Source organism: Paenibacillus pinistramenti, assembly GCF_005869875.1.
GTDB classification, from domain to species: Bacteria; Bacillota; Bacilli; order Paenibacillales; family Paenibacillaceae; genus Fontibacillus; species Fontibacillus pinistramenti.
Window position 1 is genome coordinate 1 of sequence record NZ_VAWG01000020.1, and the last position, 50,775, is coordinate 50,775.

Genomic DNA, 50,775 nt, shown 5'->3' on the forward strand with positions numbered 1-50,775 from the left:
GGGGTGGCCGGCTCTTCGCGGCCCGCGCCGCGCCCGGATGGGCGGCGCGGACCGCGGGAGCCCCGCTGCTCGGCGCTGCGCCGCGGCGACAGCAGGCCGAGCAGCGACACCGCCCCGGGCCGGATGACGGCCGGGGCGTCCTCGTCCGGTGCGAGCACCACGCCAAGCTGGTGGTGCTCGCCCGCGTAGATGGCGCGCTGCAGGAACTTGACCTCCCCGGCGAGATTCAGCACTTCCAGTTTGCAGAACGCCGGGTTGATGCGCAGCGCTTCGTGCAGCTGCTCCTTCGTGTTCGTGTCCGTACCGTTCACGCGGACGATCGTCTCACCCGCCAGGATGCCCAGCTCCGCCGCCGGACTGTCCGGAATGACGGCCAGCACGCGCAGGCCGCGGTCCGGATGGACAAAGAACGGCGGGCGGTGCTGCTCCTCAAACCGGCTGTACCAGATCAGCCCCTCATGGAGCAGGAAGGCCAGCAGCGCAGCCGCCAGCGTAAAGCCGCTGAACCACCGCGCCAGCAGCGCCGCTCCCAGAATAAGCAGCCCGTAGAACAGCAGGCGGCTCGACGTCAGCTTCACCTTCGCTTTGGGCAGCAGGCTGATCGACATCTCCGAGAAGCCGATCATGACAGGCAGCCCGGCAAGCGCAAAGCCGTTCTGCCAGCCGTCGCCGCCAAAGATCGGCGTCCACGGCAGCACGCTGCCCGCTGTATGCGCAGGGATCAGCAGGAACAGCGGAACCGGCCAGAGGCTCTGCATCTGGTAGCCGCCTACTGGCCGGCCTCTTTTTCCTTCATAGAACAAAGGACCGGCGAAAGACGCACCCTGCCAGCGTACAAGCAAAGCTTCTGCGATATGCAGAAGTCCCGCCAAAGCCAGCAGCGCCGGGATATTCAAATCCCGCACCGCGGCCAGCACATCCGCGCCGAAACCCGCAGCCGGTCCCCCGGGAAACAGATTCACCACAAACTGGATCACGCCCAGAAGCCCTGCGGCGTAAGCCAGACACAGATAGCGCACCTTCATCAGCATCAGCACAATGGATGCGCCCCAAATCAGCAGCACACCTTCTAAGGTGAGATTCATCCCGAGAAACAACGAGACTGCGGAAACGCCGATTCCGGCTGCCAGGCCGCCAAGAAACGTTCTCCACGTTTGAAGGCCCCAGCGGTTAAGCCTGACATGAAACAGCTTCCTCTCCAGAAGCACCTGCCTGCGGTACTGCAGGGCAATCAGAATAATCGAAATATAATAAAATGGCTGCAGGAGCAGTTCAGCTCCGGCACGTGCCAGGTTCGACAGCCATTCCAACAGAAGATCCAAAGCGGTCACTCTCCTTCTCCTTCGGCTTAAAAATGAACCCAAGCAGGCCCCGCCTCTCCCAGGTTCATGCCACATTTCAAAAAAAAAAGAGAAGGCTGATGTCAGCCTTCCCAGCTTGATATTCTTAATTCGACACGGACGTCCCGATTTCCTTCCGGACTTCTTCATAAGCCCGGTTCAGCTGCGCATCGTTCGCCGGATCAGCGATTTTCTCCACCAGTGCAGACTCGATCTGCTCGGCTGTCTTCGCATCAATACTGCCGCTTGCGGTCAAGTTATGATCCTGCTGAAACTTCTTAACAGCTGCAGCAGTTCCCTTGCTGAAGTACCCGTCCTCCCGGCCCGGCTTGTAGCCGAGTCCGATCAGCATCGTTTGAGCGCTCTTCACATCGTCGCTGTTGCTGTCATAGCTGAGTGTTGTCTCTTTGCTGATCGGCGCAACGGAGAAATAGGCAGGCTGATTAACCGCAATATCGGGGTTGATGCCTTTCTTGTGAATCCATTCCCCGTTTGGCGTCAGCCATTTGGCCATCGTAATTTTGAGCAGGCTGCCGTCGCCGAACTCGTTCTCGTAGCTCTGCTGCACCGTCCCTTTGCCATACGTGGTTTCCCCGATCAGCGTGGCCCCTGCAGATTCCTTCAGGGCACCGGCCAGAATTTCAGAGGCGCTGGCGCTGCCTTTGTTCGTCAGCACGACAATCGGGTAAGACTTGGCTGTACTGGAGCCCGTCGAGAACGTCTTCTGCTTCTGCCCCGCCTTGTCCTCCACCTGCACAATGAGTTTCCCCTTCGGCACCAGCTGGTACGCCATGTCCTGAACAACTGACAGCACGCCGCCCGGGTTGTTTCTTACGTCAATGACCAGGCCCTTCATGCCCTGGCTTTCCAGCTTGGTCAGCTCTTCCTTGAAACGGTCCGCCGTGTTCATGGAGAACTCGGTCACTTCAATGTATCCGAGCTTATCGCTGGTCATCTTGGCGTTAACGGTCTCCAGCGCAATATCGTCCCGTTTAATATTGAAGGTCATCGGCTCGGATGTGCCGCTCCGCTGTACTTTAATCTCGACGCTGCTGCCCTTCGGCCCGCGGATCTTCGCAACCGCTTCATTCAGGCTTAAGCCCTCCAGCGATTCCCCGTCAACAGACAGCAGAATATCCTTGGCCTTGATCCCCGCCGTCTCGGCCGGCGAGCCTTTAATCGGCGATACCACAACCACATTGCCGTTATCCAGAGATACCTCCGCTCCAATTCCCGAGAAAGAGCCCTGAATCTGCTCTGTAAATTCCTTGGCTGTTTCCTCGCCCATATAGGAGGAGAAAGGATCGTCAAGCGCGTCCATCATCCCTTGAATGGCGCCGTCCACCAGCTTATCCGTATCTACATCCTGGTAATAATGCTGCTTCACCAGCTGGAGCGCTGTTTCCACCTTCGCCAGATCATCCTTGTCCTCACTGCTGCTCTGGCCCGAAGTCAAATCCGTCAGCAGCCCGGCTGTGGAAGCCGCCTTTCCGCTCTCCGTGAAATTCAGCTGGCCGGTAATGAGGAGCGTCAGGATGCTGCTGCCCAGCAGCGTTACCAGCATTAACAGAATCACCGTCTGTTTTTTGAACATTCAATCATGCACCGCCTTTTCGTTGTTCAGCTGTAACCTGTACCGGAAAGTCCGGTTCATGATCACTGATTGTTCAGAACGGATGCCCCTCCCCGTCCAGGGAAAAAGCATCCGTCCACAATTATCCATTCTATTATATTATATGTCCTGCTTGTCCGAAATATTTATGAGTGCATGAAGTGCTTGGTGCTTAATGTGCTCTGTGCTTAATATAACTAGTAAGCCAGGTAAGGCATCGGATCGGTCGGCTCACCGTTGACCCGGACCTCAAAGTGCATATGCGGGCCGGTAGACTGGCCTGTATTGCCGGATTCGGCAACTACCTCGCCGCGCTTCACCGTATCGCCTTTTTCCACTTTAAATTCGCTCAAGTGACCGTACACGGTCCATGTATTGTCGCCATGGTCGATAATGACACAGTTGCCGTAGCCGCTGTACCACTCCGCCAGGACAACTACACCGCCCTCGGCCGCATGGACATCTGTTCCGATCGGAACCGCGAAATCGACGCCGGCATGCAGCTTCTTCACGCCGGTAATCGGGTGAATCCGGTAGCCGAATGGCGAAGAGATGCGGGCATGCCCGACCGGAAGGCCGAGTGATCCGTCACCGGTTGTATAAGAGCCGGATGAGGAGGAAGAGCTGGACGACGAGGATTTGGCCGCCGCTGCTGCCTCAGCCGCTTTCTTCGCCGCCTGCTGCTTCTTGTAGGTATAAATCTGCTGCGCTTTAAGCTTGTTCTTCTCCTGCTCCAGAGCCGCCTGCTTCGATACAAGCTCGACAAGCAGCTTGTCCTGCTCTTCGCTGATATCGTCGCTTTCCTCCACCTGGTCACTGTATTGAGCGATCAGCTGCTGCTTCTCATCCTCCTTATCGGAGAGCACCTGCTTGCGGGATTCCGCTTCGGCATAGAGCTGCTTCGTCTTGGCATAGCCCGCTTCCAGCTCTTTCTGCTGCTGCAGAACCAGCTCCTTGTCTTTCTTGTGCTCGGCCAGAAGCTCCTTGTCCTGATTCGCAATGGCGGTTATGGAATCGATCCGGTCGAGAAAATCAGTGAAGCTTGTCGAGGACATTACAACATCAAGATAAGACACGGCCCCGTCCGTGTACATCAGCCGCACCCGGTTATCGAGCAGCTTGCTGCGCTCCTCGATGCGCTGCTCGGTTTCGTCCAGCTTCTTCGCCGTCTGGCGGAGCTGCTCCTCCGAATCGCTGATCTGCTTGGAGATATTGGCCAGCTCGCTGCTGACCGTTTGAATCTGGGCAAGCAGGTCATTTAAGTAGTTCGTATTCTTGTTGACGTAATGCTGGGCGACCTGGCCGTCTTTCTCGGCCTGCTCCTGCTTCGCCTGCGCCTCTGCAGCTTGTTCTTTCAGTTCTTTGAGTTCCTTGTCAATTTGATCCATCGTCTTCTGCTTGGCAAAGCTCTCAGCGGGCTGTACAATCCCCAGGGCCAAAACGATAACGGCAATGACAGAAATCCATTTCTTCAATATCCCATTCTCCGTTTCTTTATCAGTTTGACTTTCCTACATCTGCACGCACTTACACCTGCACGTACTTACACCTGCACGCACTTACACCTTCAGAAACTTGCGGATTGACATCGTGCTGCCCCAAACTCCGATTAATACACCGAGCAGCAGGATAAACCCGCCCAGCAGATAGCCGATATCGGACAGCGGAACCAGATGGAAATTCAGCGTGACATCCAGTCCGATGGCATTCTCCAGCATTTGATAGCCGGTAAACAGCAGGGCTGCCGAGATGGCAGAGCCGAGCAGGCCGATCAGAGCACCCTCTACAAAAAAGGGCCAGCGAATAAAGGCATTCGTCGCGCCAACCAGCTTCATAATGCCGATCTCCCTGCGCCTAGCCAAAATGGTAACGCGGATGGTGTTCGAAATCAGGAACATCGCCATCAGCGCAAGGCCTGCTACAAAGGCAAAGCCGATGTTGCGGATCAGTCTCGTTACTTTAAACAGCTTCTCAACCGTTCCTTTGCCGTATCTGACTTTGTAAATCGGCTGGCTGCTGTACTGCTTGTTCAAATCTTCAATCTTGCCGGCTACAAAAGAGACCGTTGAAGGCTCAATGACCTCCACCTTCAGCGTATCGGGAATCGGATTGGTCTCATCCGTATACCCTTCAAGCAGATCATTGCCGTCGGCTCCAAGCTTCTCGCGGAGATCCTTGAGGCCCTGGGTCTTGTCCACAAAGGTCACCTTGCTGACCTCCGGCATGCTTTCGATCGCCGTCTGCACCTTCTGACGCATCGCGTCATCGACATTCGAGCTTAAGAACGTGCTGATCTGCACCTGGCTGTCAGCCTCATCCGCGAAAGAATTGACGTTGACCACCAGCAGGACAAACACACCTAGAATAAACAGCGAAACAATAATAGACGTAACTGAGGCTACGGACATCCAGCCGTTGCGGAAGACATTCTTGATCCCTTCCCTTAAATGCCGCAAGAAGGTTCTAAAAGTCATATCCGTATTCTCCTCTCGGCTGGTCGCGCACGATGTTGCCATTCTCGATGGCGATAACCCGCTTGCGCATCGTGTTCACGATATCCTTGTTGTGCGTCGCCATGACAATCGTTGTGCCGCGGAAGTTGATCTCATCCAGCAGCTGCATGATTTCCCAGGACGTTTCCGGGTCCAGGTTGCCTGTAGGCTCGTCCGCAATGATGACCGTCGGGTTGTTGACGATGGCCCGGGCAATCGCCACACGCTGCTGCTCTCCGCCGGACAGCTGGGCCGGAAGGCGGTTTGCCTTGTTCTTCAAGCCTACCAGGTCCAGCACCTCTATCACCCTTTTGCGGATGATCCGCTTCGGCGCCTCGATCACTTCAAGCGCAAAGGCCACGTTCTCGTAGGCGGTCAGCTTGGGGAGAAGCCGAAAATCCTGGAAGATAACGCCGATATTACGGCGGACATAAGGAATTTTGCGCGGCTTCAGCTTGCCGATATTAAATCCGCTTACCGATATTTGGCCTTTGGTGGGTACTTCTTCTCTATAAATTAGCTTCATGAATGTCGATTTCCCCGCACCGGAGGGACCAACAATATACACAAATTCGTTCCGGTCGATCTTAACGGATATCCCTTGAAGGGCATGAGTCCCGTTTGGATAGGTCTTCCAGACATCCTGCATTTCTATCACAGCATCACTTCCTAAATCTTGTTGATAAACCAGTTTACGCAAAAAGACAACAGCTATGGTTACACTTCGACATCTTCCAGTGAATTCCTTTATAACGCGAGCAATTTCATCAGCCTGTTTTTCATTGTAACAAATTTGTTACCCCCTGAGTACCGAAATTTTCTCTAATAGGCTGCATATACATAGATTGATAAGGGACAAACCTGTTTCCGGAAAAAGGAGGGGCAACCCGTCTGATGAAGAAAATAATACGGCTCTACTTGCCGGCCTCCCTCCTGCTCGCTTCAGCGGGAATCTGGGGAGCCATGCTCCTGTATGCCGGACAAACCACCGTCCCGCGCGGCGTAACAGCAGGGGGCCTGCCGATTGGCGGCCTGCAGGTTAACGAAGCGGATGATCTGCTGCTGCGGGAGAGCGGCAGGCTGATGGCGCAGCCCATAACACTGGTCAGCCAGGAACCGCCCCTGTCCATTAAAGCAGACTGGTCCAAGGCGGGCCTCAGCCTCCGCTCTGACGCTCTGCTGCAGGCGCTGGATCAGCTGCAGGAGGGAAGCCTTTGGCAGCGGGTCAAATTCCGCTATACTTTTACAAAGATTTGGAGCCTTGAGGTGCATTACGACGAATCGGTGCTGAAAAAATCATTAAACAGCGAATGGGAGGCCCGCCAGTTTGGAGCGCTTAAGAACGCCGAGCGGGTCATCAAGCCCGGCGATCAGATCAGCTATATTCCCGAGGTGAAGGCGCTGCGGATCAAATGGGACACCCTGGGCGCCGCCCTGATTGCCAAGGCGCCGCGTACCTTGGATGCAGGGGATGCGGGGGCTGCCTCTGACGCGGACAGGGACCCGGGCAGCCAGCCGGTTCAGGTGCAGCTGCCGCTCGGGATGGCCGATCCGCCTGTAACGGTGTCCAGCCTGAAGGCCCAGGGCGTTAACCGGCGGGTGTCCATGCTGACGACGCGTCTGACCGGCGCCTCGGGCCGCCTGCACAACGTCGAGGCCGCCGCCAAGATTATCGACGGCATGCTGCTTGCGCCGGGAGAAGTGTTCGACTACGGCAAGGTGGTCCGCGAGGCGGAGAGCAAATACGGCTTCCGGGAAGCGCCGGTCATTATCCAGGGCCGGCTGGTGCCCGGCATCGGCGGCGGAATCTGCCAGGTGTCCGGCACGCTGTACGGCGCGGTCATCCGGGCGGGCCTCGAGGTTGTCGAGCGCCGCAGCCACTCCCGTCCGGTAAGCTATCTGCCGAAAGGACAGGACGCGACCTTCTCCACCGGGTACATTAATTTCAAATTTAAAAATAATACCTCCGGCTATCTGCTCATCAGCGCCAAAGCGGTTAACGGCACGATGACCGTCAAGCTCTTCGGCAGCCTGCCGAGCGGCGTCCATTATGAAATCCGCTCGAAGACGGTCAAGACGCTGAGTCCCGGCGTGCGCTACGTCAGCAATCCTGCCCTGCCGGCAGGCCTCAGGCAGATGCTGCAGCAGGGAACGCCGGGCTATGTAGTGGAGACTTACCGCACCAAGTGGACAAACGGTAATCCCGGCAAGGAAGAGCTGCTCTCGCGGGACACCTACCCCGCCCAGCCGGCTGTGGTGGCCGTACGCACTGCCGCGTCAGACCCCGGCGCAGGCCAGACCCCGCCGGAACCGCAGATTATCGAGGACGGCGTAAAGGAATAGGCCTTCAGGGAAACATTTACAGCCTTTATTTCGTCTTACAGGTTATAGGAAAACCCTTATGGAGAAATGGAGGCCGCTTTCGATGATCAAGCCGTGGTTTAATGCAGCCATGACAGCTGTTTTGCTGGCCGGACTGCTTTCGGCCTGCAAAGACGGGCAGGACGAGGAGCCTGCGGCCCTCCCGGCCTCTGCTGCGGCGGAGCTCTCTGCTGTGGGCTCTGCTGCGGAGGATTCTGCGGCGGCAGAGGCCTCCACACATGACAGCGCAGATCCGGCAGCAGGATCCGATTCTCCTTCCGAGACTCCGGACCCGGCCGCGCTGAATTTTAAGGAAGGAATTGTTGCAGATGTACAGGCTCTGGATAATCCGCTGATCCATTCGGATATCAAGGAGCTGCTGGATCAGATGATGAAGGCGATGGTGGAAGGGGATGAGCAGGCTTTTTACAGCTTGTTCCCGAACAGTGAGTCCGCCGCGTATTTCAGCTTCGAATTCGAGGGCTCTCCTAAATACCGGTTTGAGGAGATTGACGAGGGGGCAATTCAGAAGGATTCCGAAGGAAGGGTACTCCTGCCTGTCAGCGGCAGAGTGCAAAGAGACGGCCAGGTTCACGAGTTTTCCTGGGCCGTTTATTTCAAGAAGGACAAGGAAGGCGTCTGGCACCTGATTGCTCTAGATTAACTAACGGGAGCAGGAATACGCAAAAATCCCCTCAGCTGCGGCGTACAAGCTAGCCGCGATGAGAGCAGGTCCGCTGAATCGCGTGATTCGCGTGATTTCTGCTCTGCAAGCCGAGGGGATGTGGTTATCGTTTTAGACGTTCAAGACATTCAGACTGCCTTTAATGACCCGCTGAGTATTCGCCCTTTTCCTGCGCCGGGTCAAGCTTGTCGCGACCCATGAACAGAGCGGCTGCCAAAGCCAGCGCCGCCGGGAGCACCGCCCAGGCGAAGGTATGCACAATCGACGAGGACAGCGCGCCGGTAATGCTCTCAAGCAGCTGCGGCGGAACCGCTTTGCGGAGCTCCGGCGAGAGCAGCGCATGCGGATCGCTTAAGTTCAGATCCGCCGGCAGTCCGCCGCCGGACCCTCCCGCTGCTCCGGCGGAACCGGAGCCGGCCAGCGATTCCATTTTTCGGCTGAACAAATGGCTCTGCACAATCCCGAACACCGTAATGCCCAGCGTCATGCCGAGGGAACGCAGGAAGTTCAGGGTCGAGCTCGCTGTACCCCGCTCTCTCGGCGGCACCGAGAACATGGCGGCGTTGCTCAATACCGAGAAGGAAGCGCCGATTCCGAGGCCCACCAGCACCATAAAGCCGCGGACCGTCCACAGATTGGAGCTTTCGCCCAAGGTGGTGAGCAGGCCTATGCCCACTACCAGAAGGACAAGCGTCGGCAGCATAATCGTCCGGTATTTCAGCTTCGTCATCAGGAAGCCGCCCATCGTAGCCGTCACCACCGAGCCGAGCATCATCGGCAGCAGCACAAGGCCCGAGTTGGTCGCTTTGCCGCCAAGCACGCCTTGTATGAAGATCGGAATATAGACGGAAGCCGTAATAAAAGCGGCGCCGCTCAGGATCGCAATAACGTTGCTGGACCAGTAAATCTGCTTTCTGAACATCCCGAAGGAGATGATCGGCTCTTTGGCCGTACGCTCTGCAAGCAGGAACAAGACGCTGAGCACGACGAAGCCTGCCAGCAGCAGCAGGATCTGCCAGGAGTCCCACGCATAGGTTTTGCCGCCAAGCTCCAGCCCGAACATCAGGCAGACTACGCCGCCGATCAAGGTAACCGCTCCGGCCCAGTCAATCTGCTGGCGCTGGTGCTGATGTGATTCCTTATAGAAGAAGGCGATAAAGACAAAGGCAATCAACCCGAGCGGCAGATTGATGTAGAACACCCACTCCCAGGCCGCATATTCTGTCAAATAAGCCCCGAGCAGCGGGCCAAAAATACTCGACAGCCCGAATACCGCGCCGAACAGGCCGCCCAGCTTGCCTCTGGACTCCGGGGGTACAGCGTCAAACATGATTGTAAAAGCAATCGGCACCAGAGCGCCGCCGCCAATCCCCTGAACCGCCCGGTAGATACTGAGCTGCACGATGGAGGTTGCGGTCCCGCACAAGGCAGAGCCCAGCATAAACACAATAATTCCGAAGATGAAAAACTTCTTTCTGCCGTACATATCGGACAGCTTGCCGAAGATCGGCATGCCGGCCATTTCGGCTACCATATACGCCGAGGTTACCCAGACGAATTTATCCATTCCTCCAAGCTTGCCGACAATGTCGCCCATTGCCGTTGCGACGATGGTATTGTCCATCGAGGCCATCAGGATGCCGAGCAGGAGCCCCGCCAGAACGAGGCCCATCTTATTTTTGCTTGCCGACACAGGTCACTCTCCATTTCTCTCTATAATCATTTCCCACCTATTATAAGGGCGGACCTGCGAACATCTAATCGGTCTCAAGACCGATCTGTCTCTGCCGTTAGACCCGGTGCTCGCTTTGAACCTGCGAAGTGCTGTCGACCTCCAGTTTATCCCGGTATTCGACCGTCCCGATCCGGCAGCCTGGTCCGATCTCAACGCGCATGCCGCGGACGCTGTCCGCTTCGGTATTTTCCAGGTAAATATCATCGCCTTCGATGAGGCCTGCCTGCAATTTGCCCAGCCCCATCTGGAGCAGCGCCCCAAACGGAACAGACGTGGCGCCTTTAACCGTAATGTTCGTGCCGCCCATCTCCTTCACCCGGCTGGCCCCGTGAAGCTTGATGTTAATATCCTCCGCGCTTAGCACCCCGCCCGCTTCGATCCGTCCGCGCAGCTTGAACTCCTCGGCCTCGCAGCTTCCCGGCAGGGTGAGCTCGCCCGTAATCTTGACCGACTCGGCCCGGATTCCCGGCGCAGCCTCAGCTGCATCATCCGCACTCAGGAGCGGTTCTGCGCTGCCTGCCGCCGGCCCGCCGTTCTTCAAACGAAGCGTGCCCGTCACTTTCACTTCCTCCGCGTTGAGCGTGCCCTGCACGCAGACTTCGCCGGTTATTTTTAAAGTTTCGCACCGCAAATCCCCGTAAAAATCCGCCTCGCCGACCACCTTGACTTTCTCATAATCGCCGCCCGACGAGCTTCCCTCGCCGATAATCCGGATATTGGATTTATCCATTTTGCCGTCCCCCTCATTTTCCCGTGTTAGACCTGCACCTGCACCTGCACCTGCAGCTTAGACCTGCAATGGAGTCCCGATCACCGCATCCTCATCCGTCTGAAGCGATTCCTTGTATTCTACGCGTTTGATTTTGCAGCCTCGGCCGATGTAAACCCGGGTTCCGCGCACCGTCTCGGCTTCCGTATCCTCCAGGTACAGGTCATCACCTTCAATGAGGTCTGCTTTGAGCCGCGGCGCTCCCATCAGGCTGAAGTTCTTCCAAAATCCTCTCTCGATGCGCCGGACGTCAATCCGCTCACAGCCGATCTCCCGGATCGCCGACACGGAGTGCAGCCGGATCTCTACCGACTCTGCATTTAACAGGCCTTCCAGCTTGACGTTTCCTTCGGTATAAAAAGCCTCGCACTGCACGTCGCCCTTCACGCCGACCTCTCCGCCGATGCGGATCTGATCGCCTTCCAGCCGGCCTTCGATCTTGCTTTTGCCGTTCACATCCAGGTTCGTGCAGCTGACATCGCCGCGGAGGGTGAACATTCCGTCGATCCGGATCTCCGAAGCTTTGACCGGCCCTTCGATGGTGCCCATGCCGTTCACCGTCATCTCCCCTGTGGCCACGCTTCCTTTCATATTGAGCGTTCCGTTAATCCGCAGGCTGCTGCAGTCCAGGCTGCCGTTTACTTTAGCCATGCCGTCAATTCTTACATTCCGGTATATGCCGCCTGCCGTGGTGCTCATGCCGGAGATATTCAGGTCGTTTCTGACCGGCTCATTGCCGGTGTGCTGTCCCTGTTCACTCATCGTTCTCTGCCTCCTATTTTCCGATTAAGAGCTTCAATTCCTCTGTAAACTGTCCGATCGGCTTCTTGATGACCATTTTAGCCTCACTGTCCGCGTAATACTCCGTACCTCCCGCCGCCAGCAGAAAGACCGGCACACCCATCTTGCGGAGCAGAACCAGGTCGCAGGGCTTGCCTGCAAACCTGCCGTAATGCTCACTCATCACGCCCAGCAGCATCCGGCCTTCCTCGCGGGTAATCTCGCCGCTGCGCAGCAGCTTGTCGAGCACATAAAGCGCAAGCGTCTGATCCAGATTGAAAAATGCCGGCTCCCCGCAGACCTCTTTATATAAGACCAGCGAGCCCTCCGAAACAATGTTTCGTCCCAGCAGCTCGTGACGCTCAAGCTGAACCTCCCCAAGCGCCGGGGAAAACACATCCGCCAGCTCATCCAGCGAAAGTCCGTCCTTCATGTTCAGAATCTTATCAATACGCGGTAAAATCTGCTGTCTCGGGAAATACGTCTCCTGCCCTGTAAAAGAGGACTTCCGGATGAACCAATCCTCCGGGATGAGATTCTTCCGCTTCCACCGGTACAGCTGACCATAGGAAATGCCCGTTAAATCCAGCAGCTCTTTCTTGGAAATCAAATCTTCGCTCATGGAGCATGCCTCCTTCGTTACTGAAAACATCGTAACATAACATTGTTACGTTGTAAAGCGTGCAGCGAAACAATCCTCGTTTGGCCGTCCAAAGCGGAAACCTTCAGACATAAAAACAGGATTCCCCGCCCGGGAACCCTGTCTTTGTTGGTGTTGGTGCTGGTGCTGGTGCTGGTGCTGGTGCTGATATTATGACGCCCTTTGTCTCAGGCTTTCGGGACCCTCTCCAAATGCCCCGCCTGCCTCCGCCCGATTCCATCGGCCGCCGCCTTCATGCCGCAGAACAACAGGAAATAAGCCGGCAGTGAATACCACGAGCTCCACGAATACTTAATATAGATCCCCATCCAAACTGCAAGCGGCTCCAGCACTCCGGCAAATAATACAGACAGTCCTGCCGCAGCAGCCAGAAAGGCACGCCACCCGGAAAAATACTGATAAAGCAGCATGGAATGAGCTGCAATCATCCAGTCAATGCATATAATTCTTGCTCCCCAAGGCAGCAGCATCCGCGGATAATCCCAGAGCTGCAGCTCCCCGCCCAGCGTATCCGCAATGAGGCAAAAGGCCAGAGTCAGCAGGCCGTTGACCAGGGTCAGGAGGAGCGTGTTCTTTTTAACAAGGTGCAGCCAAACAAGCGTAAAGACAATCGAGCACACCAGCAGAAAAATCCACTGCCAGGACAGCAAAACCTCTGTGACCCAGTAATCCCATCGCGCTTCGCTCAGCTGCTTCTGGAGCTGATGAACGTGCTGTAGATCCGCCTTTTCCTTAGACAATGGTTTGTCACCCTTTTCTGAAAAATCCAATCCGGTTAGAAGTGTTAACCAGTGTTTCCAGAATTACAGCCGATATGCGGTGGTTCCGATTCAGAGCAGACAAGGGGCCCTGCATTCCTCTTCGGTTTGTAAAAAGAAAAGAACACGGCTGGACATCCGCCCCTCCCGTGTTCTTCACCTTTATCCCTATCAAGTTATCATGCAAGCTTGATCTACTACAAGCTTACCTTCGCCTCATATTCCTGCACCCAGCCTGCTGTTTCCGCAAGCTTGCTCTCCGCACGGGCAATCGCCGCTTCTACCTGGGCTGTCGCCGTACCGCCGTACACGTTGCGGGCGTTCACCACCGTCTCCGGCTGAAGCACCTCATAGATGCGGTCGTCAAACAGGTCGGAGAACTGCTTGAACTCGTCCAGAGACAAGTCCAGCAGGAACTTGCCGTTCTGGATGCAGTACAGCACTGTTTTGCCGATGACCTCATGCGCCTGGCGGAACGGCAGTCCCTTGCCAACGAGGAAGTCCGCAATATCCGTTGCATTGGAAAAATCCTGGTTCACCGCTTCGCGCATCCGCCCGGTGTTCACCTTCATGGTGGCGATCATCGGCGCGAACAGCTGCAGCGCTCCCTGCAGGGTAGCCACGGTGTCGAACATGCCTTCCTTGTCTTCCTGCATGTCCTTGTTGTAGGCCAGCGGCAGCGACTTCAGCACGGTCAGCAGGCCGAACAGGTTGCCGTAGACACGGCCTGTTTTGCCGCGGACGAGCTCGGCCACGTCCGGATTCTTCTTCTGCGGCATGATGCTGCTGCCGGTGCAGAACGCATCGTCCAGCTCCACAAACCGGAACTCGGTGCTGCTCCACAGCACGAGCTCTTCACTGAGCCGGGACAGGTGCATCATGACCGCGGACGCGTTAGCCAGAAACTCCAGGATGAAGTCCCGGTCGCTGACCGCGTCGAGGCTGTTCTCATAGACAGCGTCAAAATGAAGCTGCTCCGCCACAAAATGGCGGTCAATCGGGAACGTCGTCCCCGCCAGCGCGCCGGCGCCAAGCGGCAGCACGTTAATCCGTTTGTAGCTGTCCTGCAGGCGTTCGATATCGCGGCCAAACATGGCGACGTAAGCCATCAGATGATGGGCAAAAAGAATCGGCTGCGCCCGCTGCAGATGCGTGTAGCCCGGCACGATCGTGTCCGTGTTGGCTTTCGCCTGGCCGATCAGCGCTTCCTGCAGCTCCTTCAGCAGGCCGACAAATTCCACAACCCGCTTGCGCAGGTAGAGGTGCATGTCGGTGGCCACCTGGTCATTGCGGCTGCGTCCGGTATGCAGCTTGCCGCCTACGGGCCCGATCTGCTGAATCAGGTTCTTCTCGATGTTCATATGGATATCTTCGTCGGATACGGAATATTCGATTTCGCCGCTGCGGATTTGTTCAAGCACATTCAGCAGGCCTTTCTTGATCGTCTCCACGTCCTCCTGCGGCACAATTCCGCATTTGCCGAGCATGGTGACATGCGCCAGACTGCCTTGAACGTCCTCTTCCGCAAGCTTCTGATCGAATCCGATCGAAGCGGTGTATTCTTCTACCAGCTTGTTGGTCTGCTTCGTAAAGCGACCGCCCCACAGCTTGCTCAAATGGTTCACTCCTCGGGTGGGCTTTATAGGCTGGAGTTATTGGGGAACCTTGCTGGGGTGTTGCGTTACTGCGGGGCGCTCCGGTCTCGAATGTTCCTGCGACCGCTGTTGTCCTCGGATTTTTTTAAACTTAAACTTATGGTAAAAATCCGAGGACAAAGGCGGACACTTCGTTTCTTCGGACTCAATTCGAGCCCTCCGCTAGCGCCAGTACTGCAACAAGCAAGGTTCCTCTCCAAGAAAACCCCCGTGCTCTATAAAGCTGTTTGTCTTATATAAAAGAGTATTGTGCTGCTCTTCAACTCTTCTACCTTGTTGCTCTTTTGCTCCTATGTTCTCCTTCTCTTCTGCTGTGCTCTTCTTCTCCTACTTGTTCTGCTGATTCACACCCGCGCTCACTTTAAGACGCAGAGCGTTCAAACGGATGAAGCCGGCGGCGTCGCCCTGGTCGTAGGCTTGGGTAGGGTCGGCTTCCATCGTAGCGATGTCCGGATTGTACAGGCTGACCGGGCTTTTCACACCGGCGCCGATCACGTTGCCTTTGTACAGCTTGAGGCGGACGGTGCCGGAGACGTTTTTCTGGCTTTCGGTGACCAGAGCCTGCAGAGCCAGACGCTCCGGCGCAAACCAGAAGCCGTTGTATACCAGGCTGCTGTAGCGGGTAATGAGGCTGTCGCGCAGGCTCATCACTTCGCGGTCCATCGTGATGGACTCCATTTTGCGGTGAGCGGTGAACAGGATCGTACCGCCCGGAGTCTCGTACACGCCGCGGCTCTTCATGCCGACGAAGCGGTTCTCGACCATGTCCACACGGCCGATGCCGTGCTTGCCGCCGAGCTCGTTCAGCTTCTCCATCATGCGGAGCGGCTCAAGCTGCTCGCCGTTGAGGGCAACGGCATTGCCTTCTGCGAACTCGATTTCAATGTATTCCGCTTCATTAGGCGCATCCTCAGGATCTACGCTGAGCAGGAACATGTCCTTGTTCTCAGGAGCGCTGGCATCAAACCAAGGATCCTCCAGCACGCCGCTCTCATAGCTGATATGCAGCAGGTTGCGGTCTGTGGAATACGGTTTGGCCGCAGAGGCCGTGACCGGAATGCCGTGGCTTTCCGCATAGGCGATCATCTCCGCGCGTCCCGGGAACGTCTCCCGGAACTCAGGCAGACGCCAAGGGGCGATCACCTTGATCTCCGGTGCCAGCGCCGCCGCGTTCAGCTCAAAACGAACCTGGTCGTTGCCTTTCCCCGTTGCGCCGTGGGCAATTGCGGTTGCGCCTTCGGCGCGGGCGATTTCCACCATCCGCTTCGCGATCAAAGGACGCGCGATACTTGTGCCGAGCAGGTACTGGCCTTCATACAAAGCGCCTGACTGGAACATCGGATAGATGAAGTCCTTGGCGAATTCCTCGCGCAGATCGTCGATATACACTTTGGAAGCGCCGGTTGCCAAAGCTTTGGCTTCCAGGCCGTCCAGCTCCTCCTTCTGACCGATATCAGCGGTAAAAGCAATGATCTCTGCATCATAAGTCTCTTTCAGCCATTTCAAAATAATAGAGGTGTCCAGTCCGCCCGAGTAGGCGAGGACGATTTTTTCTTTAGCCATAATAATTCCGGTTCCCCTTTCCGTTATCCCATCAACGCCGCCATCAGCGCTTTCTGCGCATGGAGACGATTCTCTGCCTGATCAAAAATAATCGAGTTCTTGCCGTCAATCACGCCTTCACTGACCTCTTCGCCGCGGTGCGCCGGGAGGCAGTGCATGAACAGATAGTCCGGCTTCGCCAGTGCGGCCAGCTCCTCATTCACCTGATAAGATGCAAAAGCCGCTTCGCGCACCTTCTGCTCCTCTTCAAAGCCCATGCTCGCCCACACGTCAGTGTAGATGACGTCGGCATCTTTTACCGCTGCTGCCGGGTCGTTCACCACTTCGATCACTGCGCCGGTTGCCCCCGCGATTTCACGCGCCTGCGCCACGACTTGCGGGTCCGGCTCATAGCCGGCCGGGCTGCCGATCGACACGTGCACGCCCAGCTTGGCGCCGCCCAGCATCAGCGAATGCGCCATGTTGTTGCCGTCGCCGATGTAAGCCAGCTTCAGGCCTTCAAGCTTGCCTTTGTATTCGTAGATCGTCTGGAAGTCCGCCAGCACCTGGCACGGATGCGCCAGATCGCTCAGCCCGTTGATGACCGGAATGTCAGCATGCTCCGCAAGCTGGATCACACGGTCATGGCCGAAGGTCCGGATCATGATGCCGTCCAGATAGCGGGACATGACGCCCGCCGTATCGGCGATGGTCTCGCCGCGTCCGAGCTGGATGTCATTTTTGCTGAGGAACAGGGCATGCCCGCCCAGCTGGTACACCCCGACCTCGAAGGAGATGCGGGTACGGGTGGACGATTTTTCAAAAATAAGCCCTACCGTCTTGCCCGCCAGCGGCTGATAAACCTCGCCATTCTTCTGCTTGCGCTTCAGCTCGACCGCCAGATCGATCAAGTACCGGATCTCCTCGCTGGAGTAATCCGTCAATTCTATGAAATCGCGCCCCTTCAGCGCGAATGTTGCTCCTGCTTGTGCCAAACTCATGGATTAGGCTTCCCCCTTGCCCTGCGCTTCTTCATAAGCGCGGATTACGTTGTACAGCGTGTCAACCGCCTGGTCGATTTCCTCATGACTCACGTACAGATTCGGCAGAAGGCGAATGACGTTAGGACCTGCATTAATGAACAGCAGCTTGTTTTGCTGCCCGGCGAGAATCAGCTCGCCAACCGGCCCCCCGCATTCGATGCCGACCAGCAGCCCCATACCTCTGATTTCCTTCACAAAAGACAGCCCGGACAGCTTCTCCTCCAGCTTCTCCTTCAAATACGCGCCCATCTTGGCCGCGCGCTCCGGCAGCTGGTCCTCCTCCATCACTTCGAGAGTCGCAATAATCGCCGAGGTCGCCAGCGGCGTACCGCCGAAGGTCGAACCGTGACTGCCTGCCGAAAAAGCCTCCCGCAAATACGCTTTGCCCAGCATCGCACCTGCCGGAAATCCGCTCGCAATGCCCTTGGCCACCGTGATGATATCCGGCTGGATACCGTAGTGCTGATGCGCGAACCATTTGCCGGTCCGTCCCATCCCGGTCTGCACCTCGTCGATGATCAGCAGCAGGCCGTGCTCCTTGCACAGCTCCGTAATCATCTGCACAAATTCCGGCTTCGCGGCATGAATGCCGCCTTCCGCCTGCACCATCTCCAGCATGATCGCCGCCGTATTCGGCCCGATGGCCGCCTTCAGCGCCGCTTCGTCATGCAGCGGGACGGTCTTGAAGCCTGCCGGAAGAGGCAGAAAACCTTCCTTGACCTTGTCCTGACCGGTAGCCGTCAGAGTCGCCAGGGTCCGCCCGTGGAAGGACTGATGAAACGTAATAATCTCGAAGCGCTCTTCGCCTTTGATCTTCTGAAAATATCTCCGCGCCAGCTTGATCGCCGCCTCGTTCGCTTCCGCTCCGCTGTTGCAGAAGAACGCCGCATCCAGGACGCTGTGCTTGGTCAGCAGCTTAGCCGCCTGCTCCTGCAGCGGCAGCTGGTACAGGTTCGAAACATGCCACAGCTGGTCGAGCTGCTGCTTCAGCTTCTCCTTGACCTTCTCCGGCGCGTGTCCGAGATTCGTTACCGCAATTCCGCTCATAAAGTCCAGATAACGGTTGCCTTTGTCATCCCACAGCCAGCTGCCGTGGCCTTTCACAAGTGCGAGCGGATAACGGCTGTAATTGGGAAAAAGCGCGCTCGGCGCTTCCCCCGCTGCGGCTGCTGGATTCAAGTCCTGCGCGGCCTCGGCTGCTTTGGCTTCCGGTGGTGTCAATGTCATCGTTCTCTACCCCTTCCTCAATTTGATTTATTCTTCACGATTTATCCTTCACGATTTATCCTTCACAATTCGTCCGTAAAAATCCTACATCCGCACAATCCGCGTTCCGATCGGCTCGCCGGCCAGCACGCGGCTCAGCACCTTCGGCTCCGAGCCCGGCACAATAACAACCTCCTGCACCTCGCCGTGAATGCAGTCCACCGCCGCGCGGACCTTCGGAATCATGCCGCCGTAAATCTCGCCGCTGCTGATCATATCTTCGGTCTGCTGAACCGTAACGACTGGCAGAACCTTGTTCTCGCCGTTCACATTCCGCATGATGCCCGGCACGTCCGTAACCACGATCATCTGTTTGACTCCCAGCTGGGAAGCGACAGCCCCTGCGGCTGTATCGGCGTTAATGTTCAGGCGCTGGCCCTCAGGGGTGACGCCCAGCGGCGCCACTACCGGCATATAGCCAAGCTTCAGTATGCCGTTAAGAATTCCGGCGGCCACCTCGGTCACTTCCCCAACCAGGCCGACCTCTTTGCTCTGCGCAACCGGTCTTGCCAGCAGCAGCGAGCCGTCGCTGCCGGACAAGCCGATGGCGCGGCCGCCTGCGCTCTGGATGCGCCGGACGATCTGCTTGTTGATCGTGCCGGCCAGCACCATTTCTACCACATCGAGCACTTCCTCCGTCGTATAGCGCAGTCCATTCACGAACCTCGATTCAATGCCAAGCCGGGTCAAATTGTCGGAGATGGCCGGCCCGCCTCCGTGCACGATTACCGGCTGGAAGCCCTCCCGCTGCAGAGCGCCCAGCTCCTCGAAAAATACCTCCGGCAGCGCTGCAAGCGTGCTGCCCCCGCATTTCATGACAAACGTTCCTTTCGGCGATGCCTTGGCGCCTTCTGTCTGCTGACTGGCCGCCGCGGCCTGATCGGACGTAATACTCATCCTGCCCTCTCCTCTCCTGGTAGCCTTATTCTATTCTCTTATCGGCTTTACCTGCTCACTGCCTCTATTTAAAGTTAAGTCCTTAAGTCCTGTAAGCCGCGTTAATCCGTACATAATCATAAGTCAAGTCACAGCCCCAAGCCGTAGCCTCGCCTTCTCCGCCGTGCAGGTCTACGAAGATCTGCACCGTATCGCCCTTCAGATACTCCAGTGCCGCCTCTTCGTCGAAGGCGACCGGCTTCGAGCCTTCCAGCGTAACAATCGGCCCCAGCTTAATATCCACATTGGACGGGTCAATCGGCTCGCCCGCACGCCCTGCTGCGGCAATAATCCGTCCCCAGTTCGCATCGGCTCCAAACACGGCCGATTTAACAAGGCTGGAGCCGACGATCGTCTTGGCGATCGCTCCCGCCGAAGCATCCGTCACGCCGCCTTTAACCTGAACCTCGATTAAATGCGTCGCCCCTTCGCCGTCGCGCGCGATCTGCTTCGCCAGGGATTCGTTCACATGGCGGAACGCCGCTGCAAACTGCTCCCACTGCGGATGATCCGCCGACAGCGGGCGGTTGCCCGCCAGCCCGCTGGCCATAACCAGCAGCATGTCGTTGGTGCTGGTGTCGCCGTCCACCGTAATCATGTTAAAGGTGACGTTTGTCGTGTCCACCAGCAGGCTCTGCAGCGCTGCCGGATCCACCTCGGCGTCGGTCGTCACGAACGCCAGCATCGTGGCCATGTTCGGGTGAATCATGCCCGAGCCCTTGCAGGCGCCGCCGATCGTCACCTCGCGGCCGTCGATGGCCAGCTTGACGCAAGCCGTCTTCTTCACGAGGTCCGTCGTCAGGATCGCCTGGCTGAACTGCTCCGCGCCTTCCGCTCCGTAGGCCGTTGAGGACGGCAGCTGCGCAATGCCGCTGCTCACCTTCTCCATCGGCAGATTCTCGCCGATGACGCCGGTGGAGGCTACAGCGATATCCGCTTCCGCCAGCCCGAATGCGGCGGCCGTCTGCGCCCGCATGGCAAAGGCATCGGCTTCGCCCTGCCTGCCTGTGCAGGCATTGGCGTTGCCGCTGTTCACCACGACCGCGCGGAGCCGCCGGTCCTTCAGGCTGTCCCGCGTAACCAGCAGCGGAGCCGCCTGGAACACGTTCGTCGTGTATACCGCAGCCGCAGCGGCCGGCACCTCGCAGAGGATGACGCCGAGGTCGTTGCGGTCAGTCTTTTTCAAACCGCAGTGCAGGCCGCCTGCCTGAAATCCTAACGGAGAAGTGACGGAGCCGCCCTCCACCGCTTTCCAAAGCTCAATTGTTTCCATGATTGTCTCCTCCCGAACCCTTACGGATATACAGGACTCAGCTTGAGTCCGGTTGTTTCCTCCCAGCCCATCATCAGATTCAGATTCTGGATGGCCTGGCCCGCCGCACCTTTAACGACGTTATCGATGACCGACACGATGGTCAGCCTTCCGGTACGCGGATCTGCGGCAAAGCCGATATCGCAGTAATTCGATCCAAAAACCTCTTTCGTCGCCGAAAATTTGCCGGCCTCCCGGATCCGAACGAAAGATTTTCCTTCATAATAATTACGGTATAAATCGACCAGTTCCTGCTCCGAACGGCCCTCTGTAAGCTTGGCGTACATGGTGCTCATAATGCCTCTTGTCATCGGAACGAGATGTGTCGTAAAAGTAACGGTAACCGGCGCCCCAGCTGCAAGGGAAAGCGCCTGTTCAATCTCTGGAATATGCTGATGTTTGTTTACTTTATATACTTTCATATTTTCATTGATTTCCGCATAATGGGTCATCAGGCTGGTTCCCCGGCCCGAACCGGATACACCGGATTTCGCATCGATGATGATGCTGCCTGGGTCAATCCAGCCTTCCTTCACCGCCGGGAGCAGCCCCAGCAGCGTAGCTGTCGGATAACAGCCCGGGTTGGAGATGAAGCGCGCCCCCTCTACCTGTCCGCCGTTCTCTTCACACAAGCCGTATACGGCCTCCTCCAGCAAATCGGCAGGAGGTGCGTCATGTTTGTACCACTGCTCGTAAGCGGCTCCGTCCTTTATCCGGAAATCGCCGGACAAATCAATAACCTTCAGGCCTGCCTCCAGAAGCTGGGGGACCAGCCTGCCGCTGACGCCCGATGGCGTTGCCGTGAACACCACGTCCGCTTTCTGTTTGATCCCGGCCGGGTCAACGCCGTCCAGCGTCTGCACCAGAATCTCCGACAGATGCGGAAACCCTTCCGTAATCTTCTCTCCCGCATTGGAAGAAGAAATCACCGAGGCAATTTCAACCTTTGGATGGTTCAATAAAAAACGAATCAGTTCCACCCCTCCATACCCGGTGGAACCGACGATAGCTGCTTTTATCTTGTCTTGTGACTCTGCCAATCCTTCTCCCCCGCTTTCCCCAATAGCTCGCTCGCTTTATTAATGTTTAATGATGCTTATTAATGATTTATTCATATCCGATAAGATTTATGAATTATTATACATACTGATTTATATAAATACAACAACTTTACATGAATTTCCTTCATAAAAAATAACTCGTCCAACGCACAAAAGGATTCCAGGCGCAGCCCGAAATCCTTGTCTTGTTCCTCTTGTTCCTCTTGTTCCTCTTGTTCCGCCATCCTGCTCCGATCCATTTCGTTCCAGGCAGCCATCACCTGCCCTGTCATTCCGCTGTGCGCGGCTCCGCCGTTTTCTGAAGCAGCGGCAGACTGTAGCATTTGACCAGCGTAGTCCCGTTAAGCATCTCCTTCTCCGGTGTCCGTTCAAAGCCCAGATATTCATACAGCCGGATGGCAGAAGCCATCAAATCCGAGGAATGCAGGTAAATGCGCTCGGCCCCATAGCGTTTGGCCCTTTCAACAGTGGCCTGAATAAGCCGGGTTGCCACTCCCTGCCCTCTAACCTTCGGGGAGGCAGCAAGCAGCCGGATAATCGGCGCCTGAATATCCAGCTCGGGACGCCCGTATGCAGCTTCAGAAGTTAAGAACAGCAGCAGGCTGCCGACGATTTCCCCGTCCTTCTCCGCTACAATCCGGGCCTCCGGCCCTTCCCTGTATACCGACTCCAGAATACTGTCCCTGTACTCCGCCCATCTGTCCGCAGGCATAACCTGCTCATATTGACCATAGGCATCCAGCAGCAGCCGCTCGATCCCTGGCTGATCCCAATCCTGCGCGTCCCGGATCCTAATTTCATTCTCCCGGTATTGGTTCATTGTTTACGGCCTCCTTATTACGAATGATTAGCTGAAAAAGCGACATCAGACCTGCCTCCAATATTCACGAGCCGTTTTATTTAATTCTGTTTAATCCTAGTGGTTAAATATGGATTGTGACCTAACTTTATCCGTTTCCCCTTTCCGAGTCAATAAATCCGCTAATAGATAAGGCCTATATGTACATAGAACTTCTTAATAGATGCCGGCAGCTGAAGGACAAGTCTCATTAAACAACAAAAAAGGCCCCCGAAGGAGCCGGGACTGACCCCCGTTTGTAAGACAGGGATCAAAACACCTTTCAAAGTTAAGCAGCCAGTTGTCGGAAATGAACCGGTGACTGGTTGTTTAGTTTTGTTTGAATGCGAATTGAGTTATAGTAAAAGATGTACTCTCGAACGGTCTGTTCGACGATTGCCGTCGTCGTACAGGTTAAACCTTCGAGGTAGAACGTTTCAGACTTTAGTGTGGAATGAAACGATTCGATGGGGGCATTATCAGCAGGCGTTCCCTTACGGGACATGCTCATGGTAATGCCTTTTCCTTTTACAGCTTCCTGGTAGGCCAAGGATGTGTAGACGCTGCCTTGATCGCTATGGAGTATTGCGCCTGGTAAAGATGGCAACTGACGGAGGGTGTCCAGTACAAATGCGGTGTCCTGTTTGTCAGCTATACTGTAAGCCACAACCTCTCCGTTAAACAAGTCTAAGATACTCGACAAATACAACATTCTTCCTCCAAATGGCAAATACGTAATGTCCGTTACGAGTTTTTGCATCGGCTCATCCGCTTCAAACTGTCGCTTTAACAAATGCTCTGCAATATGAATAGGTTGTCCTGTAGGTTTCCGTTTCTTCGCTTTGACTCGACACTGCAGTCCTTCACGCTGCATGATCCGTTGTACACGTTTGTGGTTTACCGTGTACTCTCTCCGAAGCAAGGCAGTGATTTTCCGGTATCCATAACGGTATTTATGCTGGATACAGAGTTCGCGGATTTTTTCTACCAAGGGGTCCTCAACTTTGCTCTCATATTCGGATTTCCAGCGATAGTAAGTTGCGCGAGGGATTCCTATCCATGCACAAGCTTGTTTTACACTCACCTCTCCTCGGATAGACTCCATCCACTCAACTACGATTTTTGCCGACACCTCCTCTCCAGTTCCCTGTACTTTTTTAGCAACTCAAGTTGTTGTTTCAAAAACCTGTTCTCAGCCTTAACCTTCTCCAGTTCTGAAGTATATTCGGGTCCCTTGCCATAGCTGTATTGTTTACCTACAGGCTGCTCTAAGCGATTCTGCTCGCCACTACGATACCATCTCACCCAAGTTTCAACTTGTGTCTTATTTCGTATGTTTAACTGCTCCATGATTTCTTTCACTGGCGTACCAGCCATTTTCATTTCAATTGCCTTCATTTTAACTTCTAAGGGATAACTGACTCTTGTAGCCAATGAAAAAACACCTCCAAGGTTGTCTCCATATCTTACGACATGGTTGCATTCTCTTGAAGGTGTTTTAATTTGTCTCACGCTAAGGGGTCAGTCCCAGCCCTCTGCTGCCTTTCTGCTGCCTTTCTGCTATCTTTCTTCTGTCTTGCTTAATACCGCTCTAGTCGACAAGCATTCAAGCGTTCAAACGTTCATTCCGTCCGCTTAAACCCTTTGCCCAGAACCCCATGCGCATTGCTGATAATGACAAAAGCATTCGGGTCGATGACCTGCACGACCGTCTTGAGCCGCGTAACCTCGCTCTGATTCACGACAACCATCAGCACCGTCCGCTCATCACCGGTGTATCCCCCATGCCCATCCAGCTTCGTCAGCCCGCGGTCCATATGATTCAGAATCGCCTCGGTCAATTCGTCTGTCTTGTCAGCGATAATATAAGCGACTTTGGTGTAGCTGAAGCCCAGCTCGACGGCGTCGATAATTTTGCCGGTAATATACAGCCCGATCAGGGCGTAGAGCGCTTTTTCCCAGGATAGTACAAATCCCGCAATCGTAATCACCGTGCCATCCATCAGCATGACGCAGGTCGCCAGGTTCAGCCCGCTGTATTTCTGCACGATTTGCGCCAGGGTCGACAACCCGCCAGTAGAGCCCCTCCCCCGAAAAACAATGCCCAGCCCAAAGCCCACGCCGATCCCCCCATAGAGGGAAGCCAGCAGCGGGTCTGTTGTCGGTGCCTCCCAATGCTGGGTCAGCAGCACAAACATCGGCAGTAAAATGGTCCCGAGCAGCGAGCGGATCGAGTATTCACGGCCCAGCAGCAGCCAGCCGGCAATAAACAAAGGAATGTTCAAGGCCCACTGGATATAAGCGGGATTGACGCCCAGCGAATAATTCAGAATAACAGAAATGCCCGACACCCCGCCCGAAGCGATGTGTGCAGGAAGCAGAAACAGGTTAAAAGCCAGCGATGTAATAAACGATCCGATCATAATCATCAGCGTATCGGCGACATGGCGTCCAGGCCCAGTCACTGGCACCCATTCATTCATCCGGCGTTTGCGGCCTTTAGGCGGCATGCATTCTTCACTCCTCTAACGCAGCTAAGCACTTTTCTTTATAAAAACACCCCACAAAGCGCTCTTTCAGCAAGGAAACCTGCGGTTTCCCAGCCTGAGAGCACCCTGCGGGGAGCTGTACACGGCTATTTATTGTGCATCTGTTTTGATCTGGCTTCTTAAGTACCCGTCGATAAAAGCATCCAGGTCGCCGTCCATAACGGCCCCGACATTCCCGGTCTCCACGCTGGTGCGATGGTCCTTGACCATGCTGTACGGGTGGAACACATAAGAGCGGATTTGGCTGCCCCATGCGATATCCGACTGCTCGCCGCGAATTTCAGCCAGCTCCTTCTGCTGCTCTTCGATCTTGCGTTCATACAGCTTGGAACGGAGCATCGTCATCGCGCGCTCGCGGTTCTTGATCTGAGATCGTTCGTTCTGGCAGGTCACGACGATTCCCGTTGGAATGTGCGTAATCCGCACTGCCGAGTCGGTCGTATTGATGTGCTGGCCGCCGGCGCCGCTTGCGCGGTACGTATCGATCTTGAGGTCCTCGGTCCGGATTTCGATCTCAACATCGTCGGAAATCTCCGGTACCACGTCGCAGGATACGAACGAGGTATGGCGTCTGCCGGATGAGTCAAAAGGCGAGATGCGGACGAGCCGGTGAACACCTTTTTCCGCCTTCAGATAGCCGTAAGCGTTATAGCCCTTGATCAGCAGCGTTACGCTCTTGATGCCGGCTTCATCCCCTGGCAGATAGTCCAGCGTCTCCACCTTGAAGCCTCTCTTCTCCGCCCAGCGGGTGTACATCCGCAGCAGCATTTGGCCCCAGTCCTGGGACTCCGTGCCGCCTGCGCCCGGGTGCAGCTCAAGAATCGCATTCATCTTATCGTAAGGCTGGTTCAGCAGCAGCTGCAGCTCAAACGTATTCAGACGCTCGACAAGGTCCGCTACGGAAGCCGCAATGTCGGACTCCAGCGACTCGTCGCCTTCCTCTTCGGCCAGTTCAATCATAACCGTAATATCGTCATAGTCCTGCTGCAGCTTCATGTACTGGTCGACGGAAGACTTGACCGCATTCATTTCGTTAATGATCTGCTGCGCAGCGTCGTTATCATCCCAGAAATCTGGAGCCGCCATCTTCTCTTCGAAGTTCGCGATCATCTCCTGCTTAAGATCTAAGTCAAAGAGACCCCCTAAGATTGGTTAGTTTCTTGCTTACTTCACGCAAATCCTGTTTCACGCTTACATCGATCATCGGAAAATATCACCTCAGGCAAAAGTATAGCCGCCGCCTCATTCCAAGACTTCAAGAAGAGACGGGGCTTATTATAGAAAAAGCATATCCTATTGTAACCGCCGCCGTATATGGGCGGACAGCCAAATTTAAGGTATAAGGAAAAGGCTGAATCAGTCAGACCGCGAGAATAAGCTTTAAACTTAAGCTTCTTGTCCGTGGCAGTGTTTATATTTCTTGCCGCTGCCGCAAGGGCAAAGGTCGTTACGGCCGATCTCTTCGCCGCGCTGTACCGGATGCTTCTCAGCAGGCTCGCCGTTTGTCGAGACCTTGTTCTCATCGACAACCGCCTGACGCTCCTGGTTCGTTTCGATTTGAGCCTTCATGATGTAAGTCGCAATTTCCTCTTGGATCGTTGCGATCATCTCATGGAACATCTCAAAACCTTCAAACTGGTACTCGCGGAGCGGATCCGTACCGCCGTATGCACGAAGGTGAATACCTTGACGGAGCTGATCCATCGCATCGATGTGATCCATCCATTTGCTGTCCACGGAGCGGAGCACGATAACCTTCTCGAACTCACGCACCATTTCAGGGCCGATTTGCTCCTCACGGGCATTATATTTTTGCAGCACTTTATCAAAAATATACTCGACCATCTCTTCCTTCTCTTTGCCCCACAGCTCGTCTTTGGTCAATTCGCCGTCGAGCAGCTTGGCATTCACATAATCAGCGACTTCTTCAAGCTCCCAGTTCTCAGGAATATCATCGCTGCAGTGCGCTTCGACAATACGTTCTACGACCGGCTTGATCATATCCAGCACGATCTGCTTGATGTTATCGGACTCCAGCACTTCGCGGCGCTGTTTGTAGATAATTTCACGCTGCTGATTCATTACGTCGTCATACTGCAGGACGATCTTACGAACGTCGAAGTTATTGCCTTCTACCCGCTTCTGGGCGGATTCGATCGCACGGGTAATCATTTTACTTTCGATTGGTGAATCCTCATCAAAGCCGAGACGGTCCATCATCGCCAGCACGTTGTCAGCGCCAAAGCGTTTCATGAGCTCATCGCCCATGGACAGGTAGAACTGGGTCGATCCCGGGTCACCCTGACGGCCGGCACGGCCGCGCAGCTGGTTATCGATCCGGCGGGATTCGTGCCGCTCTGTACCAATAATATGGAGACCGCCGATTTCCTCAACGCCTTCGCCCAGCAGGATGTCCGTACCGCGGCCTGCCATGTTTGTAGCGATGGTCACCGAACCCGCTTGACCAGCATGGGAAATGATCTCCGCTTCCTCTGCATGGTATTTGGCGTTAAGCACTTTATGAGGCACGCCTTTGCGTTTCAGCATTTCGGACAGCAGCTCGGAGTTCTCAATCGAAACGGTACCGACCAGCACCGGCTGCTTGTTCGCATGGCGTTTGACGATTTCGTCGACAACGGCCCGGAACTTGCCTGCTTCGCTCTTGTATACGATGTCCGGCATATCGACGCGGCGGTTCGGACGGTTCGTCGGCACCTGGAGCACTTCAAGACCGTAGATCTTCTTGAATTCCTCTTCCTCGGTCTTCGCCGTACCGGTCATGCCCGCCAGCTTGCGGTACATCCGGAAGTAGTTCTGGAACGTAATCGTTGCGAGCGTCATGCTCTCGTTCTGAACTTCCAGCTGCTCCTTCGCTTCGATAGCCTGGTGCAGCCCGTCGCTGTAACGGCGGCCCTGCATAATCCGGCCTGTAAATTCGTCAACGATCAGCACTTCGCCTTCCGAAACCACGTAATCAACGTCACGGCGCATAATCGCATTTGCTTTCAGCGCCTGCACAATGTGGTGGTTCAACGTTACGTGAGTATGATCGTACAGATTGGAAATCCCGAACGCTTTCTCCGCTTTAGCCACACCGGCTTCGGTCAGAGCGACCGATTTTACCTTAATATCAACTGTATAATCCTCTTCTTTAACCAGACGTTTCACGAAACGGTCCGCAGCATAATACAGCTCTGCCGATTTCTGCGCTTGTCCGGAAATAATAAGCGGAGTACGCGCTTCGTCGACCAGAATGGAGTCCACTTCGTCAATAATACAGAAATAAAGCGGACGCTGTACCATCTGTTCCTTATAAAGGACCATATTGTCACGAAGATAGTCGAACCCGAATTCGTTATTCGTACCATAGGTAATATCACATGCGTAAGCAGCCTGCTTGTCGGCATGCTCCATACCGTTCAAGTTCACTCCGACAGTCATGCCCAGAAAAGAATAAATCCGGCCCATTTCCGCGCTGTCGCGCTGCGCCAGGTAATCATTCACTGTAACCACATGTACGCCTTTGCCTAGAAGAGCATTCAAATAAACCGGCAGGGTACCGACCAGCGTCTTACCTTCACCGGTTTTCATCTCAGCGATTCTGCCTTCATGCAGCGCCATACCGCCGATCATCTGTACATCATAATGGCGTTTGCCAAGCACACGCTTGGAAGCCTCACGAACCGTAGCAAAAGCTTCCGGCAGCAGGTCGTCCAGCGATTCTCCTTTATCAAGCCGCTCCCGGAATTCAACAGTCTTCGCCTGAAGCTGCTCGTCCGTAAGCTCTGTAAATTTAGGTTCTAATGTATTAATAAAGTCCACAGTCTTCGTAAGACGTTTGACATCACGCTCATTCATGTCGCCAAAAATCTTCTTAACAAGTCCTAGCATGGTTTTCCCCTTTCACGCAAAACAGGTCGTTTGCCTAAATTGTAACAGTTTGTAAGACACGCCGCAACACGGGTGTTGATGCCAATTCATATATCTATCTATATATACGCATAAAGAGCCTTATTCGGGTATGAATAAGGCTCCGTTAATCAACATTTTTCAAAATAAATTCATATCGTATTCACCAATTAGCCACTTTAAGGACCTCAGCTATGGCGTACATCCTGCCAAACACTTTGCTTTAATGCCAATTAATCCTGGGCAATCAGTCCATATCTGCCGTCATTCCGTTTGTAGACGACATTCACTTCTCTCGACTCCGTGTTGGAGAATACGAAGAAATTGTGGCCCAGCAAATCCATCTGCAAAATCGCTTCTTCCACGTCCATCGGCTTCAGAGTAAAACGTTTCGTCCGGACAACTTCCAGACCGTTGTAATCCTCCTCTTCCGACTCCGTTTCCACCAAGAGCGAACCATCCAAAGGTTCTTCGACGGAAAGCCCTTTAAGACCGGATTGGCGTCTGCGGCTTACTTTCGTTTTGTACTTACGAATCTGACGTTCAAGCTTGTCCACTACCGCGTCAACCGAGCTGTACATATCATCGCTCTTATCCTCTGCCCGGAGCAGTACGCCCGGAAGCGGAATCGTGACCTCAACGGTGTGTACGCCTTTAGCTACACTTAACGTCACATTTGTATCAGAGGTGGGGGGTGCATCAAAGTATTTCTCTAGCCGGCTAAGCTTCTTGCTCACGTAATCACGCAAAGCACCTGTAACTTCAATCTGCTGACCTCGAACACTTAGTTTATCCATAAAGCACGCCTCCTTTGCTCCTTCATTATACCACATTGTAATCGCTGTGTAAAAAAGTTGGCGGGCCGTTCAGGCAGGACAGGAGACCGGAATCAGGAGCGGAACAACCTGCTGATAAACAAAGAAAAGACCCCATTTCTGAGGTCTGCATCTACGCTAAGCGATTCAATTGTTAACCATCAATACCATTATATGTAGGTCGGCCTGGCCGGGATGATTATAATTTGATAACGTTAGCCGCTTGCGGTCCGCGTGCACCTTCGACGATGTCGAATTCCACGTCTTGTCCTTCTTCGAGCGTTTTGAAGCCTTCAGATTGGATTGCGGAGAAGTGTACGAATACGTCTCCACCTTCAGAAGTTTCGATGAAGCCATAGCCTTTCTCTGCGTTAAACCATTTAACTTTACCTTGCATGCACTAACATTCCCTTCATTGTCAAATAAGTGAGTCAGTCCCACATCTCGAATATACCACCCGGTCCCCCGCAACGTCAATCGGGGTAAAAACAGTTTAATTGTAGGTAAATGTAGAAAACTGTCTTTTCCGCTGTCTTTCGCAAGGAGACGCATGTTTTTGTGACGTAAACAAAATGGAGCCTGTACTTATGATTAAACCGGAAGGGCGAGGGTGAAACAGAACATTAAAAAATTATGATTTAATTCCAATAAAACAACAACTGAATTCATATTTGATAACTTTCTAAAATTTGTATTAAGTCGCTGGAATCTCTTAATTCTTTTACTAAATCGTGATGGAAAACGGAGGGGAAATAATTCAAGGAAATATTGCAATATCCATCTAAACGCAATGCATGATGCTTATCGCTTTCCGAATAGTAAATATCAATTTTAGTATCCGGATTATTTCGCCCCTCAATTAACTTACTTAAATCTAAATAGTAATCTACTACATCACTCGGAATGTTTCGAACCTTTTTCATCCACCTGCTTTCCCCCATTTCCGAGAATAGCTTCTCGCCAATAAAAGTTTGTGGATTAAATGCTACTACTTGGGTTTTTGTCTTTAGCAACAAGCTAAGAAGAATTGCGGCATATCCTCCCATCGAGTTGCCCACCAATATCACTTTTCGGGCTTGGGACTGCTCAATCAAGCTATCTAAGTATTGGGCTAACTGCTCAATATTAGATATGGATCGTGTCTTTAATCCGTAATGGTACCATGCTTGACTAAAATCACGAATAAATATTCTTTTCGACTGAATTTCCCTGGAGATATTATAAAATTCAAAGAATGGAATACCAAGACCGCTTTTCACACCTCCGAAGTAAACATATAAATATTTACTCTGAGTTGTATAATCAATTACAACCTTTTTCTCCTCTTCATTTATATACTTCTCAACTAACAAAGCATTACAACTGTTAATCCAAAATTCAAAATCCACTATGAGTGAACCCCAACAAATAATTTATCATTCTCTAAAAGATGCGCTTTGGCCTGCTCAATAAGTTCCTCGTTAATATCAGTACACGAGTTCTTATAAGCATCCATCAGTCTTTCAAAATAATACGATGATTTCCTTATATCCCCTTCTACTTTATACATAAATCCGAGATTAAACAGTGTTTCTGGATGATCAGGACGCAGAATGTAGTCCTCCCGCAACAATAAAATTGCCTTTTTTATATCATTATTAACAAAATGATAGGAGGCTTTTAGAGTAAGAAGTTCTTTATCATCACTTGCTTCTTTCGCATATTCATCAATTGCATGTGCTGCTTCATCAATAAAACCTTGTGTAAGCATATTATTTATGTTTGATTTAATAGTATTTCTGATTAGTAATATGTCATCGTCAATACTTTTATTGAGGAATTCACCTTTCTTATCTCTCCCTTCCCATAATGCGTCAATAGCCTGCCATACTCTAATGGAAGAAGAGCTATCTTGATAGTGGTGAACAATAGACTTAACATAATTCCGTTGCTGTTTAAAGTAATCAAGATTCGTAATTGATTTAATTATTTCTGATTGCAAATCAGATTGCGTACCTACTATCGGGCCTGGAGCCCAAAAATCATATGGTGACAGCCATAAGCCCCTGGTAGAGTTATATTTTTCTAAATCACTCGGAACGAACATCACTGGCCGATCTAATAAAAGGAAATCCATATAGACTGAAGAATAGTCCGAAATCAGCATATCAGCAGCATTTAAAATATCATACGTGCCTGTATCCGTTTCAGCTAACTTTTCCTCTGTCAGGAAGTAAATACTTGGACTTAAAAGTTCTTTCACTTTATCCGCAACAAGTCTTTCCTCAAAATAATGCAGTTTTACCACCATTAACATATTATTCTGCTCTAAAAATTCCTCGAATTTATGGAAATCAAAGTATTCAATTCCAAATATGTTCTGCCAAGAGCGCCCACCATCACTTTTGTTAAGGTTAACGTACTGATCTCTCCAAGTAGGCATATAATAGATAATTTTTTTATTAGAGATATCTCTATTTAATATGCTTTGTAGTCTATCTCTTCCTTTGGAGTTAAACAAAGCATCGTTCCTTGGCATTCCCGTAACTTTATATGCCTCTCCAGTAACATGAAACCCAGCATTGACCATTGCACTACAAAAAGGTGAGTAGGAAGCAATCATATTAATATTTTTAAAATAATAGTAAAGATATTCTCTACTATTTTTAATTGATCTTATTGTTGTCTCCATTGCCCCAGTAGTTTTCGGGCCAAATCCATGCCATAATTCTATATTTAATTGATAAGGTGTGGGTATATAATCCCTATGAGTCGTCACAACTATTTCACTATCTACAATCTCCTCTGGACCTTGTGTATAAAAATCGCTTACTAAAAGTTCCACATCATACTTTTCAGAAATGAAGTCAGGAATATTTTCATATAATGCTCTGCAATTACATCCGGCCCTCGTATGATTAATTAACTTTACTCTTGGCTTAAACTTTTTATTATTCAAATTGTAGCCCTCCAATATTAGTAACTCTTCACCTGTTGTCTTACTACAATATTTTGTCCGTCTAAAAAATCTCCAGATGCAGGGATTAAGCTACGAACAACACCCGCTATATCTTCTGGTTGCATAATAGTAGAGGGATCTTCGTTAGGAGCCAACTTTTTACGTAGATCTGTTGCACATCTCCCTGGCGAAACGCAATATACCTTTATCCCGTACTCTTTCAACTCTTCAGACAATGTCTCCGAGAAATTAATAACTGCTGCTTTTGAAGCAGCGTAAGCACTCCAACCTGGTCTTGCACTCATCCCAGCAGTAGAAGAGATGTTAATAATCTTTCCGCCGGAGCTTTTCATTGTTTTGACTGCCTCTTTGGTTATCAGAAACATAGAACTCACATTTACTTTAAATGTTGTTTCCCAATTCTCAATAGTTGTCTCTAAGATAGAGCGTGGTTCAACGTAACCCGCGCAATTAATAAGAATGTCAGCATCGTTATCTTTAAATAACGATGCTAACTGTTCTTGAGTCTCTTCTATATTTGCAAAGTCAATAGAGTATAGTTCAACCAGGCTAGAAGTATCCATAAAGCCTTTTGTCTTTTCTAATTCAGTAATAGATCTAGAAATTAAAATAAACTTCTCAATGCTCCGCTCGCTCTTACTCAATTCTATGGCTATAGCGCGTCCTATACCTTTGCTAGCACCAGAAATTATGCAAGTTTTCATATGCTCATTCTCCAATAAAATATTCTTGATAAATGGTAGGAGCTATTTTGAAATCGAAAGGAGTGGTTATTTTTAAATTATAATCATTACCTTTCATGATTTTTATACTTGCTCCTGAATGTTCAAACAGCAAACTTGCATCCTCAGTGAAACTATTTTTATTATTAGCAACAGCCCAATTATGAGCAGATTTTAGTTCACTCACATTGAACTTTTGAGGCAACTGAACATTAATTAATTCCGAACGCTTTAAATTTTCAATGATATAACCTTCACCTTTCAGAACAGTAAATGGAATATCTAAAGCATAGGTTATGTTCTCCTCAGAATCTTTCATAATATTCATAAAATCTGAGACCGTCACAAACGGTCTGGCAGCTTCATGAATAATGACACTTTCATTCCTCACATGTTCGAGTGCTTTAAATGTTGACTCTTGTCTTGTTTCCCCACCTGCAATACATAATATATTTTTCTTTAGTCCATATACTTCAATCAATTCAAGTGTTCTCTCAATATATTGCTCCGGACAAGATATAACAACTTCTTCTATTTCAGGAATATGCTCGATCTTTTCTAAAACATGGACGATTATTGGTCTGCCATATAGCAAAAGAAACTGCTTTGGAATATCCTGTTTCATCCTTGTACCCTGACCACCAGCCAGCAAGATCATACTTGTTTTCTTCATACTCTATCTCCCAACAAGTGAATATTATAAAGACTTAAAGTTCAATTTATATATAATATCGACATCTATTCGATATTTATTGACATTTTCTGTTGTAAATATGTTTGGAATTATATTCTTAGTCTATTTTATATCAATTAAACTAGTATTTTTGCCGATAAATAAAGGGGAGTAAGCGTATCACAAACTATAAAGGGTATATCGAAAGGGCATAAAACATGAGCCAAAAATTAAAAATTACGATGTTTAAAACCGCTAATTCAGGATCAAATACTTATTTCTTGAACCAGAATATCCCAAATGATATCAAAACCAAATATAATATCCGCCTAATTACCAACGAAGACGCAGAACGTGACCCTCATCTCCACGACTCGGATATCTATATCAACACTCATGGACAATACATGTCCTCTGAGGAGAAAATCAATATTGAGCTTTGGCACGGTTTTCCTCTTAAAGGCATGGCCAAGATGGATATCCAGGAAACGGCCAGCTCGGAGAAAATTCACCATTACTGGTCCCAGCTCGATAAAATTATGTCTTACTCTCCGCTGTACAACACGCTGATGAATGCCTGTAACGGCGCACGTATTACACAGTACAGCATAACGGGAATGCCAAGAAATGATGCTTTGTTTAATGCTGACAGCCGGGACAAGCTGCTGAAGTTCTTTCCTGAGCTGAAAGATCATAAAGCGGCTTTCTTTATGCCCACCTTCCGGCGTTCTGTCATTACCCCCAAGAAACTCGAGGGCGGAAAGGATTTTCATAATATATTCGGCTTTGAATCTTTTGATAAACACTCTTTTCAGAGCTTCCTAACTAAAAACAATTTAAAATTTATAGTTAAACTTCATCCTTTTGAAGAGGCCTTCTATAAGCAGGATATAGAAGAATGGAAGAAATACGGTCTTCTGTTCCTCACAGATGAGATGCTTAAGCGGCATGCGCTTGACTTGTACGAGCTTTTAGGCGCTGCAGATCTATTAATCACGGACTATTCTTCGGTTTATTTTGATTATTTACTGCTGGACCGTCCGATTCTGTTTTTACCTGTGGATCTCCAGGAGTATCAGCAAACAAGAGGTTTTCTGATTGATCCCTATGACTTCTGGGCACCAGGTCCAAAAGCCTTAACACAAGATGAAATGCAGCAAGAAGCCGCCAAGCTGTTAGGGGAAAAATCCTACTTCGAACAGGAAAGAGAAACCATAAAGAAGATGGTTCATTCGTTTACGGACAATAAATCAACGGAGCGGGTTTGGAAGGAAATCGACAAGACTGTGAGTGAGGTTTTTCAACAAAGAAGGGAAGAACAGAATAAGAAAGCCGAGATGGAAGAGCTGCAAGGCAAAGTTCGCGATCAAATCTCGAAATATATTGAGCAAGGTTCCCTGGAACTGGCTGAGCAAACCATTAAAGAGTATGAGCAGAGCTCAGGTACGGATGCTCCTATTTTGTCTATTAAAGGGATTTTGTACTTTTTACAAGGAAAAACAGACGCTGCAATCGACCTGCTTACCGCAGGCCACCGCTTATACGATAAAGATGCGCATATCATGTTTAATCTCGGCTACATTTACCAGTCGGTCGGCAATCTAAATTCAGCATCGCATTACTATACATTGGCTATGAAGAACAGCACTGAACCTGAGCTGCTGGAAGCAGCACGTCAGCAGGTGGCCCAGCTTAGTTAGTGAAGGGGGATTAAACATGAAAAAGGTAATCACTTACGGAACGTTCGATCTTCTTCATCATGGACATATTCTGCTGCTGCAGCGGGCCAAGGCGCTTGGCGACCATCTGACCGTTGCCTTATCGACAGATGAGTTTAATAGGGGGAAAGGCAAAGATTCCTTCTTCCCCTACGAGCAGCGCAAGCTAATTCTCGAAGCTATAAAATATGTTGATGAGATTATACCGGAGTGTTCCTGGGAGCAAAAAATAGCCGATGTTCAGAAGTATAAGATTGACACCTTTGTTATAGGGGACGACTGGAAAGGCAAGTTTGATGATCTCAAGCCCTATTGCGAGGTTGTCTATCTTTCACGAACCTCCGATATCTCCTCTTCACAGATTAGGGAATACTATAAAAATCATCTGGTAATTTGAACGAAGAAGGGAGCCTCACCGTGGGTTTATTATCTTTATGTATGATTGTAAAGAATGAAGAAAAAGTACTGGAGCGCTGCCTTAACAGTGTTAAAGATACGGCAGACGAAATGATTATTATTGATACCGGCTCTACGGACCATACAAAAGAAATCGCCAGAAAATTCACTGAACATGTCTATGATTTTGAGTGGATTAATGATTTTTCAGCTGCTAAGAATGAAGCCCTTAAACGTGCAACCGGGAAATGGATCCTCGTTCTGGATGCAGATGAATATTTGACAGCCAGCGATGCACAGAAAATGATCGAGTTTCTTAAAACCCAGGAGCCTCAGCCTCATGTGGTTTATAATCTGTCCATTATTAATTATACCGGTACCGAAAAGAGCGGAAATATGATGGAAAGCTCTGCCGACCGTCTCTTCCCTAACTTTATGGATATTTGGTTTGAACGCCCTATTCATGAGCAGCTTGTTTCGTCAAGACCTGGAGTGCAAGTGCGTTTCTCTCATGTGCCCTTTCGCATCTTTCATACAGGCTATTTGCAGGAGACCATTAAAGAGAAGGATAAGCATACCCGAAACATGGAGATCTTTGATCTCTTCAAGGAGAAACATGCCTTCGATGCCTATGACCACTTCACATTAGGGAACGAGTATCAGGCAAGCGGCAATTTCAAGAAGGCTGCAGAGTGCTATCAAAATGCTGTAAATGGCACTAATACTAAGAAAAAGGCTTGGTATCCTCATGCATTGATCGGACTCATTAACGCCAAATTTAAGCTGGATGAGCTGACGGAATCCTGGCGGCTTATCGAGGCCAACTTGTCCTTCTATAAGGACTACCCTGAGTATTATACGATTAAAGCCATGCATTATGAATTTCTTGGCTGGCTTGATGAGGCTATCACTCATTATAAAGCAGCAATTGACCATGCCGAAAGTATGGCCAAAACTAAAAATATATTCTGGCTGGTAAGCCCTGACTATGGAAGCCGAATCCCTCTTGAACGCCTATCCGAGTTATCGTTCCGTCTGAACCGCCCTTCGGAGGGAATCTTCTGGCTGACAAAGCTTCTGATGAATCAGCCTTATCAGCTTCACCTTCTAATCAAGCTTCTGGACTGGCTAAGCCAAAACGAGGATACCGCTTCTATCCGAAGACTCCTTGATGGTATGTACAAATTAGATGACTCTTCCGATCTTCTTCTGTTGATGCAGGCGGCGTTAGCTGTCGGCCAGTTGGATTTGTTCAAGCATTACAGCTGCCTTCTAGCTGATCCAATTGAACTTAGACCTGCTGATCAGCTGCGGCTCGCCATATTGGAAAATGATCAGGATAAATGGGAAGCCATCGTTAGACGTATTAGCCGTACTGAAACGAGCGAGACCCTCATACGGCACTTGCAGCTCGGGGCCTTGATCTGGAAAGAGCCTGTTCCATCGGTTAACTCATTAATTGATGATCCGGACGAGCTGATTAAAGCAGCTGCTCAGGTTGTCAATCAGGTCATCCATGACGACGGGCAGACTAATGAGGAGCTGCTGGATTCCTGCTCTGTTCAGTTATTTAACTTGACCAAAGATTTGTATCTGCTTAAACAATATGAAGCCTATGATTTCTTCATCAGCAAGGTTCAGCATCCAAAGCTGGTTAACAGCTTGGCTAACTATTTTTACAGCCGGAATCAGCTGGAGACCGCTGTTGCCTACTATTCTATTCTCTATAATAAAAATAGTTTGGAAGCAGAAAGCTGTGAAAACCTTGGCATGTACTACTTAAGCCAGAATATGCTTGATGAAGCTGCAGAATTCCTCCATATGGCCATAAAGCTGGATGATAAACGCAAATATCTTTATTATTCTTTCATTCGCTGTCTCCAGGGGCCCCTTCAGCAAGAAGTAATCAACCAGTTTCGAGAGAAATACCCGCAATATATCCGGCTGCCTTTTATAAAACTCCTTTAAATGCTGTAAATACAAAAAAGATAGGGACCGAATGGTCTCTATCTTTTTTGCTTACTTTTTTGAATCGAAGAAGCTGCTGCCCACTGTATAAGCCGCATTATAGGAGTTCTTCTGAAGCTGAGAAATTCTTATCTTCTTCAAGCCTTGAGCAGCCTCATTCTTTAACTGCTCCATCCGGCCTACAATAATTTCATCAAACTGTTTTAACTGCGCTGCAATTTCTTTCTCTTGTTCGGTCAAACCATTTGAATTATTTATCTTATTGACTACAACTTGTCTTTGAAAGACCAGTCTCTCCAGATCCGTTGTCGTAGCTTCATTAATATTTTCAGCCAATCTGGAGGTAGTCATATATAATCTCTGCAGTTCTTCAAGCATGCTGATTGATTTCCTTTGCTGTAGAACTGGAATCGGCAAGTTTAATAGCTTCTTTCCAGGCTTCGCGAAGCTCTTTAAGATGCTCCACTACTTCTCTGCAGAAAGGAACCTCTTTCTTAATATTCCCCTGCATCAGCTTATAAATCATATATTCATAAATTTGCGACAAGCTATTGGCTAATGGATATTTAAAATCCAGTGATGCCGTCAGCTCGTGAATAACAGCCTGAGCTTTACAAAGAAATAAATTGGCCTGATCATACCGCTTATTCTCTATCCCCTCAATCCCCTGGTTAATAAAGCGGATAGCTCCATCATATAACATGATGAGCAGCTGTGCTGGTGTAGCAGTTTGAATGGAAGTTTGTTGGTATTTAAGCAATGCTGGATTCTGCACTTCCTAATCCCTCCTTAATTCTTATGAAAATGCGCTGGCCTGACTATTATAGCTGTTGATCGCTGTTTCCATCGCAGTAAACTTTGCGTAATAACTGTCTTCTAACCGGTCTAGTCGATCTTCTTCATCGTCGATAGAATCACTTAAATTGCGAAGCTGTTCACTCAGAGTTGAATTCTCCAAGAAACTTGCCGTTAAGGAAGTACTTGTAGTTGAAGTACCTGCTTTAGCGGATAAAGAACTTAAAGAAGTCGAAAGAATTTTGGACATTCGGGTGAAAATACCGGAAGATGTGCTGGTCACACTCTGATCCGTACCGCTCTTTGTAAATAGCTCAACAACTGCATCTGGATTTGTTTCAAGAGCTTCCATTAATGCTTCTTCATCTTTAATGACCAATTTCCCTTTATCATACCAGTCACCTGTTGTAATCCCTATAGAGTTTAAGCTCATGGATCCAGCAGAGGTTTGGACGGCCGCCATGGAAGTAAGCCGCAAGCTAGACGCCGTAGAGCTCAAAATGCTGTCGTTATAAAGAAGGCCGCTCTTTGCCTTGGTTTCCCAAAGCTCAATCTGATCATCCGTCATCTCTTCCCGCTGCGCGTCTGTGAGTGGCTGATAGTCCCGGTAAACCTCTTGATCCAGCTCGTCATTCAGCTTGTCAACCAAAGTGTTATAGTCTGAAATAAAAGACTTAATGGTTTCCATAATTTTACTGGTATCTGTCGAGGTCGTTACAGTAGATGAACCGTTCGAACCCGAAACTGCATTTAAAGTCAACGAAACATTATTTACAGTAAACGTGTTGCTGGTATAGGTCATATCCAATCCATTGATATTGACCTCTGCGTTAGATCCGGAAGTATATGTCAAACCTTCAAAGTCTCCGCCCCACTGGATATTGCCGCCGGATTTACTGGCCAGGGAAATTTTCCCTGTTGTTTGGTCGTACGTTGCCGTTACGTTGGCCGTGCTGCTGGAATTAATATTTGAGATTAAATCATCAATCGTATCGGTCGATGAGTAGGAAATACTTGCGCCATTGACTGAAATGGTACCCCCGCTGGTATTAAATCCCGTTAATCCGGATACAGCAGTATCGGAAGCTGTGTCCGCTGTTGCAGCTGCCAATGAAACTGAGTTGTTTACAGAGATTGGTTTTGAATCAGAACTAAAGTCCCCACCCAAACTAACCTGGCCCTCACCCAAAGTTTTGTTGGTAATAGAGATTTTACCCGTCGTTTGATCATAGATGGCCGTTACTTTGGCAGCCGACTTAGCGTTAATATTATCGACCAGATCCTGTATCGTATCAGTTGCGGATATAGAAATCGACTGGCCGTTTACTGTTACAGAACCCGAAAATCCCGCGTTCAAGGATGTTAAGGCTTCGGAAGCATCAGACCCTTTAACCCCAGTATCAATAATGACATTTGCTGCTGTAGCCAATTTATTTACCGTAACGTTCATTGTACCAGTTGAAGAAGCTCCGTTTGCCGTTGCGGTAACTGCACTCGTGTTCCCTGTAACCACGGATTGCTTTGCATTGATAGCACTGGATAACGAATAGTTATGCAGTTTATTATTTCTAAAATCAACAAGAGATGTACTTACCGTACGGTATTCTTCTTGAGTCCAGGTTATTTTAGTCTGCTGCTGATTCAGTTTGTCCAGCTTCGTCTGTTCGGTTGACATCAATTGTTCTACAAGTGAGTCAATATCCAGACCCGAAGAGAAGCCGGAGATTCGGGTAACATTACTCATATTTTCCCTCCTATACCTTCTTATCTATTAAAATTCCCGCCACTTCCATAAGTTTAGAAATTGCATCCAATGTTTTTTCCGGTGGAACTTCTCGAATCACTTCGCCAGTGTCTTTATTAAGCACCTTTACCATAATGGCGTGTGTTTTCTCATGTATAGATACTTCTAGCTCTCTATCTGGCCCCGATAATGCCTTCAAGGCATTGTCGACCATCTTCATCTTTTGCTCTTCCCCTATAGTCAGTCCAGTAGTCAGTCCAGCTTCCTGAGCTTGAGTCACTTGATTAACAGGATCCTGGCTCTGTTCTGTATGATTCTCGGATGTAAGGTTGACTGATTCTTTCGTTATTGCGTTCTCCTTCATGGGCAGGGAATTGCTGCCATACGGAGGAATATTCACAATTAATCAGCTCCATTTCATAAAATATCCTTTATATATATATCGGCAAATTAGTCAAGCCATTTTATAATATTCGAGAGAAATTAGCTATTTAAACGTGTTTTAGCCTTCTCGTAGCCTAGGTTTGCAGCTTTCTGAAAACACTCAACCGCTTTTCCCTTCATTCCTAATACTTCGTAGTAGTTCCCCAAGTTATACAAAGCCGCATAGGAGCCCGTTCCCTCAACGCTGTCATAAACTGCGGTTTCGCCTATCTCCAGACAGCGCAAGTAACTTTTCTCGATCAAAGGCAGATCCTTTATTCTCTGTTCCGGGCTTAGCATAATCCAGTCCAAATAAAAGATTCCACAAACAAAATGGTAATCAGGAAAATTCTGCAGCCAGGAGTGCTGCGGCTGAATAATATCCCAAGCCTCTTCTAACTGACCCAGCTTTATTAAAACGTATAAGTAAGCAACGACTACGTTAGGAGCATATCTCTCCTTGCCGGATAACAGCTTATAGGCCTTCTCATAGTAATGCTTCGCTTGCGCATAATCGGAAGTCCCTTCAAACTCCTTAGCCAGTTGGTAGCAGTAATAGGGGCTTTCCGGATGTGCCTTGAGCTCCTGCTCTAAAATCGGAATATTCCGCGCAGATTTATTCTGGTTTAAATAACCGTCATGGTGTACGGTGATCGGGAGGTCGACTCTCCTCCATTGTTCACTTATCTGTTCATGAATTTTGCCTTGAAACCTAACACCAGCCGGCAGTAAACGCGGTATTCTGTTGGTTGCTTTACTGAACTCCCCGTTAACAATCGTCTCGTTAACTATGGTAATTCTTCCTACAAATTCGGCTGGAGACTGCACTGTCAAAAGGGATTTTACCTTCTCCCAATCCGCTTCATGGATATATTCATCTGCATCCAAAATCAGGTTCCAGTCTGCTGTCGACTGCTGAAGTCCAAAATTCCGGGCAAGCGAAAAATCCTGTGTCCATTCAAAATCATATACCTGTGCTTTCCACTTCTCCGCAATTTGCTTCGTTTGGTCGGTAGAGCCGGTGTCCACAATGATGATCTCATCTACCATTGATGCAGCACTCTTTAAGCAGCGTTCCAGAACTGTTTCTTCATTCTTAACGATCATGACTAACGCGATTTTAATCATCTTAAATCTCCTTAGTTTATTGCATTGAGCTGTCCTTCCTATAAAAAGAAAGAGGCCTTAGATAATCTAAGGCCTCTCGAACTTCTCGTATCAAAGAGCGAATTAACGAAGCAGGGACAATACGCCTTGAGTAGAGGAGTTTGCTTGTGTCAGCATGGATTGGGAAGCTTGCAGCAAGATGTTGTTCTTGGTCAGCTTAACCATTTCACTAGCCATGTCTGTATCACGGATACGGGATTCAGCTGCAGTCAGGTTCTCTACAGTAGTTCCCAAGTTGTTGGAAGTATACTCCAGACGGTTTTGTTTAGCACCCAGTTTAGCACGCTCGGAAGCAACTGCAGTGATTGCATCTGTAATGCTCTCGAGGGAAGTACCGGAGTCCAAACCGCTGAAAGAACCAGTGGAGATAGAGTTAATTGAGATAGTAGTACCAGTATCATCAGTCACAATGTCTACACCTTTAGTGATAGAGATACCGTTAAACGTAGTGTTTGTCATAATCTTGTCGATTTGCGCGCCAAGTTCAGACAACTCTTGGTCGATGTTAGCTGTGTCATCGCTGGAGTATGTTCCGTTGGATTTCTCAACGTTCAGCTCTTTCATACGAGTCAGCATGGAGCTTACTTCGTTCATCGCGCCCTCAGCTGTTTGTACGTAAGAGATACCGTCTTGAGTGTTGCGTTGAGCTTGCTCCAAACCACGGATTTGACCGCGCATGTTCTCGGAGATGGAGAGACCAGCGGCGTCGTCAGCTGCACGGTTGATGCGCAGACCGGAAGACAATTTCTCCATGGATTTGTTAGCTTCAGTGTTGTTAAGGTTCAAGTTGCGCTGAGTGTTCAACGCGGCAATATTGTGGTTGATAATCATTGGTTATTTCCTCCCTGAAATAAGTAAATTCCCACATCCATGTGGTTTCGGCTTTCTCAACCGGATCGGCCGCCCCGGCGATTGGCTCTAACTAATATATCGACCAAAATTTCGTAATTTGAATAGCTTAGGCCAAAATAATCAATCTTTTTTTTCGTGAAATTGCTTGAATTGACTCAGCTGTTTTACGTCCATTGCAGCCTGCTGATTGCTCTGCTGAATGGCCTCAAAGATCTCTTTTCTATAAATATCTACATTCTTCGGCGCGGAAATGCCAAGCTTAACCGTTTCTCCATCTATAGCAAGCACGGTTATCTCAATGTTCTCATCAATAACGAGCGTTTCTCCTTTTTTCCTTGATAAAACGAGCATTACAGTTCCCCGCTTTCCTTATGTGTTGACTCTTGTCCCCATAGAGGGGTCCGTGTTGTATAAGCCGTATTTTGAAGGACAACTTGTTTGCCTGCTTTAGTTTCAACGTTAAAGAGGACTGGAGCTACTAAATTAACGCAGACTTTCTCCTTTTGGCTGTGCCAGGTTACAATGCACCTTACGGCAATCTGCGTCTCGTCCTTGATCTGAAGCTCATTTAGCGCATCTTCCGGAACCTCAAACTCATAATCCTTGATATATGGAAAAGGATCAACCAGAATAAATGCAGTCTCTTCTTCCTGAAGCGATTGCAGGACACTAAAGTGCTCATCATGATGGTGCAGCTCAAACTGAGTCAGGTGCGGAAAGCCTGGAATGCCTTTAGGGAACTGAAGCAAGCTTTCATTGATAACTCCCGTGCCTGCATACTGATTAAATTGATGCTCCATATCTTTCACTCCTAAGTAATTGCTATTATTCCCTCTTAATTCTTCACTTTATAAAAAAGCTATGGACAAGACGTCCATAGCCGTATTTAACCTTCACGCTGTTTTATAACTATAAAGCTTCATTATCTCTGTCTTGCTCAAAGGTATCAGCTAAAAGGATTTAGCTAAAGACATTAGCTCATGAAATCGACCAAAGAGGTACTCATCACGCTTGAGGCAGCCTTCAGAGCCGATTCGTAAATCGTTTGTGCTGTCGTTACCTGAATCATCAGTTTATCAATGTCGGCATCCTCTGTATTAGCCTGCAATTCCGTAACGTTGTCTTCTTCCGACTCCAGACGGCTTTGCACGAGCTCTGCCCGGTTGGTGATCGCCCCTACTTCTGCGCGTTCCGCAAGCATTTTGCTTGTACGCGACTCGATGCCGGTAAGCTGATTGGCTAAATCCGTACTGTCTCCCGAATCCAGATCCTCAATAACCTTATCCATAAGATCGAAGACATTATCCGTATCCTGGCTGCTTCCGAAGAAATCAGAACCGCTTGAGTTAGCCTGCAGAGTTACCCCGCTTGTAATAGTATAACTAATTGCACCGGTATCTGTATCAATGTCTCCATAGCTTGTAACGGTGGAAGAAAGCTCGTACGGCTTCTTGTCGTATTGCTGGCCGTTAAAAATATATTTGTCATTTAACTGGCTGTTCCCCAGGTCGACCATCTGCTTCTTAAGTTCCTCAACTTCATTCTTAATCGATGTCCGGTCGGCCTCCGACATCGTATCACTTGAGCCCTGAACCACAAGCTCCTTCAGCTTGGTCATCACTTGTCCGGCCTGGTCCATGATGGAGTCTGTATAGTTCAGCAAGCTTAGCGAAGCATCGACATTCGTCTGATACTGGTCGTTGGATTTCAGCTCGGACCGGTATTTCAGAGCATAAGTTGCACCTACCGGGTCATCAGAAGCTTTGTTGATCTTTCTTCCCGTTGACACTTGCTCCTGCAGCTGATTCACGCTGTACATCGTGTTATTCAGGTTGCCCAGCAGCTGCGTATGCATCATACCAGAAGTAATACGTATTGCCATTGCTTATCCCTCCTATTTCACAGCACGTTATACGGCAGTTCCGTTGATCAGCTTATCCAGGATTTCATCATAGGTGGTCATAAACCGGGCGGAGGCGCTGTATGCCTGCTGGAACTTGATCAGATTACTCATTTCCTCGTCAAGAGAGACACCGCTCACCGATTGGCGGGAGCTGTCGACTTGGTCCACCAGGGTTTGGGAGTTCTCCAGTTCCCGCTGTGCGTCCTCGGTTTGAACGCCAAGCTGGCCCATGGTAGCAGATAAGTAATCGTTAATGGTTGTCGAATTGGTGCTGCTTACGCTGAATTTGGCGTATTTCAGATTCTCCATCAGCAAAGCAAGCGAGTTGTTGCCTGAAACGACCGTTCCGCCGCTTAAGCGCATTGAAGAAGCAATCAGGCTGGAGTCGTTCTGAATATCTGTGCTTAATGTAATGTTCGCTGCAGTCAATGTTCCGCCATCGCTGGCAACAAAGATATTGCCTCCGGCCTGGCCGCTCAAATTGTAGCCCAGCTTGTGGAGGCCGTTTATGCCCTGGACGGTTACAGTTAAATCACTGCTTAACGTCCGGTTGCCGTTAGCATCCGAATAAGTGACCCCGTTCAGGACAGTCCCTTCCGGAAGTACCGAACCTGAAGGAATCGTCACTTCTACATCGCCGTTAGCAATAGTATTAGCCAGCTGATTCATTTGAGTCTGATAATCGGTGACATAAGCTTTGGATTTGAAAAGACCGTTAAATTCACCGCTGGACAAGGTTCCGCCGTTATAGGCATCCTGAAGCGTCTGCAGCGACACCTCACTGTTAACCGTTTGGCCGGTCACCAGGACTTGTCCCCCAAAAGTGACTTCATACCCGTCAGCCTGCTCGGTTATCGATACGTTGCCCAGCTTGGAAAGCTGGTCGACATAATAGTCCCGCTTGTCTCTAAGATCGTTGGCGTCATCGCCAAGGCCTTCAATCTTCTTGATGCTGCCGTTCAGCTCAGCAATTTGGCTCAGATAGCCGTTGGCTTCAGTAGCCTTAAGAGTGACGCTGCTGGACAAGTCTGTATCCAGCTGACTTAATTTGGTGCTGATGTTATTGAGCGAATCCGTAAGTGCCAAAGTGGTTTGTTTGATAATGTTCCGGTTGGTCGTGTTATTAGGGTCGTTGCTGAAATCGGACCAGGCGTTCCAGAAGTTATCCAGAACCGTTTGAAGACCGGTATCCGAAGGCTCATTCATAATCGTCTGGATCTTGTCCAGATTACTGTATTGAATGTCCCAGCTGCCCAGTGCAGAGTTCTCGGAACGGTACTGGGAATCCAGGAAGGTGTCCCGGATCCGCTTGATCGAGGTAGCCTCTACCCCTGTTCCAATCTGCCCTGTGCTTGTTGAGCGCGATAAGCCGTAAGCTTCCATGGGGCTGCTTGCAGACATATTGACGACCTGACGCGTATACCCCGCCGTGTTTGCGTTGGAAATATTGTGACCTGTCGTATTCAGCGCTGTCGTCTGGGTCATCAGGCCCCGTTTGGAAGTTTCAATTCCATGAAAAGTTGAAGTCACTTTCTCGCCTCCATTCTAACCGCGTGCATCAAAAAATCCAGGCTTTGAAGCGCCCGCATTCTTCTCTGCCGGGTGCTGATAAATATGGCTGTTGTCATCCCGGTAGGATAACAGATCGATCGAGTAATCAATATAGTCAAGCGCCTGCTTAATCAACTGTTTATTCAGCTCGTTCAGGCGCTTTAATTTCAGCAATGTGGTGTGAAGCTTCGCTTGGGTTTCTTTGAGTTGAAGCTTAACCTCGGGATCAAATACAAGCCTGGACAGCTCGCTAACCGTAAGGTTAAGCTTCGATTTTATACCATGCTCCTGCAAAAACAAAAAGGTCTGATTGGTGCGCGATTGTTCCAGCTCTTCGATGATCTTAACCTGTTTGCTTTCACGGTTGACCAGTGCAATCACTTTGCTCACATCATTCTTAATGACAGCCTGTTTCTTCTCTTCGCCCAGTTCAATCAGATGAAGATGCGCTTCATTCAACTGTTCCATTAGGTCAATGATGGTATGAATAGCGGACATGTTACTCCCCATTTTTCAGATATTGAGTAAAATACGGTGCAAGCTTCTCGGCAATCTTGCCGGCTTCAACCTGATAAGTGCCTGAAGAAACTTGTTCTTTCAACTGTTGGATCCGTTCAGAATTGCCTGATTCTGCCGTCTTGTCGTTTGCTTTAAGCAGTTCCATTGCTTCGCTGGAGATGGAAACTTCATCTTTGCGTTTTGTCTTCTTATCGTCATTCGTACGCTGATTGTCAACTTGACGCTGATATGAATTAATGGCTCCGACACGGCCGGTTTCGTTAATTTTCATAACTAACTCTCACCTTCCTTTATCAAATAAAAAGCCGATAATCTTTACTAAGTTTATCGGCACAGACTGAAACATTATTAATAGTTAAATTTAACCGCTTTAGTCTTTCCGAAGCTTATTAACCGCCCCGTAGGTCGTAGGACCACCGTTCGATTCATCATCATTCATCGTCTTCGCTGCCTCATTCAAATCCCGGGTTAAACGGGCCCGGCAGCTTTCGCACATCGTGCCCTCGCGGAGCATCGTCGTTCCGCACACCTCGCACGGATACATCATTCCCGGGTTGTTCTCGATAGAGATGCGGCCCTCGCGAATAAATTTGGTAATTTGTCTAACGCTTACGCCCGTGGCCTCGGACAGCTCCTGCATATGGGCCCCTTTGTTCGCACGGAGATAAGTTTTACATTTATCGTATTCTGCTTCAATATCCTTAATGCAATTGCCGCACATTCCCATAAAGTTCTTTGCATATAGTTTGCCGCAGCGAGGACAATTATCCAGATTCATGCCATTTCCTCCACCCAAAAAAATGATAATAGCGGTTGCTCGTATATTAAATGAAATCATCCTACTAATGCAAGTCTTCGTTCTTACTTCCATATATATCGGCAGATCATTTGTCAAAGTTAATCAGGACCGCGCCCAAGTCAAACTATAAATTTCCGATTGTCTTCCAAGGGCTGATGCCAGGCTCTCCAGCTGGGACGAGCAGGCTCCGATCGTGCTGCCTGTGGTGTAGATGTCATCGACCAGCAGGAACCGGAGGATACGCTGGGGATCCAGTACGGGTTCAGTTGTTGAAAAATAGTCCCTGCGCCTTCTGCTTCCGCTTCCGCCGGCAAGCTCATGTCTCAGCAGGTCAGCGGCGTCTGCACGGGGAACGAAAGCCTTTTTCATATCCTGCAGGCGTTCGGACCTCGATTTGAGGCTTTGCTTCTCCGTGTCGCGTGAACGTTCCAGCAGCGGGACAAACTTAACTCCGGCGTCGCTGGCGACCGCCTTGGCCAAAACCTCCGCCTGATTGAACCCCCGTTCAAGCAGCCTTGACGGACTCACGGGCACACAGGTCACCAGATCGATGCGCCAGCTCCGGTTCCGCTGAATTTGACGCTGCTCCTCTTCCAAACGCTTGTACGCCCGGACCATCATTCTGCCAAATAAAGGGGCCAGGCTCTCCCGCCCCCGGTACTTATATTGGCCAAGCCATTCACGCATGCGGTCATTATAAGCCACGGCACTGCGGTTCAGTATGAACGAGCGATGCTCTGCCCAATCGCCCCTCGTGCAGTCCGGGCAGCCGATCCCTCTGCCGCATAGGGGACAGCGGGGAGAGGCAATCCATGGAATGGCAGCTGCACAAGCCAAACATAGTTCAGGAAATACCGCAGCTGGCTGCCTGATTGGGCTGCCGCAGCCCATACACAGGGATACCGGAGGCGCAAGCAGGGCAAGCAGCCGGGAAGCAATTGATTTTGAGGATGACATTCGATTATCGCTCCTTTTAAAAGGAAAATAAGCCTCCAGCAGAGCCCTTCAGCCTTTCAGCCGGGACTTTTATTCATCACAGCCTTTTTTCAAGTTAGGGCTTGGCTGCTCCAAGGTAGCCTTTGCGGTAGGCGATCCGGTTCATTTGGTTGATCTGGCGAATTGCCCCGCGCTGCGCTGAGGTTGACTGGCTGGAGAAGAATATAACCTTGCCGGCCGGATCCTCCTTTGATCTTCCGGCACGTCCCGCCATCTGCACCAGCGAGGCTTCATCAAATAATCCATTATCGGCATCCAAAATAAAAACATCGCTGCGCGGTACCGTCACCCCCCGCTCCAGGATGGTCGTCGTCACCAGGATTCGGATTTGACAGCTGCGGAAAGCCAGAACCTTGGAGGAACGCTGATTATCCTGAGAGGAGGTTCCTTCAATCGGAATCCCGGGAAGCCTGCGGCGCAGAAGCGCAAGCAGCGGTTCAATCTGCTGAATGCGGGAGATGAACAGAAAGATCTGCGCTCCTCTTCTTACGGAGACCTGCAGCTCCGAAAGCAGAATACCAGGCAGACGCTGGCGGCTGATGCTCTCGGCCGTGCCGGGCGTCTGAATCCGCCGGGGCACCGGCAGGGGGTGGCCATGAAAGCGGGCTGGAACCCTGGCTACTCCGCACCGCCCTGCCGAAGCATCCTGCTGCAGCCTCCGCGGCGGTGTAGCTGATAGAAATATGAAATGTCCCTTATCCTTACAGCACGCTTCCGCCGCATAAGCCAGCATAGGATCGTTATGGTAGGGGAATGCGTCCAGCTCATCTATAATGACCAAATCGAACGCTCCGCGGAACCGCAGCAGCTGATGTGTAGTCGCCAGCACCAGATTGCCTGTCTTCCAGCGGTCCTCGCTCCCTCCGTACAGCACACTCATGCGCTCCTCCGGAAAAACCTTGGCCAGCCTTGGCGCCAGCTCCAGCACCACATCCCTGCGGGGCGTGGCAACAAGAGCGCGGCCTCCCGCCTGCAGCACATAGGCAAGCAGAGGGAAAATCATCTCTGTCTTGCCGGCCCCGGTCACGGCCCAGAGCAGAAAGCGGCCCGGCCGGCCGGCGGCGGGGTGGGATGGGGCTGGGAGATCTGGCTGGGCTGGGCGCCCGGATGAAGAGAAGTGCCGATGCGGGGCAGAGCGCTCAGAGCGGAACGGGCGCCATGGATTTAAGCGCCAGGGAAAGGCTGGGCTCCTATGCAGGGCGGAGCGTCTGTACGGGGCAGACTGCTTAGTGCTGGGCGGGCCGCAGGGTGAGGCAGGCAGCTGGGACGAAGCTGCCTGCCTCAAGCGGGACGCGTGCCAAGGCCGGGCAGGGCGACGGGGCGAGAGGGATGCCCCGGCGAGGAACTGCAGCGCGGCGGCGGCTGCCTCGCGCTGCGCAGGGCTGAGCCCCCACCGGTCGAGCTCCTGACCGGTGGGGGCTGGGCGGGCCGCGGCGGTAAGATCGGAAGAGCAAAGGCCTGAACTCCGGGC

The 50,775-nt window shown here is 50.7% G+C and carries 49 protein-coding genes; 5 read left to right on the forward strand and 44 right to left on the reverse strand.

The window, feature by feature from the left end:
* From FCN15_RS16810 to ftsE, 5 genes are all read right to left on the reverse strand, one after another.
* A partial coding sequence (locus FCN15_RS16810; RefSeq protein ID WP_238996724.1) for a PDZ domain-containing protein occupies positions 1-1,322 on the reverse strand: 1,322 nt, incomplete at its 3' end.
* A gap of 124 nt (positions 1,323-1,446) precedes the next feature.
* Positions 1,447-2,934, reverse strand: a complete 1,488-nt coding sequence (locus FCN15_RS16815; RefSeq protein WP_138496138.1) for a S41 family peptidase — start codon at positions 2,932-2,934, stop codon at positions 1,447-1,449.
* Between the two features lie 215 nt (positions 2,935-3,149).
* Positions 3,150-4,427, reverse strand: a complete 1,278-nt coding sequence (locus FCN15_RS16820; protein ID WP_138496139.1) for a murein hydrolase activator EnvC family protein — start codon at positions 4,425-4,427, stop codon at positions 3,150-3,152.
* An 84-nt stretch (positions 4,428-4,511) separates the two neighbouring features.
* Positions 4,512-5,426, reverse strand: a complete 915-nt coding sequence (gene ftsX, locus FCN15_RS16825; protein ID WP_138496140.1) for a permease-like cell division protein FtsX — start codon at positions 5,424-5,426, stop codon at positions 4,512-4,514.
* Positions 5,416-6,102 (reverse strand): cell division ATP-binding protein FtsE, encoded by a 687-nt coding sequence (ftsE, locus tag FCN15_RS16830; RefSeq protein ID WP_138496141.1) that lies wholly within the window; start codon positions 6,100-6,102, stop codon positions 5,416-5,418. Before ftsE ends, ftsX begins: the two co-directional genes overlap by 11 nt.
* A 236-nt stretch (positions 6,103-6,338) precedes the next feature.
* Between ftsE and FCN15_RS16835 the strand changes: the two genes are divergently transcribed.
* Both FCN15_RS16835 and FCN15_RS16840 read left to right on the forward strand, forming a co-directional pair.
* Entirely contained in the window at positions 6,339-7,787 is a 1,449-nt protein-coding gene (locus FCN15_RS16835) for a VanW family protein (protein WP_138496142.1), read from the forward strand.
* Between the two features lie 82 nt (positions 7,788-7,869).
* Positions 7,870-8,469: a hypothetical protein gene (locus tag FCN15_RS16840; protein WP_138496143.1), complete on the forward strand. Its 600-nt coding sequence runs from the start codon at positions 7,870-7,872 to the stop codon at positions 8,467-8,469.
* A gap of 160 nt (positions 8,470-8,629) precedes the next feature.
* Here FCN15_RS16840 and FCN15_RS16845 read toward each other — a convergent pair whose 3' ends face one another.
* The 24 genes from FCN15_RS16845 to FCN15_RS16955 all read right to left on the reverse strand — a co-directional run bounded on the left by FCN15_RS16845 (position 8,630) and on the right by FCN15_RS16955 (position 34,473).
* Complete coding sequence (locus FCN15_RS16845; RefSeq protein ID WP_238996728.1) at positions 8,630-10,162, reverse strand: MDR family MFS transporter; 1,533 nt, start codon at positions 10,160-10,162, stop codon at positions 8,630-8,632.
* Positions 10,163-10,280: 118 nt separating this feature from the next.
* Complete coding sequence (locus tag FCN15_RS16850; RefSeq protein WP_138496145.1) at positions 10,281-10,955, reverse strand: hypothetical protein; 675 nt, start codon at positions 10,953-10,955, stop codon at positions 10,281-10,283.
* Positions 10,956-11,012: 57 nt separating this feature from the next.
* Entirely contained in the window at positions 11,013-11,756 is a 744-nt protein-coding gene (locus tag FCN15_RS16855) for a polymer-forming cytoskeletal protein (RefSeq protein WP_138496146.1), read from the reverse strand.
* A 13-nt stretch (positions 11,757-11,769) separates the two neighbouring features.
* Positions 11,770-12,396: a YhbD family protein gene (locus FCN15_RS16860; RefSeq protein WP_138496147.1), complete on the reverse strand. Its 627-nt coding sequence runs from the start codon at positions 12,394-12,396 to the stop codon at positions 11,770-11,772.
* 206 nt (positions 12,397-12,602) lie between these two features.
* Entirely contained in the window at positions 12,603-13,175 is a 573-nt protein-coding gene (locus tag FCN15_RS16865; RefSeq protein ID WP_138496148.1) for a CBO0543 family protein, read from the reverse strand.
* 215 nt (positions 13,176-13,390) lie between these two features.
* Positions 13,391-14,809, reverse strand: coding sequence for an argininosuccinate lyase (gene argH, locus FCN15_RS16870; RefSeq protein WP_138496149.1), 1,419 nt, complete (start codon positions 14,807-14,809; stop codon positions 13,391-13,393).
* Positions 14,810-15,175: 366 nt separating this feature from the next.
* The gene (locus FCN15_RS16875; RefSeq protein ID WP_138496150.1) at positions 15,176-16,411 is read right to left on the reverse strand and encodes an argininosuccinate synthase; all 1,236 of its coding nucleotides are present in this window, start codon (positions 16,409-16,411) and stop codon (positions 15,176-15,178) included.
* Between the two features lie 23 nt (positions 16,412-16,434).
* Positions 16,435-17,391 (reverse strand): ornithine carbamoyltransferase, encoded by a 957-nt coding sequence (gene argF, locus FCN15_RS16880; RefSeq protein WP_138496151.1) that lies wholly within the window; start codon positions 17,389-17,391, stop codon positions 16,435-16,437.
* A 3-nt stretch (positions 17,392-17,394) separates the two neighbouring features.
* Entirely contained in the window at positions 17,395-18,660 is a 1,266-nt protein-coding gene (locus FCN15_RS16885; RefSeq protein WP_138496152.1) for an acetylornithine transaminase, read from the reverse strand.
* A gap of 84 nt (positions 18,661-18,744) precedes the next feature.
* Positions 18,745-19,596, reverse strand: coding sequence for an acetylglutamate kinase (gene argB / locus FCN15_RS16890; RefSeq protein WP_138496153.1), 852 nt, complete (start codon positions 19,594-19,596; stop codon positions 18,745-18,747).
* Positions 19,597-19,678: 82 nt separating this feature from the next.
* Positions 19,679-20,908 (reverse strand): bifunctional glutamate N-acetyltransferase/amino-acid acetyltransferase ArgJ, encoded by a 1,230-nt coding sequence (argJ, locus tag FCN15_RS16895; protein WP_138496154.1) that lies wholly within the window; start codon positions 20,906-20,908, stop codon positions 19,679-19,681.
* Positions 20,909-20,928: 20 nt separating this feature from the next.
* Entirely contained in the window at positions 20,929-21,987 is a 1,059-nt protein-coding gene (gene argC, locus FCN15_RS16900) for an N-acetyl-gamma-glutamyl-phosphate reductase (protein WP_238996725.1), read from the reverse strand.
* Between the two features lie 71 nt (positions 21,988-22,058).
* Positions 22,059-22,331: a hypothetical protein gene (locus FCN15_RS19220; protein WP_203232173.1), complete on the reverse strand. Its 273-nt coding sequence runs from the start codon at positions 22,329-22,331 to the stop codon at positions 22,059-22,061.
* On the reverse strand, positions 22,277-22,828 hold the full coding sequence (locus FCN15_RS16905; RefSeq protein WP_138496155.1) for a GNAT family N-acetyltransferase: 552 nt from the start codon (positions 22,826-22,828) through the stop codon (positions 22,277-22,279). The genes FCN15_RS19220 and FCN15_RS16905 overlap by 55 nt, the downstream gene beginning before the upstream one ends.
* A 307-nt stretch (positions 22,829-23,135) precedes the next feature.
* A protein-coding gene (locus FCN15_RS16910; RefSeq protein ID WP_138496156.1) for an IS3 family transposase occupies positions 23,136-24,280 on the reverse strand; the annotation gives its coding sequence in 2 pieces (ribosomal slippage) (positions 23,136-24,007 and positions 24,007-24,280; 1,146 coding nt in all).
* A gap of 188 nt (positions 24,281-24,468) precedes the next feature.
* Positions 24,469-25,356, reverse strand: coding sequence for a YitT family protein (locus FCN15_RS16915; protein WP_138496157.1), 888 nt, complete (start codon positions 25,354-25,356; stop codon positions 24,469-24,471).
* A 129-nt stretch (positions 25,357-25,485) separates the two neighbouring features.
* Positions 25,486-26,599 (reverse strand): peptide chain release factor 2 gene (gene prfB, locus FCN15_RS16920; RefSeq protein ID WP_138496158.1). Its coding sequence is split into 2 segments (ribosomal slippage): positions 25,486-26,526 and positions 26,528-26,599, totalling 1,113 coding nucleotides; the frame shifts between segments, so codons are not numbered across the junction.
* A 182-nt stretch (positions 26,600-26,781) separates the two neighbouring features.
* Positions 26,782-29,286 carry a preprotein translocase subunit SecA gene (gene secA / locus FCN15_RS16925; protein WP_138496159.1) on the reverse strand — a complete coding sequence of 835 codons (2,505 nt, stop codon included), beginning with the start codon at positions 29,284-29,286 and terminating at the stop codon, positions 26,782-26,784.
* 251 nt (positions 29,287-29,537) lie between these two features.
* Positions 29,538-30,101, reverse strand: coding sequence for a ribosome hibernation-promoting factor, HPF/YfiA family (hpf, locus tag FCN15_RS16930; RefSeq protein WP_138496160.1), 564 nt, complete (start codon positions 30,099-30,101; stop codon positions 29,538-29,540).
* Positions 30,102-30,318: 217 nt separating this feature from the next.
* Complete coding sequence (locus FCN15_RS16935) at positions 30,319-30,516, reverse strand: cold shock domain-containing protein (protein ID WP_094094426.1); 198 nt, start codon at positions 30,514-30,516, stop codon at positions 30,319-30,321.
* 268 nt (positions 30,517-30,784) lie between these two features.
* The gene (locus FCN15_RS16940) at positions 30,785-31,507 is read right to left on the reverse strand and encodes a YqiA/YcfP family alpha/beta fold hydrolase (RefSeq protein WP_162515393.1); all 723 of its coding nucleotides are present in this window, start codon (positions 31,505-31,507) and stop codon (positions 30,785-30,787) included.
* Entirely contained in the window at positions 31,507-33,057 is a 1,551-nt protein-coding gene (locus FCN15_RS16945; protein WP_162515394.1) for a CDP-glycerol glycerophosphotransferase family protein, read from the reverse strand. The genes FCN15_RS16940 and FCN15_RS16945 overlap by 1 nt, the downstream gene beginning before the upstream one ends.
* A gap of 17 nt (positions 33,058-33,074) precedes the next feature.
* Complete coding sequence (locus FCN15_RS16950) at positions 33,075-33,782, reverse strand: SDR family oxidoreductase (protein WP_138496163.1); 708 nt, start codon at positions 33,780-33,782, stop codon at positions 33,075-33,077.
* A 4-nt stretch (positions 33,783-33,786) separates the two neighbouring features.
* Positions 33,787-34,473, reverse strand: a complete 687-nt coding sequence (locus FCN15_RS16955) for an IspD/TarI family cytidylyltransferase (RefSeq protein ID WP_138496164.1) — start codon at positions 34,471-34,473, stop codon at positions 33,787-33,789.
* A 218-nt stretch (positions 34,474-34,691) separates the two neighbouring features.
* On the opposite strand from FCN15_RS16955, the gene FCN15_RS16960 reads away from it, so the two are divergent.
* From FCN15_RS16960 to FCN15_RS16970, 3 genes are read left to right on the forward strand one after another with little or no spacing between them, the layout of a single operon-like run.
* The gene (locus FCN15_RS16960) at positions 34,692-36,173 is read left to right on the forward strand and encodes a CDP-glycerol glycerophosphotransferase family protein (RefSeq protein ID WP_138496165.1); all 1,482 of its coding nucleotides are present in this window, start codon (positions 34,692-34,694) and stop codon (positions 36,171-36,173) included.
* Positions 36,174-36,189: 16 nt separating this feature from the next.
* On the forward strand, positions 36,190-36,588 hold the full coding sequence (gene tagD / locus FCN15_RS16965) for a glycerol-3-phosphate cytidylyltransferase (protein ID WP_138496166.1): 399 nt from the start codon (positions 36,190-36,192) through the stop codon (positions 36,586-36,588).
* Positions 36,585-38,555, forward strand: a complete 1,971-nt coding sequence (locus tag FCN15_RS16970; protein ID WP_138496167.1) for a glycosyltransferase family 2 protein — start codon at positions 36,585-36,587, stop codon at positions 38,553-38,555. Before tagD ends, FCN15_RS16970 begins: the two co-directional genes overlap by 4 nt.
* Positions 38,556-38,606: 51 nt before the next feature.
* Here FCN15_RS16970 and FCN15_RS16975 read toward each other — a convergent pair whose 3' ends face one another.
* The 15 genes from FCN15_RS16975 to FCN15_RS17045 all read right to left on the reverse strand — a co-directional run.
* Positions 38,607-38,933, reverse strand: a complete 327-nt coding sequence (locus FCN15_RS16975; RefSeq protein WP_138496168.1) for a hypothetical protein — start codon at positions 38,931-38,933, stop codon at positions 38,607-38,609.
* The gene (gene fliS, locus FCN15_RS16980; protein ID WP_138496169.1) at positions 38,926-39,330 is read right to left on the reverse strand and encodes a flagellar export chaperone FliS; all 405 of its coding nucleotides are present in this window, start codon (positions 39,328-39,330) and stop codon (positions 38,926-38,928) included. The genes FCN15_RS16975 and fliS overlap by 8 nt, the downstream gene beginning before the upstream one ends.
* A 21-nt stretch (positions 39,331-39,351) precedes the next feature.
* On the reverse strand, positions 39,352-41,094 hold the full coding sequence (gene fliD / locus FCN15_RS16985; RefSeq protein WP_138496170.1) for a flagellar filament capping protein FliD: 1,743 nt from the start codon (positions 41,092-41,094) through the stop codon (positions 39,352-39,354).
* Positions 41,095-41,104: 10 nt separating this feature from the next.
* Entirely contained in the window at positions 41,105-41,458 is a 354-nt protein-coding gene (locus FCN15_RS16990; protein WP_138496182.1) for a flagellar protein FlaG, read from the reverse strand.
* A gap of 119 nt (positions 41,459-41,577) precedes the next feature.
* A complete protein-coding gene (locus FCN15_RS16995) occupies positions 41,578-42,645 on the reverse strand; it encodes a glycosyltransferase (protein WP_138496171.1) in 1,068 nt (355 codons plus the stop codon).
* 102 nt (positions 42,646-42,747) lie between these two features.
* Positions 42,748-43,515, reverse strand: coding sequence for a flagellin N-terminal helical domain-containing protein (locus tag FCN15_RS17000; protein ID WP_138496172.1), 768 nt, complete (start codon positions 43,513-43,515; stop codon positions 42,748-42,750).
* Positions 43,516-43,656: 141 nt separating this feature from the next.
* On the reverse strand, positions 43,657-43,887 hold the full coding sequence (gene csrA / locus FCN15_RS17005) for a carbon storage regulator CsrA (protein WP_138496173.1): 231 nt from the start codon (positions 43,885-43,887) through the stop codon (positions 43,657-43,659).
* Complete coding sequence (locus FCN15_RS17010) at positions 43,887-44,336, reverse strand: flagellar assembly protein FliW (RefSeq protein WP_138496174.1); 450 nt, start codon at positions 44,334-44,336, stop codon at positions 43,887-43,889. Before FCN15_RS17010 ends, csrA begins: the two co-directional genes overlap by 1 nt.
* A 173-nt stretch (positions 44,337-44,509) precedes the next feature.
* A complete protein-coding gene (gene flgL, locus FCN15_RS17015; RefSeq protein ID WP_138496175.1) occupies positions 44,510-45,418 on the reverse strand; it encodes a flagellar hook-associated protein FlgL in 909 nt (302 codons plus the stop codon).
* Positions 45,419-45,445: 27 nt separating this feature from the next.
* The gene (flgK, locus tag FCN15_RS17020; protein WP_138496176.1) at positions 45,446-46,969 is read right to left on the reverse strand and encodes a flagellar hook-associated protein FlgK; all 1,524 of its coding nucleotides are present in this window, start codon (positions 46,967-46,969) and stop codon (positions 45,446-45,448) included.
* A 15-nt stretch (positions 46,970-46,984) separates the two neighbouring features.
* Positions 46,985-47,500, reverse strand: coding sequence for a flagellar protein FlgN (locus FCN15_RS17025; protein ID WP_338044383.1), 516 nt, complete (start codon positions 47,498-47,500; stop codon positions 46,985-46,987).
* Positions 47,490-47,780 (reverse strand): flagellar biosynthesis anti-sigma factor FlgM, encoded by a 291-nt coding sequence (flgM, locus tag FCN15_RS17030; protein WP_138496178.1) that lies wholly within the window; start codon positions 47,778-47,780, stop codon positions 47,490-47,492. The genes FCN15_RS17025 and flgM overlap by 11 nt, the downstream gene beginning before the upstream one ends.
* A 99-nt stretch (positions 47,781-47,879) precedes the next feature.
* Positions 47,880-48,287 carry a flagellar protein gene (locus FCN15_RS17035; RefSeq protein WP_138496179.1) on the reverse strand — a complete coding sequence of 136 codons (408 nt, stop codon included), beginning with the start codon at positions 48,285-48,287 and terminating at the stop codon, positions 47,880-47,882.
* Between the two features lie 123 nt (positions 48,288-48,410).
* Complete coding sequence (locus FCN15_RS17040) at positions 48,411-49,265, reverse strand: ComF family protein (protein WP_138496180.1); 855 nt, start codon at positions 49,263-49,265, stop codon at positions 48,411-48,413.
* 94 nt (positions 49,266-49,359) lie between these two features.
* On the reverse strand, positions 49,360-50,775 hold a 1,416-nt coding region (locus FCN15_RS17045), incomplete at its 5' end, for a helicase-related protein (protein ID WP_238996727.1).

Excerpts from the sequence above, each read along its gene's own strand:
- FCN15_RS16815 (WP_138496138.1), bottom strand. The coding sequence starts at position 2,934 with ATGTTCAAAAAACAGACGGTGATTCTGTTAATGCTGGTAACGCTGCTG.
- ftsX (WP_138496140.1), bottom strand. The coding sequence starts at position 5,426 with ATGACTTTTAGAACCTTCTTGCGGCATTTAAGGGAAGGGATCAAGAAT.
- FCN15_RS16835 (WP_138496142.1), top strand. The coding sequence starts at position 6,339 with ATGAAGAAAATAATACGGCTCTACTTGCCGGCCTCCCTCCTGCTCGCT.
- FCN15_RS16840 (WP_138496143.1), top strand. The coding sequence starts at position 7,870 with ATGATCAAGCCGTGGTTTAATGCAGCCATGACAGCTGTTTTGCTGGCC.
- FCN15_RS16845 (WP_238996728.1), bottom strand. The coding sequence starts at position 10,162 with ATGGGCCTCGTTCTGGCGGGGCTCCTGCTCGGCATCCTGATGGCCTCG.
- FCN15_RS16850 (WP_138496145.1), bottom strand. The coding sequence starts at position 10,955 with ATGGATAAATCCAATATCCGGATTATCGGCGAGGGAAGCTCGTCGGGC.
- FCN15_RS16855 (WP_138496146.1), bottom strand. The coding sequence starts at position 11,756 with ATGAGTGAACAGGGACAGCACACCGGCAATGAGCCGGTCAGAAACGAC.
- FCN15_RS16860 (WP_138496147.1), bottom strand. The coding sequence starts at position 12,396 with ATGAGCGAAGATTTGATTTCCAAGAAAGAGCTGCTGGATTTAACGGGC.
- FCN15_RS16875 (WP_138496150.1), bottom strand. The coding sequence starts at position 16,411 with ATGGCTAAAGAAAAAATCGTCCTCGCCTACTCGGGCGGACTGGACACC.
- argF (WP_138496151.1), bottom strand. The coding sequence starts at position 17,391 with ATGAGTTTGGCACAAGCAGGAGCAACATTCGCGCTGAAGGGGCGCGAT.
- FCN15_RS16885 (WP_138496152.1), bottom strand. The coding sequence starts at position 18,660 with ATGACATTGACACCACCGGAAGCCAAAGCAGCCGAGGCCGCGCAGGAC.
- argB (WP_138496153.1), bottom strand. The coding sequence starts at position 19,596 with ATGAGTATTACGTCCGATCAGGCCGCGGCGGCCAGTCAGCAGACAGAA.
- argJ (WP_138496154.1), bottom strand. The coding sequence starts at position 20,908 with ATGGAAACAATTGAGCTTTGGAAAGCGGTGGAGGGCGGCTCCGTCACT.
- FCN15_RS19220 (WP_203232173.1), bottom strand. The coding sequence starts at position 22,331 with ATGCTACAGTCTGCCGCTGCTTCAGAAAACGGCGGAGCCGCGCACAGC.
- FCN15_RS16905 (WP_138496155.1), bottom strand. The coding sequence starts at position 22,828 with ATGAACCAATACCGGGAGAATGAAATTAGGATCCGGGACGCGCAGGAT.
- FCN15_RS16915 (WP_138496157.1), bottom strand. The coding sequence starts at position 25,356 with ATGCCGCCTAAAGGCCGCAAACGCCGGATGAATGAATGGGTGCCAGTG.
- secA (WP_138496159.1), bottom strand. The coding sequence starts at position 29,286 with ATGCTAGGACTTGTTAAGAAGATTTTTGGCGACATGAATGAGCGTGAT.
- hpf (WP_138496160.1), bottom strand. The coding sequence starts at position 30,101 with ATGGATAAACTAAGTGTTCGAGGTCAGCAGATTGAAGTTACAGGTGCT.
- FCN15_RS16935 (WP_094094426.1), bottom strand. The coding sequence starts at position 30,516 with ATGCAAGGTAAAGTTAAATGGTTTAACGCAGAGAAAGGCTATGGCTTC.
- FCN15_RS16950 (WP_138496163.1), bottom strand. The coding sequence starts at position 33,782 with ATGAAAACTTGCATAATTTCTGGTGCTAGCAAAGGTATAGGACGCGCT.
- FCN15_RS16955 (WP_138496164.1), bottom strand. The coding sequence starts at position 34,473 with ATGAAGAAAACAAGTATGATCTTGCTGGCTGGTGGTCAGGGTACAAGG.
- FCN15_RS16960 (WP_138496165.1), top strand. The coding sequence starts at position 34,692 with ATGAGCCAAAAATTAAAAATTACGATGTTTAAAACCGCTAATTCAGGA.
- tagD (WP_138496166.1), top strand. The coding sequence starts at position 36,190 with ATGAAAAAGGTAATCACTTACGGAACGTTCGATCTTCTTCATCATGGA.
- FCN15_RS16975 (WP_138496168.1), bottom strand. The coding sequence starts at position 38,933 with ATGCTTGAAGAACTGCAGAGATTATATATGACTACCTCCAGATTGGCT.
- fliD (WP_138496170.1), bottom strand. The coding sequence starts at position 41,094 with ATGAGTAATGTTACCCGAATCTCCGGCTTCTCTTCGGGTCTGGATATT.
- FCN15_RS16990 (WP_138496182.1), bottom strand. The coding sequence starts at position 41,458 with ATGAAGGAGAACGCAATAACGAAAGAATCAGTCAACCTTACATCCGAG.
- FCN15_RS16995 (WP_138496171.1), bottom strand. The coding sequence starts at position 42,645 with ATGATTAAAATCGCGTTAGTCATGATCGTTAAGAATGAAGAAACAGTT.
- FCN15_RS17000 (WP_138496172.1), bottom strand. The coding sequence starts at position 43,515 with ATGATTATCAACCACAATATTGCCGCGTTGAACACTCAGCGCAACTTG.
- csrA (WP_138496173.1), bottom strand. The coding sequence starts at position 43,887 with ATGCTCGTTTTATCAAGGAAAAAAGGAGAAACGCTCGTTATTGATGAG.
- FCN15_RS17010 (WP_138496174.1), bottom strand. The coding sequence starts at position 44,336 with ATGGAGCATCAATTTAATCAGTATGCAGGCACGGGAGTTATCAATGAA.
- flgL (WP_138496175.1), bottom strand. The coding sequence starts at position 45,418 with ATGGCAATACGTATTACTTCTGGTATGATGCATACGCAGCTGCTGGGC.
- FCN15_RS17025 (WP_338044383.1), bottom strand. The coding sequence starts at position 47,500 with ATGGGGAGTAACATGTCCGCTATTCATACCATCATTGACCTAATGGAA.
- flgM (WP_138496178.1), bottom strand. The coding sequence starts at position 47,780 with ATGAAAATTAACGAAACCGGCCGTGTCGGAGCCATTAATTCATATCAG.
- FCN15_RS17035 (WP_138496179.1), bottom strand. The coding sequence starts at position 48,287 with ATGAATCTGGATAATTGTCCTCGCTGCGGCAAACTATATGCAAAGAAC.
- FCN15_RS17040 (WP_138496180.1), bottom strand. The coding sequence starts at position 49,265 with ATGTCATCCTCAAAATCAATTGCTTCCCGGCTGCTTGCCCTGCTTGCG.